Genomic DNA, 53,858 nt, shown 5'->3' on the forward strand with positions numbered 1-53,858 from the left:
CGGCGGACGCTGTGCCGTGCTGCGCTACCCTGGCAACACCAACAATCTCGAGCCTGCAGCCCTTTACCTTTATCGTGAATGGCTTCCGGCCAGCGGCGAGGAAGTGCGCGACTTTCCGGTCTATTGCCAGCGACACCTGTCCCTCGTCGCGGACGGGCCGCTACACGAAGTGGTCGTCGAACTTTTTCTGCCCCTGAAATAGCCCCGGCACCAGGCGGGTCAGCGGCGCGAGTTCGATGTCGTAGGCTGAACCGAGGTCCAGCCAGACACCTTCCTGTCGGCAGTATCGGTGTGTCCGGTATTGTCATTATATTAGCTAAAGCGCATATTCATCCGGCAGTAGGCCCTTGGCCGCCAACGCGTCCAAGGGCGCCTGCAATTGTTCCGAAAAATAAATCACTCCGTGCCGCTCGAATTATGGAGCGGCACGAGACAATGACATTTGGAGGAGATACCCATGAAAGTGACTATCTTGGCAAACTATGCGCCTCATGCCGCCAAAGGATTGATGCAAGGCTCGGACAGGCAGGCTGCGGTCAAGGCGCTTTTTGAAAGCGTTGGCGGCAAGGTGACCAGCGTGATGTTCACGCGCGGCATCTATGACGTCGTTGTCAATGGCGAGGTGCCGGACCAGTCGGCGGGGATTGGCATGTCCCTTGCGGTGCGGGCGAGCGGCTCGCTGACCGAGATGGTTGTGCTGGAAGAACTCGACATGAAGGCGGTGCTCGCGGCCGCCAACAAGGCTGCCGGCGCTTACAAACCCGCCGGCTGATGGACTTGCCTTCCTGATCAAGGCAGCACGGTTCGATGCCGTGCTGCCGAATGCCGGACAGGGCATCTTCTTCCGACTTTCGCGGCGACTGGAATTCACGCTAATGTCGTGCGGTGGTCGTTTGGTGCAGCTTGCGGAAACGGAACCGCGATTCTCACTTCGGAGACAAGCCATGTTCGCGACCAAGGCCATCGATACGTCAGACAAGGCCGCGTTCTACCGTGACCTCGCCGCCCAGCTGAAAGCGCTGCTCGACGGCGAAAGCGACTCGATCGCCAATGCCGCCAACACGGCGGCGCTGATCTTCCAGATGGTGCCCGACCTCAACTGGGCCGGCTTCTATTTCCTGGCCTCGGACGAGGAACTGGTGCTCGGACCCTTCCAGGGCAAGCCGGCCTGTGTGCGCATCGCCGTCGGCAAGGGCGTGTGTGGAACGGCGGTTCAACTCGGCACCTCGATGCTGATCAAGGATGTGCATGATTTTCCCGGCCACATCGCCTGCGATGCCGATTCGCGCTCGGAACTGGTCGTGCTGCTCGAAGACGATGAAGGCGTGTTCGGCGTGCTCGATCTCGACAGCCCGCTGCCCGGCCGGTTCGACCAGGCCGACCAGGCGGGTATCGAGACGCTGGCGGCGATCTATGCGGCTGCGAGCTCGTTCGAGGATTGAGTGGTCGTCACTGGATAAGCGCCGAGTTCTATGGCGCGCCCCTCTGTCCTGCCGGACATCTCCCCCTCAAGGGGGGAGATTGGCAGCTTTGGCGCCGGCTCTCCTCCTGCAACGTCGAAGATTGGCGAAGGCAGTAGTGACATCCGATCTCCCCCTTGTGGGGGAGATGTCCCGCAGGACAGAGGGGGCGCCGTAGAGCGCCGCCTTGTCGGCCTACCGTCCCGCCTTCAACCCTTTGCCGAACGCCGCAGCCGCCATATCAATCAGCTGCGCATGAATCTCCCTGCGTGAGCGACCCGCACCATCGTCGCACAGGGGATCACCGATCTCTTCGGATACGATGATGGCGGCCGCGCCGGGCTTGCACTCGCCGAACATGCTGTAGTGGCTAGCATCCTCGATCGTCGCATAGCTCGCATTTGCAATCGCCTTTGCGATGCCGGAAGCATCGGTTGTCGCGGGGATCTTTCCCGGCCTGCCGAGATTGACGATGGCGAGCGGGATCCGGATGCCGGCGAAGCTTCTGGCGTCAAGGACATCGACCGGGGCGGGATCGATCGCCATGGCGAAGCGGATGCGTTTGTCTGTGTTGTCGCTGCCGGCGGGCTGCAGATCCATGGCGTGGAGATCGACGCCGCTTTGCCTGACCCACTGGCAAAGCGATGCGTTGAGCGCGTCCGTATCGCAATAGGCCGCCAGCCGTTCGGGGTCGACGCGGGCGCCGGCGATCGCCAGTGCCGTGTTGCCGCCCATGGAAAGACCGAGAACGCCGATTTTGCCTTGCTCGAAATGATCGCCGAAGAACGTGTCCTTGCCGATCGCGTCCAGTGTCGCCGTGAGATCGGCGGGGCGCAGCCAGAGTTTCATCGTCTCGGCGGCGGATCGGTTTTTCCCGCCATTTCCCGGGTGCGTCGGGGCGGCAACGACGAAGCCTTGCCTGGCCAAAGGCGTTGCAATCCAGCTCAGCGCTTGCGGCGTCCCCGCCAGGCCGGCGCCGTGCGACAGCAGGATCAGCGGGAATTTTCCGCCTGATATCGGCGCATCGCGCATGGCCGATGTGCCGACGAACAGCTCGCTGTCGCCAAGGTTGACCGCCTCGCCACCTGGTTCCGCCGGATACCAGACAGTCACGTCGAGATCCGTGCCGCGTTCCCTGGACGGGGCGGCGAAGTGGCGAACGCCGACGGTGTCGCCGGCAATGCTCGCGTTCAACATCAGCATCGTCGAAACGAGAATTGTGCAAAGCGTGGTCCAGAATTTCATTGAGATCTCCGTTGCCGAACGCGTGCGCCAAGGCTGGTGGCTGGAGGTCTGGCTTTCCTCCAATTGGCGGTTCGGTTGCTGCGTTCATGCCGCGATATCGGCGGATACGAACGCAGGGAGAGACCTCGATCATGATCGAGGACGTGCTTGATCGCGATTGAGGACCGGCGCCGACGGCGTTGCCGTGGAGCGCTGCTTGCGAGCCTTAGGCGAACTTCACCAGCATCAAGCTAAAGCAGCCGATGAACAGGAAGGCGGAGAAGGCGAGCGCCAGCGGGCGCAGGCCGCGTGAGCGCAGCTGCGAAATGTCGGCCTGCAAGCCCATGGCGGCGAGCCCCATGGTCAGCATGATGGTGGTGGCGAGCGCCATGGCCGCCTTCACTTCGGCGGGCACGGAGACCAGGCTGTTCAGCGCCACGACGGCGATGAAGGCGGCGACGAACCACGGCATGGGCGGCCGCGCGGTCTGCTGGTCGCCGCTCATCTTGCGACGCGCCATCAGGCCGAGCGCGATGACCATCGGCGCCAGCATGGCGACGCGGGTCAGCTTGGCCACGGTGGCGATCTCGCCGGATTGGGTGCCGTTCTGGAAGCCGGCGCCGATGACTTGCGCCACCTCATGGATCGAGGCGCCGGCCCACAGGCCGAAAGCGTGCTGGTCGAGGCCGAGCACCGGCGCCAGCAGCGGGAAGCCGAGCATGGCGACGGTGCCGAACAGGGTGATCGAGGCGACGGCATAGGTCACGTCCTCGTCGCGCGCATCGGTGACGATGTTGGTGGCGACGATGGCCGAGGCGCCGCAGATCGAGGTGCCGGCGGCAATCAGTTGCGCCAGCTTGCGGTCGACCCCGATCAGCCGGCCAAGCGTGATGGTGAAGAGGAAGGTGGCGCCAAGCGTCGCCGCGACAATGCCGACGCCGCCGGCGCCGATCGAGACGACCTGGCCGAGCGTCAGCTGGAAGCCGAGCAGCACGATGGCAAAGCGCAGCAGGCGCTTTTGCGAGAAGGCGATGCCGGCCTTGGCATGAGCGGGGGTGCCGAGCACGTTGGAATAGACCATGCCGGCGACGACGGCGAGGATCATCGGGCTGAACAAGGCAAAGCCGGAGACATTGTGCGCCGAGAAGGCGACGGCGGTGATCATCGCCACCAGCACGATGCCAGGAATGACGCCGTTCCACACCGAATCGAGCCGCTTGCGGCCAGCGGCCAGATCGGCGGAAATTGTGCTTTTCGGAATATCGTTCGTGATGCGGGCGGCGGAAGACAATGCAATTCTCCAGGCGGGTATGCCGGAGGAATGCCATTTCATAATCGATCTTTCCAACGAATTGTTGTGGTTGGAATGATCGATTTTTACGAACGATTGGGATCGTTGACCAACGTTGGCGCTGCCCTCATCCGCCTGCCGGCTGCCTACTCTCCGTAGAACGGGGAGAAGGCAGCTGGCGTCAAAGCTGGGCTTCGATCGCCGCCTTGTCGATGACCGACCAGACATTCCTGATCCGGTCGTTCAGAAATTCATAAAACACATTCTCGCTGAACGAGACTTTGCGGCCATTGATGGGCAGGCCGAAGAAGGTTCCTTTCGGCGTGCAGTTGAACTGCAGGCGGCTGGCGATGAAGGGCGGATCGGAGATCAGCAACTGGACGTCGAAATAGAGGTCCGGAATTTCGCGAAAATCCCGCTCCAGCATGGCGCGGTAGCCTGATAGCCCGACGCGCTCACTGTTGTAGTGCACCTCGTCATGAACGAAGCGATGCAGCCGCTCCCAATCCTGGTTGTTGAGGCAGTCAATGTAGCCTCGGTAGAGGTCGGTTTCGGTCACGGCGATGGCTCCGCAAAGATCAGGCTTGATCGCGAAGATAGAACGACCGCGGATACAGTCCAGACCGCCTAACCTCGATAGCGCAGCGCATCGACCAGCAGCGAGAAGGCGGGCGTCGCCTGGCGGCGGCTGGGGTAGTAGAGGTGGTAGCCGGGGAAGGGCGCGCACCAGTCGGCCAGCACCCGCACCAGCCGGCCGTCGGCCAGATGCGCCTTCACCTGATCCTGCGGCAGATAGGCCAGGCCAAGGCCGGCCAGCACCGCATTCATGCGCAGCGCCGCCGTATTGAAGATCAACTGGCCCTCGACGCGCACCTTCAGCTCGCGGCCGGCTTTTTCGAATTCCCAGGCATAGAGCCCGCCATAGGTCGGCAGACGCAGATTGATGCAATTGTGCGCGGTTAGGTCCTGCGGCGTGCGCGGCTTCGGCTGCCTGGCGAAATAGGCCGGCGCGCCGACCACCGCCATGCGCATGTCGGGGCCTATGCGCACCGTGATCATGTCGTGCGCCACCTGTTCGCCAAGCCGCACGCCGGCATCGTAGCGCTCGGCGACGATGTCGGTCAGGCCGTAATCGACGATGATCTCGACCCGGATGTCAGGATAGTCCGGCAAAAGCCGCGCGATCGCCGGCCACAGCACCGCGTCGGCGGCGTGCTCGCCGGCGGTGATGCGGATGGTGCCGGCGGGCTTTTCGCGCAAGGCGCTGAGCGCGGCAAGTTCGGCCTCGATCTCGTCGAGTCTCGGCCCGACGGAGCGCACCAGGCGCTCGCCGGCCTCTGTGGGCGACACGCTGCGCGTCGTGCGGGTGAGCAGGCGCACGCCGAGCCGCTCCTCCAGCGCGCGCACCGTGTGGCTGAGCGCCGATTGCGAGACGCCAAGCTGCGCCGCCGCCCTGGTGAAACTCTTCTCGCGCGCAACGGCGAGGAAAGCGGTCAGCTCGTTCAGATTGTCTCGCGGCATTGATGAGCAGTCCTCATAAGTACATGCCGGATATAGCATCTAATCAAGGCCAATAGCAGGGGCTAGATAAGGCCCATCACAATCGCCAGCCTGAGATTGTGGCTGGAACATTGTCGGCCATCGCCTGCTTGTATCGAGAAGGAACAAGACCATGGATATCAAGCGCAGCGGTTCACAGCCTTCGGCAAAAGGTCCCGCCGATTACTTCACCGGTACGGTGCGCATCGATGCGCCGTTCAAGGGCACAGAGCCTGCCCGTGTCGGTGGCGCTACGGTGACCTTCGAGCCCGGTGCGCGTACCGCCTGGCACACCCATCCGCTCGGCCAGACGCTGATCGTGCTCTCGGGCGCTGGCCTCGTGCAGCGCGAAGGTGGACCGGTCGAGGCGATCCGCCCTGGCGACATCGTCTGGTTCGCGCCCGGCGAAAAGCACTGGCATGGCGCGGCACCGACCACGGCCATGAGCCACATCGCCATTGCCGAAGCCCTCGACGGCAAGGTCGTCGACTGGATGGAGAAGGTCAACGACGAACAATACGGGGTTTGACGCGGCGGTTCCCGGCTGCATCTCCTGATACATCCCTCAACGAAGGAAGCTCTCATGGCAGACGCCCCCAAAAGCCCATTCTCCGATATCGCGCCCGCGCTCGGCAAATACACTGACGAGGTGTTGTTCGGCGATGTCTGGAAGCGGCCCGGCCTCTCTCCGCGCGACCGCAGCCTCGTCACCGTCAGCGGCCTGATCTCGAACTACCGGATCAATGAAATGCCTTTCCACATGAAGCGGGCGCTCGACAATGGCGTCACCCGCGACGAACTCATCGAAACCATCACGCATCTCGCCTTTTACGCCGGATGGCCCGTTGCAAGCACCGCGATCGGCATTGCCCGAAAGGTCTTCGAACAGGCCGACGCCGAGAAAAAGGAATAGGAAAATGCCCTGGTCGAAGGACGAACTCGAAAGGATCGCGGCAACCGACGATCTGCATATTTCGCCTTTGCGCGATGACGGTGTGACCTTGGGCACGCCGACCTGGATCTGGTCGGTCGTTGCCGATGGCGCGCTTTATGTGCGCGGCTACAACGGCCAGCAGTCGCGCTGGTATCAGGCCGCGATCACGCAGAAGGCCGGACGCATCACTGCCGCCGGCATGACCAGGGACGTTACCTTCGAAGCAGTCGAGGGAAGCGTCAACGCCCGCATCGATGACGCCTACCGGGCGAAATACAAAGCCAGCCCCTATCTCGCGCCGATGATCGCGGCGCGGGCCCCCCCCGCCACGGTGCGGATCACACCGAAGGAGAATTGAAATGCAAAAGCGCACGCTTGGAAACAGCGGCCTCGAAGTCTCGGCCATCGGGCTCGGCTGCATGGGCATGAGCCAGTCCTACGGGCAGCCGATGGAGACGGCGGATGCCGTTCGCCTGATCCGCTCGGCGTTCGAGCGCGGCATCACCTTCTTCGACACGGCGGAGGTCTATGGACCGTTCACGAACGAGGAAGTCGTTGGCGAGGCGCTGCAGCCAATCCGCGACCAGGTGGTGATCGCCACCAAATTCGGCATCGACATTGCCGGCACGGCCGGACATGAGGGCATGGACAGCCGGCCGCGGCATATTCGCGACGTCGTCGAGGCCTCGCTCAAGCGGCTGAGGACCGACCGCATCGATCTCCTCTACCAGCACCGCGTCGATCCCGTCGTACCGATCGAAGAGGTGGCGGGCGCGGTCAAGGACTTGATCGGCCAAGGCAAGGTCAAGCATTTCGGCCTCTCCGAGGCGGGCGTGCGCACCATCCGCCGCGCCCATGCGGTGCAGCCAGTCGCGGCCCTGCAAAGCGAATACTCGCTGTGGTGGCGCGAACCCGAGGAGGCGATCCTACCGGTGCTTGAGGAACTGGGCATCGGCTTCGTGCCGTTCAGCCCGCTGGGCAAGGGTTTTCTGACCGGCGCCATCAACGCCAGCACAACCTTCGACAGCAGCGACTTCCGCAACACCGTGCCGCGTTTCGCGGAGGAGGCGCGCAAGGCCAACCAGGCGCTGGTCGACGCGATCGTCGCGATCGCTGCGCAGAAGCAGGTGACCCCGGCGCAGGTCGCGCTCGCCTGGCTGCTGGCGCAAAAGCCCTGGATCGTTCCGATCCCCGGCACGACCAAGCTCAATCGGCTCGAGGAGAACATCGGATCGGCCACGGTCGCGCTGACGGTGGACGACCTCGCCGACATCGAAAACGCGGTCTCGGCGATTGCCGTGCAGGGCGAGCGCTATTCGCCGCAGCAGGCGGCACGGATCGATCGCTGAGGCGCAACCGGAAAGGAAAATCCCATGGCGGATAACATCAAGGGCAAAATCGTCGTCATTACCGGCGCCAGCAGCGGGCTCGGCGAAGCCGCGGCGCGGCTGCTGACCAAGGAGGGCGCGAAGCTGGTGCTGGGCGCGCGCCGCCTTGACCGGCTCAAGGCGCTGGCCGGCGAGCTGTCACTCGGCAAGGACGCCATCCTTTCGACCGACGTCACCGATGTCGGCCAGGTCCGGCAGCTTGTCGACCATGCGGTGAAGACGCATGGCCGCGTCGACGTCATCATCAACAATGCCGGGCTGATGCCGCACTCGCCGCTGGAGCGCGGCAAGGTCGAGGACTGGGACAGGATGATCGACGTCAACATCAAGGGTGTGCTCTACGGCATCGCCGCCGCACTCCCGCACATGAAAACGCAGAAGAGCGGCCATATCATCAATGTGTCGTCGGTGGCCGGCCACAAGGTCGGGCCGGGCGGTGCGGTCTATGCCGCCACCAAGCATGCGGTGCGTGTCATCTCGGAAGGGCTGCGCCAGGAAGTAAAACCCTACAACACCCGCACCACCATTATCTCGCCGGGCGCCGTGGCGACGGAACTGCCCGACAGCGTCACCGAGGCGGATGTCGCCGAGGGCGTGCGCGCGCTCTACGACAGGGTGGCCATCCCGGCCGATTCCTTCGCCAGAACGGTGGTGTTCGCCATGAGCCAGCCGGATGAGGTTGATATCAACGAGATCCTGTTTAGGCCGACGGCGCAGGAGTATTAGGCGCGCGACCGGGGCGTTTGAGGGCGCGCTTGCTTAGATGTGCCGTATGCCTTTGACGATTGGCGGAAGCGCCCAACACTTCGTCATCCACGGGCGGAGCAAGGAGCGAAGCGACGCGGCGCAGACCCGGGGATCCATGCCGGGACTCCCGAGCGTCGCCACGGTGCAGAATTCTGCTCCGCTGCGCCTGTCAGCAAGGTCGCGGCATGGATCCTCGGGTCTGCGCGACGCCGCTGCCGCTCCTCGCTCCGCCCGTGGATGACGAAGTCGCGGGCTTGGGCCAATCCCCAAACCTTGACAGCCGTACGCTTGATGCTCCAGCCTACCCGCCATGTTCGCCCTCGCGCCCACCAACACCCAGCGACGCCGCCGCACAGTGCGGAGCGGCAAGCTGATTGCGCGACGACAAAACCCGGCACAATAAATCCGGTTCGTTCGTTTCCAGCCCCGCCCGCGACAACGCCGGCGGGGTTTTTCATGCCTGGAGCACTGTCATGACGATCAATTCTTCCATCCGGTTTCGGCCGGCCGCACCCGCTGACGCCGCCGCGATCCGGGATATCGTGCGCGCGGCCTATGCCAAATGGGTGCCGGTGATCGGCCGCGAGCCGCTGCCGATGCGCGCCGATTACGACAAGGCCGTTGCCGAGCATCCGTTCGAGCTCGCCGTCGCCGACGGCCGTATCGTCGGGATGATCGAAACCACGCTGGCCGACGACCATCTGTGGATCGAGAATGTCTGCGTCGCGCCGGAGGCGCAGGGCCGGGGGATCGGCCGGCTGCTGCTGGAGCGGGCCGAGCGGAAGGCGCTCGAAGCGGGCCGCCCGGAGCTGCGCCTGCTGACCAACGGCGCCTTCGAGGCCAATGTGTTGCTGTACAAAAAGCATGGCTATACGATCGACCGGGAGGAGCCGTTCATGGGTGGCATGACGGTCTATATGAGCAAGAGATTGACGCGATAGCAGGCAAATCGAGGGCATGGATACGACGATGGCGGCCAGGGTCAAATTGAAGCAGCTTCCCGGGTCGTACGCGATTTCGCGGCTCGAGGCGGGCGACAGCATTCCCGGCTGGGCGGACGGGCCGGGCTTCGTCAGCATCACCAGGACCGACGACGAGCTTTCGATCACGTGCCTGCAGGATCGCGTTCCAGGCACGGTCAAGCACGATGGCGACTGGGTCGCCTTCAAATTGCAGGGGCCCTTTGCTTTCGACGAAACCGGCATCGTGTTGTCGGTCATTCAGCCGCTGTCGGAAAACGGGCTGGGCATCTTCTTGGTGTCCACCTTCGACGGCGATCATCTGCTGGTGAAAGCGGTGGATCAGGAAGCGGCGAGACGGCATCTGGGTGAGGCGGGACACACGCTGCTGTCATGATCCTACGCCATCGAAACGGCCGGGTTCGCTGGCCCAACGCGTCTGGCTCAATCACTGGCGCGCTGGCTCAACCATTTCGGGGGTTGCGTTTGACAGCGGCGTTTGTGCATCGTTATTTCTGACTGGATATGACGGCCGGAACGGCCATGCGGCGCCCCCCAAGGAGAAAACCATGTCACACAATCTGCAGTTCTATATTGACGGCGCGTGGGTCGATCCTGTCGTCCCCAGCACGCTCGACGTCATCGATCCGTCGACCGAGGACGCCTTCGCGCAGATATCGCTCGGCTCCAAGGCCGATGTCGACAAGGCGGTGGCCGCTGCCAAGCGCGCCTTCAATTCGTTCGGGTTCACCTCGGTGGAAGAGCGCCTCGATATCCTCAACCGCATCATCGCGGTCTACAAGAAGCGCTCCAAGGACCTGGCGCTCGCCGTGTCGCGCGAGATGGGCGCGCCGCGCCAGATGGCGCTCGACAGCCAGGTTGGCGTCGGCCAGGCGCATCTGGAGAAGATGGCGGAGACGCTGAAGACGTTCCAGTTCCGCCATGTCAAAGGGTCCTCGCTGATCGTCAAGGAGCCGATCGGCGTCGTCGGCCTGATCACGCCGTGGAACTGGCCGCTGAACCAGATCACCTGCAAGGTCGGCCCGGCACTCGCCGCCGGCTGCACCATGGTGCTGAAGCCGTCGGAGATCGCGCCGCTCGATGCCATCATCTTCGCCGAGATCATCGACGAGGCCGGCGTGCCGAAAGGCGTGTTCAACCTCGTCAATGGTGACGGCCCCGGCGTCGGCCAGGCGCTGTCCAGCCATCCCGACGTCGACATGATGTCGTTCACCGGTTCGACCCGCGCCGGCATACTGGTGGCCAAGGCCGCCGCCGACACGGTCAAGCGCGTGCATCAGGAACTGGGCGGCAAGTCGGCCAACATCCTGTTCCCGGATGTCGACCTCGCCCGCGCCGTCACCAAGGGTGTCGCCGGCTGCTTCGGCAACAGCGGCCAGTCCTGCAATGCGCCGACCCGCATGTTCGTGCCGCGCGACCGCCATGACGAAGCGGCGGGTTATGCCAAGGCGGCAGCGGAAAAGTTCGTGGTCGGCCCGGCCGACGGCGCCAACACCAAGCTTGGCCCTGTCGTCAGCCAGATCCAGTTCGACAAGATCCAGGACCTGATCCAGGCCGGCATCGACGAAGGTGCGACGCTGGTCGCCGGCGGCCCCGGCCGCCCGGCCGAACTCAACCGCGGCTACTATGTCAGGCCGACGGTGTTCGCCGACGTTACGCACGACATGCGCATCGCGCGCGAAGAGATCTTCGGGCCGGTGCTGGCGATCCTGCCCTACGACACGGTCGAACAGGCTGTCGAGCAGGCCAACGACACCGTCTACGGGCTTGCCTCCTACATCCAGGCCAAGGACATCCAGAAGGCGCGCGACGTCGCGGCGCGCATGCGCTCCGGCAATGTCTATATCAACTATCCGACCTGGGACGCCGGCCTGCCCTTCGGCGGCTACAAGCAGTCGGGCAATGGCCGCGAATACGCCGAGTATGGCCTCGAGGATTTCCTCGAGATCAAGGGCATTGCGGGGTATGAGGCGGCGGAGTAAGCGCGACGGTTTTCCTTCTCCCCTTGTGGGAGAAGGTGGATTGCCGCGCAGCGGCAAGACGGATGAGGGGTGCTCCAGCTTGGCGAAACCTCAAGCCTTGCGCCAACACGAAGTCGCCAACGCCTCACTTCGCTGGAACAGCCTCATCCGTCTCGGCGCTACGCGCCGATCCACCTTCCCCCACAAGGGGGAACGTGGATCGCCTCTCTCGCCTCATCCTTGCCAATTGGCAAATACATGCTATATCTTTGCCAATAGCAGAGGTGAGCAAACATGCAGCTTCAGTCCATCGTCACCACGCCGGCCACGGTCGGGTCAGCCATTTCGGAAGAAGAGGCCGGGGCGCTGGCGCGCACCACGGTCAATCTGTTCAAGGCGTGGAACCTGACAGACCTGGAGGCCTGCATCCTGCTCGGCGGCATGTCGGCGCGCACCTGGGCGCGCTGGAAAGAAGGCGGCATTGGCCGGATCGACCGCGACCTGCGCACCCGGATGGCGCATCTGATGGGCATCCATAAGGGCCTGCGCTATCTCTTCACCGAACCGGCGCGCGGCTATGCCTGGATCCGCAAGCCCAATGCCACGTTCGGCGGCCAGTCGGCGCTCGACCTGATGCTGCGCGGCGAAATCTCCGACCTTGCCGCCATGCGCGAATGGCTCGATGCGGAGCGTGGTGCATGGTGAGTGGGCTTGCGGTCTGGCGCCGCGTCCACTGGCACCAGACTTTCCGCATCATCCGCTCCATCCATCCGCCGATCGACCTGTTCGAGGACATTGCCGATCCGCGCGACTGGGAGGCGCTGGCCTCGGTGGAGGAGAAGACCAACCCGCGCATAAGGCTCGAGATCGGCGACCTCGGCAAGGTGGCGGCGGCAAGGCGGGTGTCCGGCCCCGGCGCCAGCTTCGTCATGGCGCCCTTCGTGCATTGTTCGACGCTGCGGCCCGGCCGTTTTTCCGATGGCAGCTACGGCCTCTATTATGCCGGCGACAGCGAGGACGTGGCGCTCGCCGAAACCATCCACCACCACCAGAACTTCATGCGCGCCACCAGCGAGGATCCGGGCTGGACGGCTGACTTCCGCGTGCTGATCGGCAGCGTCGACCGCGACCTCGATGACGTCAACGCCGTGCCCGGCGTGCTCGACCCCGACGACTACACCGCCTCGCAGGCGGAGGGGCGGGCGCTGCGGGCGGCTGGCAGCGACGGGTTGTTGTGGAACAGCGTGCGCATGCCGGGGGGCCAATGCATCGGCATCTTCTGGCCCGACGTCATCACCGTTCCGGTGCAGGGCCGGCACTACTCATACCACTGGGACGGCAAGCGTGTGGATTTCGTGCGCCAGCACGATACAGGCAAGGTGCTTTCGGTCACCTGACGAGATAGCGGCAGCATTCGCTGGGCTCGCGCCCGGCGAGATTCCGGTTTCTTACGGTGTTCAGAGAGCGCCATGCTCCGATCACCCCCAAGAATGGCATGGATTTCCTGCCATATCGTCTTCACCCGATCTATATATCGGTGGAGATCGATGCGAGGTGAAGATGGACCACGACATCATATTGAAGGCACTGGCGCATCCGTTTCGACGCGATGTCCTGGCGTGGCTGAAGGAGCCTGAACGGCACTTCGCCGCGCAGGCGCATCCGCTCGAAATGGGCGTCTGCGCCAGCCAGTTCGACAATCGCGGCCTAGCGCAGTCCAGTGTCTCCGCGCATCTGGCGACACTGGCTTCGGCCGACCTGGTGACGACGCGGCGGGTCGGCCAATGGGTGTTCTACAAGCGCAACGAAGAAACCATCGCCGCCTTCCAGGCCGCCTTGTCCGATCTCTGACGATCCTCCCCCGTTCCCCAAAATGCATGAAAGGCATTTCTCATGACTACCCTCTTTGATCCCTTACGGGCCGGCGATCTCACGCTGGCGAACCGCATCGTCATGGCGCCGCTGACGCGCAATCGCTCGCCCAATGCGGTGCCCGGCGACCTCTCCGTGACCTATTACAGCCAGCGCGCGACGGCCGGTCTAATCGTGACCGAGGCCACCGCCATCAGCCATCAGGGCCAGGGCTACGCCAACGTGCCCGGCCTCTATGGCGCGGATCAGCTTGCCGGCTGGAAGCGCGTCACCGACGCCGTTCACAAGGGCGGCGGCAAGATCGTGGTCCAGCTCTGGCATGTCGGACGCATCTCGCACACCACGCTGCAGCCCGGCGGCGGCAAGCCGGTGGCGCCGTCGGCGATCAGGGCAAACTCCAAGACGTTCCTGGTCAAGCCGGATGGCAGCGGCGAGTTCGCCGAGACCTCCGAGCCGCGCGCGCTCGAGGCTGCCGAACTTCCCGGCATCGTCGAGGATTTCCGCCGCGCGGCCAAGGCGGCGATCGAGGTGGCGGGTTTCGACGGCGTCGAGATCCATGGCGCCAATGGCTATCTCATCGACCAGTTCCTGCGCTCGGGCACCAATCATCGCACCGATGAGTATGGCGGCTCGATCGAGAACCGGACGCGCTTCCTGTTCGAGGTGGTCGACGCGGTCACGGGCGCCGTCGGCGCCGGCAGGACCGGGATCAGGCTGTCGCCGGTGACGCCCGCCAACGACACGTCGGATGCCGATCCGCAGCCGCTGTTCAACCAGGTGGTGGCGGGCCTGGGCAGCCGCGGCCTGGCATACGTCCATATCGTCGAAGGCGCGACCGGCGGCGCGCGCGACTTCAGCCAGGGCGACAGGCCGTTCGACTACGCAGAACTGAAGGCCACTTATCGCAAGGCCGGTGGGAACGGTGCTTGGCTGGTCAACAATGGCTATGACAAGGAACTGGCCGAAAAGGCGGTCGGGGACGGCTATGCCGACCTTGTCGCGTTCGGCAAGCTGTTCATCGCCAATCCCGACCTCGTCAGCCGGCTGAAGCGCAATGCCGGACTGAACGATCCGGACAAGGCGACGTTCTATGGCGGCGACGCCAAGGGTTATACGGATTATCCGACGGCAGCCTGAGCCCGCTCATCGGCGACAGCTTGCTCTGTCGCCTGCCCACAAGCGTAAGCAGCCGGCTCCCCATGTAGGGGAGCTGGTCTGGTGTGCTGATCCACGACCGGATTTCTTTTATGCGGTGACTTGCGGCGATCAAGAATTTGCCTGATCAAGTCGGCATAAGGCTGACAATCCGCAAGTGTGATCCAGATTCTGCTGACATGATGCTTCATAGATTTCCGCGATTGGCTGCGGGGGCGCGGCGGACTCTGGCTGGCGCTGCCATCCTGTTCGCACTCGGCGCTCCCGCCATGACCGCCGACAGCCGCATGGATGATTGCGCCAACGACAAACTTGACGGCGCCAACCGGATCGTTGCCTGCACCAATGTGCTGGAGGACAAGGCGACGTTGCCGACTGACCAGGCCATTGTCTATTTCGATCGCGGCAACGCGTTCGACGCGACCGGCGAATACGACCGCGCCATATCGGATTACGACAAGGCGATCGAGCTCGATCCCAAGGGCGCCGATGCCTTCAACAATCGTGGCCTGAGCTGGAGCCACAAGAAGGATTATAACCGGGCGCTCGCCGACTACGGCACGGCGATAGAGCTCAATCCGCAATTTTCCCTTGCCTATGCCAACCGGGGCCTGGTCTGGCACAGCCAGAAGCGCGACGAAGACCGCGCGATCGCCGATTTCAGCAAGGCGATCAGTCTCGAACCGCAAACCAGCGATGTCTACAACCTTCTTGGCAACGCGTATCTGCGCAAGGGCGATTATGACAGCGCCATCACCAGCTACAGCCAGGCGGTGTTTCTCGATCCCGAGAATCCCGATCAGTATTTCAACCTCGGGCTGGCCTGGACCTCCAAGGGCAATCCGGAACGCGCCATAGCGGACTACAGCCAGGCGATCAGCCTCGACGCGAAGCATGTCGATGCCTATCGCTGGCGAGCTGACGCCTGGGTCAAGCAGGGCGACACGGATCAGGCCCTGTCGGACTATACCGAGGCGATCAGGCTCGATCCCGGCGACGCCGAGACGTTCCGCAACCGTGCCATCGTCTGGGAGCGTAAACGGGACTACGACCATGCCATCGCGGATTACGATCAGGCGATCGCCGTCGCTCCGAACGATGCGGTGGCTTACAACAACCGCGGCTGGGTGTGGGCGCTGAAACATGAGCCCGACCGCGCCATCGTTGACTATGTCAAGGCAACCGCCCTCGATCCTAACTATGCGCTGGCTTACGACAATCTAGGCCAGGCGTGGTGGGATAAGGGCGACCTTGACCGTGCCATATCGGCCTTCGACCAGGCCGTGATCATCGATCCGAAATATGCGCAGGCCTATAATGGCAGGGGGCTCGTGCGGATGGACAAGAACCAGTACGATCTTGCCATCGCCGACTACAATATGGCGATCCTGACCGACGCCGCATTCGCCAGCGCCTACCGGAACCGGGGCAATGCCTGGAACCGGAAGGGTCAGTTCGACTACGCCATGGCCGACTTCGACCAGGCCATCAGTCGCGACCCAGAGGATGCCGGCGCCTATGTCGGCCGGGGCCGCAGCTGGATCTACAAGGCGGACTATGCCAAGGCCATCGCAGATCTCGATCAGGCGATCCGCATCCGACCCAAAAGCGCCCGCGCCTACGACACGCGCGGCCTGGCGATGGTCTACAAGGCCGACTATGCTAGCGCCCTGGCCGATTATGGTGAAGCGATCCGCCTCAGCCCGAAAAATGCGAACGCCTACCGGGATCGGGGCATTGTCAGCTTCTATTTCGGCCCGCCCGCCAAGGCGCGGGCCGACTTCGAGCAGGCGGCCGGGATAAAGCCTGGGGATTCCTACAACGCGATCTGGCTCGATCTTGCGAGGCGCCGCGACGGGCAGCCCAGCATCCTTGCGGACGCCAAGCTCGACATGACCCAATGGCCGGCGGCGGTGGTCCGTCTGCTGCTCGGCCAGCAGACGCCGGGGGCCACGCTCCTCGACGCCGACAATCCGGACGCGACGAAGAAAAGCGAACAGGTCTGCGAGGCGAATTTCTACATCGCCGAATTCCAGCGGCTGCAGCATCGCGACGACGAGGCCTTGCGGCTCTACCGGCTCGCGCTCGGCGGCTGTCCTCGGGATTTCATCGAGTACACCGCCGCCACCAACGCGCTGCGCGCCATGGGCAAGGCGCCGTGAGAGCGGTTCATTGTTTGATGGACACGCACCGCTCCGCGGCATTTTACCGAAGACGTGCGGTCGATCCCGTCGGCCGGGCAGGGAAGGGAGACAGCTTCGTCGGCGATTGGAAAGTCCGCCGCACGATGATCGACTTCCTGACCGGCGCGACCCACCGCTTCGCCGGCGACGCCGTGGTCACGGAAGATGCCTTCACCGAGCATGGGCTCATGCGGATCGGCGCCCACAAAATGCCGGCAAGCCGGCGCTACCGGCTCGAGCCGGGCGAGGGTTCGATGCGCATCCTGCATGCCGACGGCCGCGACTTCATCGAAATCGGGCCGGAGGCGGCGCAGACCGTGCGCCATCTCTGCGGCGCCGATCTCTATGTCGGGCGCTTCTTCTTTCGCGGGGCCGACGAATGGGCCGAGGCGTGGCGCGTCAAAGGCCCGCGCAAGAATTATGCGAGCCTTGGGTGGTTTCAGCGCTTCAATGCCTGAGAATCTTGCTCAGGAAAGCGCGGCTGCGGTCGGTCTTCGGATGTGAAAAGAATTCGTCGGGCGTGCCGCTTTCGACGATGGCGCCGGCGTCCATGAACACGACGCGCTGGGCGACCTTGCGGGCAAAGCCCATCTCATGCGTCACCACCATCATGGTCATGCCTTCCTCGGCCACCGCCACCATGACGTCGAGCACTTCGGAAATCATCTCGGGGTCGAGGGCGGAGGTTGGCTCGTCGAACAGCATGATTTTCGGCCGCATGCCGAGGCAGCGCGCGATCGCCACGCGCTGCTGCTGGCCGCCGGAGAGTTGCGCCGGATAGGCGTTGACCTTGTCGGCGAGGCCGACCTTGGCCAGCAGGTCGCGGCCGGCCTTTTCGGCCTCGGCGCGCGGGATCTTGCGGACATGGATGGGAGCGAGCGTGACGTTTTCGAGCGCGGTCTTGTGCGGGTAGAGGTTGAACGACTGGAAGACGAAGCCGATCTCGGTGCGCAGCTGCGTCATGTTGGTGGCGGGGTCGCCGAGGCGCTGGCCGTCGACGACGAGGTCGCCGTCCTTGATCGTCTCCAAGCCGTTGATGCAGCGGATCAGCGTGCTCTTGCCCGAGCCGCTCGGACCGCAAACGACGACCACTTGGCGCGGCTCGACGCTGAGCGTGATGTCCTTCAGCACGTTCAACGCGCCGAACCATTTGTTGACGCCGCGAAAGTCGATCATGCCGGTTTTGGCTGGGCCGGTTTTGGTCATGCTTTCTGGCCCTCTAGGGTTCGCTGTCACAGCTGCACCTCGCCATGCGCCGCGCCCATGCGGCGTTCGAGCCGGCGGGCCAGCATGATCAAGGGATAGCAGACGATGAAATAGCCGACGCCGACCAGGAAGAAGACCAGCAGCCCGTTCGGCACACGCTGCACCACCAGCCAGCCGACGCGGGTGAGGTCGGTCAGCCCGATCGCCGAGACGACGGAGGAATCCTTGATCAGCAGCACATATTGCCCGACCAGTGGCGGCAGTACGATACGCATCGCCTGCGGCAGCACTACCTGGCGCATGCGCTGCCAGCTCGACAGGCCGGACGCCAGCGCCGCCTCGACCTGGCCGGTCGGCACCGAGCGGATGCCGGCGGCGACGATCTCGCAGATGAAGCAGGCGGCGAGATTGGTCAGCGCGATAATGCCGGCGGTGAAGGCGTCGAGCTCGATGCCGAATTCCGGCAGGATGAAGAAGATCAGGAAGATCTGCACCAGGAACGGCGTGCCGCGGATCAGGTCGACCCAGGCGCCGATGACGCTCGAGATCAGCCGGTTGCCGCCGGTGCGCAAGATGCCGAGGCCGAAGCCGAGCAGCGTGCCCAGCACCAGGCTGATCAGCGACAACACCACGGTCATGCCGAGGCCGCGCAAGGCGAGGGGATAGGAGCCGGCGAGGCTGAGGAATTGTTGCCAGATCATGTCCGCGCCCCCGCTGTGCCGAGCCAGCGGCTGGAGAGGCCCGCCAGTCCCTTCAGGCAATAGTAGAGGAGCAGGTAGAAAGCGGCGATGGTAAGAAAGCCTTCCGCCGGCATGAAGCGGTCGGAGGCGAGCAGTTGCCCGGCGCGGGTCAGTTCGGCGACAGAGATCAGCGACAGCAGGGCGGAATCCTTGACCAGCACGATCGCCTGGCCGAGCAGCGGCGGGATCGTCACCTTGAAGGCTTGCGGCAACACGACCAGGCGCATGCGCTGGACATAGGTCATGCCCGAGGCGACGCTGGCTTCGACCTGGCCGCGCGGGATCGACAGGATGCCGGCGCGAATGATTTCAGCGACATAGGCGCCGCTGTTCAGCGACAGAGCGAGGATGCCGACGACAAGCTCGGGCAGAATGAAGCCGAGCCGGGGCAGGCCGAAATAGAGGAAATAGAGCTGTGCCAACAAGGGCGTGGCGCGCACGGCGTCGATATAGGCCTTGGCCGGCGCGCGAAACAGCCAGCCGCGCTGCAAATTCATGGCGCACAGCACGATGCCGACGACAAGCGCGCCGACAAAGGAGATCGCCGACAGCCAGACTGTCGTGACCAGGCCCTGCCCGAACAGCGGCAGATATTCGACGATGGTGCGGAAGCTGAAATTTTCGAGCATCGCTGGGCGTGTCCTCGAGACGGACGAAGCGAATTCCGAACGGTCTCGCGCCGCCGGAGCGCGCGCGAAACCGTCGAGATCTATCGCTGCTTAGTGATCCTTCTTCCAGGCGTCGGAATTGACCCAGTAGTCGAGGTTCTTCTGCAGGCGGCCGTCGATCGAGACCTGGTTGAGGAACAGGTTCATCCACACCAAAAGGTCCGGTTCGTCATAGCGGGTGGCGAAGGCCAGCGGCTCCTTCGACAGCAAGTCCGGCATGATGGTGAAGGTGCCGGCCGGATAGGCCGTCTGCTGGCCCTTGACCGCCGAGACGTCGTTGACGCCGCAATCGGCCTGGCCGTTGTTGACGGCGTCGAGCAGCAGCGGGCCGCCGCCCTTGTAGCTCTTGATGTCGGCATCGGGGAAGGCGGCCTTGGCTTCCTTCTCGCCGGTGGCGCCCAGCAGAACAGCGATCTTGGTGCCCTTGGCCTTGCAGTCCTCGGTGGTCTTGAACTTGCTGTCGGCCTTGGTGAAGACGGTGCTGCCCGTGTACATGTAGGGCGTGGTGAAGGCGACCTTCATGCCGCGCGCCAGCGTCGGCGTCATGTCGGCGACCAGAAGGTCGGCCTTGCCGGACAAGAGCGCCGGGATCAGGCCGTCCCAGTCGAAGTCGAGGAATTTGATTTTGACGCCCATTTCCTTGGCCATCAGCTCGGCCAGTTCAACCGAACTGCCGGTGCGTTCGCCATTGGCGCCGACCAGCGAGAAGGGCGGTCCTTGTGTCTGCACGGCAACACGCAGTTCGCCGCGCTTGGTGATTTCGTCGAGTGTTCCGGCGCTGGCCGCGGTGGCGAGTCCAGCAAGCGCAAGTCCGGCGATGAAAAGTCTGGCAATCTTCATTCTGGTATTCCTCCCTGTTGTTGTTTGCCCGCGGCTTCCCTTGGGCGCTTTTTTGAGCGGCGGCGCCTTTTGCCGGCGGGCCGTTCGAAAATCCTCAGTCCCAGGCCACGGTCTCGGCAACCATGATGCCGCGCCTGGCCAGTTCGTCGAAGAAGGCTTCGTCGGGCACGTCGAGCAGCGGGTTGAGCAGGCCGGCCTTGCTGATGTCGCGCCGCGCCAGCATCTGCGCCACGATGCTGGCGGGGTAGCCGACACCGAGGCTCATGCCGAACAGGCCCGACGCCAGGTCGCGCTCGATGACCAGATCGGATGTCACGGTCTTGGTCCGGCCGCCTTCGAGGCCGGAAAAGACATTGCGCATCACGCAAAGGTCCTTTTCGCCGGGGCCATATTGCAGTTGCGGCCCGAGCAGCCGGCCGAGGAATTCGCGCGGGCTGCTGGAGGTGCCGGGCACCTTGTCTTCCGAGAGGAAGCCAAGCTCCTTCAGCGGCGCCCAGAAGGCCGACCATCCCGGCCAGCGCAGCGTGTAGCGGCCGGAGCGGCGCAGCCCTTCTGCCGCGGGAAGCATCTCGACATAATGCAGCGCATCGCCATTGGGGAAGGCTTCCAGCCGGCCGAGGCCGGCAACCTCGATCTCGTGGATGAAAGAACTGTCATGCTGGCGGGCGGCGGGCACTTCGACGCGCTTGCCGTCCTCGATCATCACGCTGTCGCGGTTCTGGCTGACCAGGACCATGTCGAAGTTCCAGCTCACCTTGTAGCAAAGCGGCTTGGCCATCGCTTTCGGTTCGGGGATGCCGCCGCAATAAGAATCGATCGCGGTGATGGTGTCGAACTGCCTTGCGGCGCGGGCGTAGAGCACGAGGTCGATGCCGGGGTCGAGCCCGCACTCGGTCATAACAGACACGCCGGCCCGTTCGGCTTCCGGCGCCAGATCGGCGATGGCCTTGCCGTAATTGGTGGTGACCAGCGGCGTGCGGGTGGCGATGGCGGCTTGCACTGCCTCGCGCATCAGCGGCTGCGGCAACAAATCGATGACGGCGTCGGCATCGGCCAGCACATCGGCAAGCGCCGGGCCGATTGAGCCCTCGGGCACCACGAAGCGCACGCGGGAAAGGTCGGTCAGATCAGCCAGCCGGGCCGCGCCGTCCGGCGCGGTATCGACGCAGATCACCTCCTCGACACCACTGGCGACGAGATCGGCGATGGCCGCCCGGCCTTGCAGGCCGAGGCCACCGAGAACAGCGATCTTCATACCGGCTCCTTGCGATCATCAGACCAGCAGCCTTCGGGCAGGCTGACCCATTTGTTGCAGGACGCCATGACGACGAAGGTCTCGCTGCGCACGACCTCGCCCGGCTCGCCGGCGCCGGGGATCAGCTCGCTGGTGACGCGGTAGAGGTCGGCGACGTCACCGGCCACCGTCACGTCGACGATGATGTCGAAGCGCCCGGTGACCACCGAAGCCGAGTTGACGAAGGGCAGTTCGGAAATGCGCTGCGCCAGTTCGCGGGCCCGGCCGCGTCCCTGGGCATTGATGCCGACAATGGCCGAGATCAGCTCGGGCCGCTCGGTGAGGTTCAGCAGCCCGACGATCTTGAGCAGATTGCGGTCGAGCAGGTTGCGCAGGCGCGAGCGCACCGTCGGCACCGAAATCGCCAAGATCTCGGCGAGCCGGTTGATGCCCGGCTGCGCGTCCTGCGACAGCTGTTTGACCAGCCGCCGATCGGTCAGATCGAGATGTTCCCGCAAAAGCCCTGTCTTTCATAAATGAGATAAATGAGCAGATTTTTCTTTCTTATGTGAAAAATACCTTATGGGCAATTTTTAATATCAGCAAGGCCTGTGTCGCCTCAGAGTCACGACCATCTCCTCATCCATGCAGGTAGGCGGGACAAAGCGCTTGGTGGTGGACCTATCGAAGCCGCCGCACGGGCCGGCCTCGGGGCGCGGTGCAAAGGCTAGGAGGGCGGGGTCTTCCCGCTTTACTTTTGCATCTTCGAATTCAAGAGGGTCAGGCGAGCTCGGTGGGCTCGGGCGTGGCGCGCAGGCGACCGATATCGCGCAGGGGCGGCGCACCGAACAGGCGGGCATATTCACGGCTGAACTGGGACGCGCTTTCGTAGCCGACGGAGAAGGCGGCGCCGGCCGCATCGCCTGACGTGGCGAGCAGGCGCCGGCGCGCTTCATTGAGGCGGATGCGCTTCTGGTACTGGATCGGCGTCATCGCCGTGACCGCCTTGAAGTGGCGGTGGAACACCGAAGCGCTCATGCCGGCTGTCCGGGCGAGATCCTCGACGCGGAACGGTTCGGCATAGTGGTCGCGGATCCAGCCCAGCGCGCGGCGAATCTGCGACAGGCGGCTGTCGGCGCCGGCAATCTGGCGCAGCATGGCGCCTTGCGGTCCCTGCAGCAGCCGAAACAGGATTTCGCGTTCGAGCAACGGCGCCAGCACAGGGATTTCGGCCGGATGATCGATGAGCTCGATCATGCGCAGCCACGCATCGACCAGCGCCTTGTCGGCCCGGCTAACGGCAAAGCCATGGCCGATCGGCGCCTCGGCAACGGGCGGCATGTCGAGCAGTAGCGAGGCGATGAGCGTGGTGTCGAAGGCCAGGCTGACCGAGAGGTAGGGATGTTGCGGGCTGGCCTGCACAACCTTGCCGACGGCCGGCACCTCGACCGCGGCGATGAAGTAGCGGCCGGCATCGTAATGCAGCAGCTGATCGCCGATCATGACGGATTTGGCGCCCTGCAGGACCAGGCAAAGCCTTGGGTCGTAGAGCCCGAGCAACGGCCCGGTCGTCGCCTCGCCCTTCATGATGGCGACGCGGGGAATGCCGGTTTCGGTCAGCTTGCCGCGCGCATGGCGCATCACCAGCGCTTTGAGGTCGTCGAGCGATTTCATCACAGCCTGTAGATCGCATCGGCGCGGCCGGCAATCAAGCTCCAGGCAGGAATAGGCAAGAACTCACCAGTTTTCGGCACGCGGCGGCCAGTGGTCCGCCCCATCTCTGCCGCAGACGGATCAAACTGGAGATGGAAATGACCGACAAGACAGCATTGGTGACCGGCGCCAACAAGAGCATCGGCTACGAAACCGCGCGCCGGCTGGGCGAAGCCGGCTACAGGGTTTGGCTGGGCAGCCGCGACAGGGAGCGCGGCGAAGCGGCGGCAGCCGAGCTCAGGCAGAAGGGCCATGACGTGCGCGTGCTGGATATCGATGTCGCCAGCGACGCCAGCGTCGAGGCGGCCGCCACGCGCGTTTTGCAGGAGGACGGACGTCTCGATGTGCTGGTCAACAATGCCGGCGTCCTCGGCTCGATGCTCGCTCCCAGCGAAGAGCCCATAACCATCATCAAGGATGTCTACGAGGTCAATGTGTTTGGCCCGATCCGCACCACTCAGGCCTTCCTGCCGCTGCTCAAGGCAGCTCCGCGCGCCAATGTGGTGATGGTTTCCAGCGGACTGGGGTCACTCGGGGGCTTGACCGATCCGGCCAGTGAATTTTATTCGATCAATATCCTTGGCTACAACAGCTCCAAGACGGCGCTCAACGCCGCCACCGTTGCCTTCTCGAAGGAGCTTGCCGCGGCGGGCATCAAGGTCAATTCGGCCGATCCCGGCTATACCGCGACGGACTTCAACGGACACAGTGGCTACCGCACGGTGGGGCAGGCGGCCGAGATCATTGTTCGCCTGGCGACCCTGGATGAGAACGGTCCGACCGGCGGCTATTTCTACGATGAGGGTCCGTTGCCCTGGTGAGACCCGGCAAGCGGCCCGTTTCGGCTCAACCTAGCGACGCGGCCAGCAATTTCGCTTGCGGCGTCAGCTCGTCGAAGCTGCGGGCGCACAAATTGAGCTGGCGGGTCGCCCAGTCGTCGGTCAGCCGCAGGCTGCGTAGCGTGCGGGCCGAGCGGCGCGCCGCACTTTCCGGGACGATGGCGATGCCGGCGCCTTGCGCGACCAGCCGGCAGACATTGTCGAGGCCGGGCACGCGGATGCGGATGTGCAGATGGCCGCCAAGCCGGGCGGCCTGGCGGGTGATATGCTCCTGCAGCGCATGGCCGAGGCTGAGACCGACAAAGGATTCGCTCAGGATGTCGGCGAGGCTGACGGCATGCAGGCCGGAGAGGCCCGGCCAGTTCCGCGCGGTGATCACCACCAGCCGGTCGATGAAGAACGGTCTTTGCTCGAGATGCGCAAGACCGGCCCAGGTCGCGGCGATGCCGAGATCGGCGGCGCCGCTCGCCACCGCCTCGGCGATCTCGTGGCTGGGGCGTTCGTCGAGATCGATGTCGATGCCGGGATGCGCCACCAGGAAGGCGGGCAGGATGTCGCGCAGCAGCTCGGCCGTGGCGGCGGTGTTGGCCATCAGCCGCACGCGGGCGCGCAGGCCGCCGGCATAGGCGCCGAGATCGCCGGCCATCGCTTCGATCTGGTTCTGCACGGCGCGCGCATGGTGCAGCAGCGCCTGGCCGGCGGCCGTCGGCACCACGCCGCGGCGGCGGCGCTCCAAAAGCGGCGCGCCGAGCCGCTCCTCCATGCCCTTGATGCGGGCGCTGGCGGAAGCCAGCGCCAGCCCGGCGAGTTCGGCGCCATGGGTGATGCTGCCGCGCTCGGCCACCAGCAGGAACAGCCGGAGATCGGTGAGATCGAAGCGCATCTTTTAGTTCCCTGCAAAACAATCCGGCAGTTCGGAAAGCCGGCTGACTCCCTACAACAGCCTTCGTCCTGGCCGAAGGCTGACAGCGCAACTTCCACATTGTGCGCGAGCCGCATGTCCGTCAAATCGTTTACGACGGAGATATGCGATGAGCGACAAAGCACCAGGCCGGTTTGGCATCCTTGAAAGCGCGGCGATCGTGCTGGCCGTTGCCGTGGCCACGCTTGCCATGGCGCAGCCGCAGCCCGGGTTGCGGGGATGTACGACAAGGGCGGCTTCAACCAGCCCCGATGCCGCGCCGGCGAAACCCAGACCCGATGCCGACGCGACGGACATGCTGCTGCATGACTGATCGCGTAGTGAAGGTGCGGTCATGCTGAGTGCCGGGATCGCGGCCTGGATCGGTGCCGTCTTTCTCGCCGCGGGCTTCGTCAAGGGCGTGGTCGGGATGGGGCTGCCGACCGTGGCGATGGGATTGCTGGCGGTGACGATGCCGCCGGCCGAGGCCGCCGCCTTGCTGTTGATCCCGTCCTTGGTCACCAACCTCTGGCAGTTGTTTACCGGCCCCTCTTTCGGCGGCCTCGTCAAGCGGCTGTGGACGATGATGACCGGCATCATGCTGGGCACCGTCGCCGGGGCAGGGGTGCTCGCCGGCGCACATGCGGGCGCGGCGTCGGCAGGGCTTGGCGGAGCGCTGGTGCTTTATGCCATTCTCGGCCTGCTCAAGCTTGGTTTCGCTACGCCGGCGCGCCACGAGGCCCTGATGTCGCCGCTGGTCGGCGTGGCGACCGGGCTGGTCACCGGCGCCACTGGCGTCTTCGTCATCCCGGCAGTGCCCTATCTGCAATCGCTGCGGCTGGAGAAGGAAGATCTCATCCAGGCGCTCGGCCTGTCCTTCACCGTCTCGACGTCGGCCCTTGCCATCGGCCTGTTTCGGGCGGGTGCTTTGGTGTCGCCGACGGCGCAACTGATGGGGTCGATCCTGGCACTGCTGCCGGCGCTGGCCGGCATGTTCATCGGCCAGGCGCTGCGCCAGGCGATGAGCGTCGAGACGTTTCGGACGGTGTTCTTTGTCGGGTTGTTGGCGCTGGGGGTGTATCTCGCGCTGGAGGCGCTGCGTTAGGAGCCTGGACGGCCGTGACGGTTTTGCTGCGCGGCAATTCTCAGCCGAAACTTGCCCTGACATCAGCGAGCGTGACCATGAGTGTCAGTGGATCGAGCGGCGAAGGTTCGAACCCGACAGCTACATAGAAGGTCCGGGCATCCTCGGATATCGCATGGACCAGAATGCCTCGGATCCCCAGGATTTCAGCGGCCTGGAGTATTCGTAGACCGGCATCCCTCACCAGCGCACGGCCGATGCCCCGACCGTGATGCACCTGATCGACCGCCAGCCTGCCCAGCACCGCAACCGGGATTGGGTCGGGCATGTTGCGCCGGAATCGACCGGGAGCTTCGACCATCTTCACGCCACCGCTGGCAATGGCGTAGTAGCCGATGGCACGATTGCCTTCGCAGGTCACATAGGTTCGCGACGCACCGCCCGCCTGATTGGTCCGGGCACGTTTCTTCAGCCAATCGTCGAGCGAGGGTATGCCCGATGAGAATTCGCCGAGTTCGTGATGATCGGCGAGCGGTACCGGAGCCGACAGGCTCACGCGGCGTCCCAGGGAGCCTTTGTTGTCATCGTGCGGCGCAATCGATCGTTTGGTTGCGGCGGCGCGTCGAGGCGTGCCAGAAACGCGGCGTAGACGTCCGGCTCGACGGTAAACACCAGACGGTTGAGCAATGCTTCCTCAGCGGCGCGTTGCGACGCTTCGAGCATGAAGTCGGTGCGATTCTTGCCGAGTAGTTCTGCTGCCCGATCGATCAGGTTGCGAACTTCCGGCTTGACGCGGATATTGAGCGGAACGCTCTTCGGCAACGGATGATGCGACGTCGGCATGGATAGCTCCTTCTTCGCGCAAGCATAGCAGATCGTAATGACAATGTCATTACGATCTATCGGAGAGCCAGAGGCTCCATCGAGACGCCGACCTGCGGGCACCCTCATTCGGCAATCGACCTGATAACCCTGGCCGGGTTGCCGCCGACAAGCGTGTTCGCGGGAACGTCCCTGGTCACCACCGAGCCAGCCGCGACGACGGCGTTTTCGCCCACCGTCACGCCGCCGATGACCGTCGCGCCGGCGGCGATCCAGACGTTGCGTTCGATGACGATCGGCTTTGCGGTGGTGAAGGCGCGCCGCCGCGCCGGCTCGAGCGGATGGCCTGAGGTGATGAGGCTGACATTCGGTCCGATCAGCACATCGTCGTCAATGTCGAGCCCGCCAAGATCATAAAACGTGCAGTTCTGATTGATGAAGACATTGCGGCCAATGCGGGTATCGGCGCCGCCGGTCGCGTAGAAAGGCGGGATCAGCAGAAAACCGTCATCCACTTGTCTGCCGATGAGGTCGCTGAACAGGGCGCGGACTTCGGCTGCGTCGTTGAACGTCAGACGGTTGAGACGGGTGGTGATCGCCATCGCCCGCTTGACCTCTGCCAGCATGGCCGCCGATTCCGCCGTTCTTCCGGGGATTATCCTGGTGTGACGGTCATCGACCATTCGTTGCTTTCCTCCGGGCACGGCCGAACGAATTTTGGCGCGTCCGCGCCGGGAGCGCCCTGGTTGTCTATTCGAGCATGATTCCGAAAGCCGGTTCCAACTAGGAGAACGTCTTACCGAACCACCAGCACCGGGATTGCGGTGTAGGACAGCACTTCCGCCGTCTGGCTGCCGAGAAGCAGCTTGCCCAGTCCGCGGCGGCCATGCGAGGCCATCACGATCAGGTCGCAGCCTCGCGCCTGCGACAGTTCGAGGATCGCTTCGGCAGGCCGTTTGTCCTCGACATGGACCACTTCGGCGGACACGCCGGCGGCATCGGCCGATGCCTTGCACTTGGCCAGAACCTCCTTGCCGTATTTGCGCGCCTCTTCCTGGTAGACGGCCAGTTCATCGCCGGCGGCAAAGCCGGCCATGGCGCCGCCCCAGGCGAAGATCGGGAATTGTTCCGAGACGGTGACGAAGGTGACGGTGGCACCGATGCCTTTTGCCAGGGTGAGGCCATGGGCAACGCCCTTGTCGGCCAGTTCCGATCCGTCGGTGGCGATGAGCAGATGTTTGTACATGATGATCTGACCTGTTGTGCAAGGGCGGTGCCCTCGGGGTGGCGGGAGCCTTGGTGCGGCTCGTCCTGATATAGTTGTGCCAGCGGGCTCCTCACAGGGCCAGTGTCATGTGGATCAAGGATGGGTGGAGGTGGCCCAATGGTCGGCCTTGGCGCTGCCCCTCATTGCCCTGCCGGGCATTCGTCACTCGAAAGCCAAGCAATTGGCTTATCGTCCGCTTTGCGGCGCTCCTCAGCTTGGCGCATGCATTGTCTTGTGCTGCGCTGGTCGACCCCCACTCCGTCTCGGCTTCGCCGAGCCACCTGCCGGGGCGAGCCACGGGTCTCGCCCGTCCTTCGGACCCCCCGATCGACGGGGTAGAGGAAGGGCGCCAAGCTTTTTGCCGTCAACGCTTTTTCAACGGGGCTCCCTTCCTTTCCCTCCGGAGGGGGAAAGGTGGCGCTGCGAAGCAGCGACGGATTGGGGGAACCACGTGGCAATCGGGCCTCGGGCTGACCAGTCAATCACAGAAGATGTGTGCATGGCGTAGCCGTTTACGGGGAGAAGATGGCGGCAGCCAGATGAAGGGCGGCGCCAACGCTCGAATTTATCAATTCAGACCAAGCGATTGCCAATCAGCCGATGCAGCCTTCCAGGATCGCACACTTTCAGCATCACCCCGAATTCCCCTTTCGGCAACCGTCCTCTAAGGTGCCGGCGGCATCGAAAGGCATCCCATGAGCGCATTACCCCAAATCCATCTGGTCCGGCATGGCGAGACGGCATGGAGCCTTTCGGGGCAGCATACCGGGCGCACCGACATGCCGTTGACGCCGGCCGGCGAGGCCGCCGCCCGGGGCGTGGCGGAGCGGCTGAAGGGCCTGTCGTTCTCGGCGGTTTGGTCGAGCCCCTCGCAGCGCGCCTACAACACCAGCGTGCTGGCCGGCTTTGGCGCGACAAGCGTCAGAAACGACGATCTGCAGGAGTGGGACTACGGCGCCTATGAGGGGCGCACCACCAAAGAGATCCTGGCCGAGCGGCCGGGCTGGAACGTGTTTCGCGACGGCTGTCCGCAAGGCGAGATGGCGGCCGATGTCGGCGCCCGCGCCGACAGGGTTATCGCCGCATTGCGCAAGGCCAATGCCGACATACTGATTTTCTCCAGTGCGCATTTCCTGCGCGTGCTCACCGCCCGCTGGCTCGGCCTGCCGCCGGAGGGCGGGGCGCTGTTCGTGCTCGATACGGCCAGCATCAGCGTGCTCGGCTACGAGCATGATCCGAGCGAGCCGGTCGTGCGCAAGTGGAATATGAAGTAGGGTAGCGACAACGCTGGCGCGAACGCCCCCTCGCGTTCGTCATCCTAGGGTCTGCGCCGCGTCGCTTCGCTCCTTGCTGCGCCCTAGGATGACGAACGCGTTGGGTGAGCTCGCTAATTTCCGATGCAGGTGCTGACCAACTCGAAACCCCGCGCCACCGCCTCCTACTTGTCGAACTTGCGGATCGCCTCTGCCGTCACCGGCGTGAAGAAATTCACCAGATTGCCGTCGGGGTCGCGAAACAGCAGCGAGCGGTTGCCCCAGGGCATGGTGGTCGGCTTCTGCACGGTCGTGTCCCTGATGAAATCCGACAGCCTGGCGAATTCGGCATCGACGTCGCCGACGCGGAATTCGAGGATGGCGGTGCGGTTGTCGGCGGGGCGGGCGATGTCGCCGCCGAACAGCATCAAGGTGCGCGTGCTGCCGATCGCCAGCGTGCAGGAAGGTGTTGCGAGTTCCGCGAAGTCCTCGGTGTAGACCGTGACCGGCATGCCGGTGATCTCGCCGTAGAAGCGCACGAGGCGCTGAACGTCCGAGGTGATGATGCGGACAGAGACGAAATTCATCGCAGGGCTCCTTGATCGCTGAAGCCGCGTGCGGGCTCCCGACCGATCCATAGCCCAGACCTCCTGCCAGCTTTCTGTCAGGAGAGAGATGCGATGATTACACTTCCTGCTCGGACCAGCTCTCCTGCACCATTGGCGGCAGGCCGAAGGCGGCGAACAGGCCGGGACCGAGCGGGGCGACATAGACCGTCAGCGAGGCGATGGCGCCATCGGACGGCTCGATGACATGCAGCGATTGCGCGCGCCATTCCGGCTCCTGATGGCGGCGGGCGTAGAGGGCGACGGCAGGCTGGCCGTTGGCCCGCGTCGCCACGGCGCGATAGCCGGCGTAATTGCTCCACACGGTCTTGAAGAAACCATGGATTGCGTGGCGTCCCCGGTACCAGTCGCGCCAAGGCGGCATGTGGTAGCTGGCGTCCTCACGCAGCAATGCGACGAAGCCGTCGAGATTGGCGGCCTGCCAAGCCCTGACATAGCGTTCGAGCAGCAGGCTTTCCTGCGGGTTGGGCTGCGATCGCTGCAAGGGGCGTCCTGCGGGATAGTGCTGCGCCAGGGTCACGCGCGCCCGCTGCAGGGCGCTGTTGACCGAGGCGGCCGAGCCGCCCAGCAATTGCGCGGTCTCCAGCGCCGACCAGCCCAGCACGTCGCACAGCAGAAGGGCTGCGCGTTGCCGGGGCGGCAGCAATTGGATGGCGGCGACGAAGGCCAGCCGTACGGCTTCGCTGGTCTCGTAGCGCGCATCCGGGCCGGGCTCGCCGTCGACAAGGTCCGGCAGCTCGGCGTCGGGGTAAGGCTCCAGCCAGGAAAGCTCGGCGGCTGGCCCGGCGGCGGCACGCCCTTCTGTCGGCGGCCGTGCGGGTTCTCCGAGAATGCGATGCGCTGTGCCCCGCGCCTTGATGGCGTTGAGGCAGGCGTTGGTGGCGATGGTGTAGAGCCAGCCGCGCGGCGAGCCGCGCCCGTCGAATTGCGCGCGGCCGCGCCAAGCCTTCAGCAACGTCTCCTGGACGAGATCGTCGGCCTCGTGCAGCGAGCCCATCATCCGGTAGCAATGCAGTTTCAGTTCGCGGCGGTGGGTCGCCGTCAGGCGCTCGAAGGCAGGCCGATCGAGGATCGGCCCGCCTGTCGGGCTCAGCGGCTCAAGCGGGCCGGGAGCGTCTGTCATGTCGAGCCTGCCATGCGCAATTCGCCTTGCATCCTGCGCGCCTCATGCCGCCGCCGCAAGGCCGCTGCCGCTCACCGTGAAGGCGGTGCCCTGCACCTTGCCGCCGGCCAGCGCCACCACGGCGCGTCCGACGTCGGCGGGCGTCTGCACATCGCTCATGCTGGCCAGGAAATCCGCCGGGCTGATGCCGAGATAGGCGGAAATGCCTAGAATGCCGCGCTGGCCGACGCCGGTGCCGGTCATGATGCGCATCGGCGCCAGCGCCATGAAGCGCAGGCCAAGGCCCAGCCTGTCGGCCTCCTTCTGGCTGTGGGCGGCCAGGAACATCTGCATTTGCTTGGCGCCGGAATAGCCGCCGGAGTTCGGCGGTCCGCCGCTGAATGCCGCGCCGCTGGAGATCAGCACCACGCGGCTGCCCGGCTTCAACCGGCCCTGCAGCGCTGCCCTGCAGAACAGGAACGATACCTTGACGTCCGTCTCCCAATTCGCCGAGAAATCGTCCCAGCTCTGGTCCTGGATGGAGGCCGACGGAGCGTAGGCGCCGGCGCAGATCACCAGCACGTCGGGCTGCATGGCGGCAAACACCGCGTCGGGCGCGGTGTCCTGCGTGGCGTCGGCGGCAAGCGTCTTCACGCCTGACGCCTCCCAGGAGAGCTCCTTCAAAGCTTCCGTGCCGCGGGCGACGGCAAGCACGGTTGCGCCTTCGCCGAGCGCAGCTTCCACGATCGAGCGCCCGACACCCCGGCTGCCTCCGACCACGACGACATTTTGTCCTTTCAACGATTGCATGGATCACCTCGCTTTTCCGGCCCGGAGGATTCCGGCGCCTGTAGGTGAAGACAGCGCGGATGAGCGGAAATCATCGGTGGGGGGTGAAAATAATCTGTCGCGGGCGGCCTGCTGGGCGTTCCCATTTGGGTAGCGTCTCAGTTTGAAATTCAGAAATCGTCGGTCGCGTTTGAAGCTGTAGGCGATACCGCCTATGCTTAGCGGAAGCATGGAGCCGTCTCGGCAATGGATTTCGTCCTAAAGTTTCTTTATCGCCCGCCTGGCGCGTCGGCTAGCAAGTACACTCATAGAGTGCCCATATCTGCGCCCGATAGGTCGGTGGCAATTGCCAAGGCTTGCGAGATAGTGGAACAGGACACGTCACAGTCAGACGGAGCGATGTTGTTTGTCGTGGGCGGTGATGTCGTTTGGATTTCAGAGGGCGGACCTAAGGGCTAGAAGCGCGCCGCAGACGTGATCGGCAATGCCGTCCGTGTCATCCGCATTACTACCGGCGGACAACCCCAACGACGTCACCGTGACGCATGATTTCGCCAATGTCGCCGAGGCGCAGGCCTTCATCAAAAACCCAAAATTGAAAGAGGCGATGGCGAGCGCCGGCGTGGTCGGTGCGCCAAGCATGTGGATCACCAACAAGGCCTGATCGACGTCTCCAACTCTGACTGACAGTGCTGCATGGCCAGGCCCGCTTTCTGCCTGGCGGGCGGGACGCTTGCTCAGCCCGCCAGCAGCGCCAGCTCCTCCGCCGTCAAATGCCGCGCCGTGCCCTTGGCGAGGTCGCCTAGAGGCAGCCGGCCGATGGCGATGCGGATGAGGCGCTTGACCTCGATGCCGTGTGCGGCGAGCAGGCGGCGGATGTGGCGGTTGCGGCCCTCGTCGAGCACGATCTCCAGCCAGGCAGTGCGGCCGCCGCTGCGCAAGAGCGCGATCGAATTGGCGGTCAGGGTCTCACCATCGACGGTGACGCCCGCGCGGAGTCTGTCCAGCATCTCGGTATCGGGCACCGTGCCGACCTGCACATGATAGGTCTTGGGCAAATGCGAGGCCGGGTCCATCAGCCGGTTGGCGAAATGCGTGTCGTTGGTCATCAGCAGCAGGCCTTCGCTCGCCTTGTCGAGGCGGCCGACCGGCGAGACGAAGGGCAGATCGAGCCCTCCCAGGCAGGCATAGACGGTGTCGCGCTGCTGCGGGTCGTCGCGGGTGGTGACCAGCCCGCGCGGCTTGTTGAGCATGACATAGACCTTGCGCTCGGCAACCAGCTTTTCGCCATCGACGGCGATGCGGTCGCGGTTCAGGTCGACGCGCCGCGCGGCATCGCGCACCACCTTGCCGCCGACGCGCACGCGCCCCTCGGCGATCAGCACCTCGGCCTGCGTGCGCGAGCACAGGCCGAGCTTTGACAGCGCGCGGTTGAGGCTGACGCCTGCGCTTGCCGGCCTGCCGGTGGGTGGTGGTCGTGATGCCATTCTGTCTGGGTCGCTGCGTTGTATCGGACAAATGGCATGGGAGGCGCGGGAATCGCAAGGCTGCGCAATCGCTCGGCACAACGAGCGGCTGGGCCATTAGCCGGCCGCCTACACCGCGGTCCCGACCAGCGCGCCGATGCCGGCGGTGAGCGCCATGGCAAAGGCGCCCCAGAAGGTCACCCGCAACGTTGCGCGAAGGATGTTGGCGCCGCCCGCCTTGGCGCCGATGGCGCCCAGCAGGGCAAGGAAGAGCAGGGACGCAAGTGAGACCGCCAGCACCAGCATGGGGGCCGGCGACACCAGCACCATGAGGAGCGGCATCGCCGCGCCCACGCTGAAGGTCGCCGCCGAGGTCAGCGCCGCCTGGATCGGCCGCGCCGTGGTCATTTCCGAAATGCCGAGTTCGTCATGGGCATGCGCGGCCAGCGCATCCCTGGCCATCAGCTGGTCGGCGACCTGGCGGGCCAGGTCCGTCTCCAGCCCGCGCTTGACGTAGATCTGCGCCAGCTCCTCGCGTTCGAATTCGGGCTGGGTCTTGAGTTCCTGGCGTTCGCGGGCGAGGTCGGCATTCTCGGTGTCCGACTGCGAGCTGACCGAGACATATTCGCCGGCAGCCATCGACATGGCGCCGGCCACCAGGCCGGCAATGCCGGCGACCAGAACCTGAGAGGCCGGCGCGGCGGCCGACGCCACGCCGACGATCAGGCTCGCGGTCGAGACGATCCCGTCATTGGCTCCCAGCACGGCGGCGCGCAGCCAGCCGATGCGCGACACCTGGTGGTTTTCGACATGCAGGCGACTCATGCTTTTCTCCTGATCTTGCCTTCGAGTTTCGTGGCCGCGGCGACCGTATTGGAAATCGTGCCGTACTTGCGGACATTCTTGTGCAGCAGCTCCAGTCGCTGGTCGGTTTCATCGGTGTCGACGACAAGCTCGTAGTCGATGGAGGCAATCCCCGGCGGGCTGTCACGCCGAACGGCATGCAATGCGACCCTGACGCCGCGCAGCTTGAAACCGAGCATCGGCGTGACGCGCTCGATGCCCTTGATCATGCACGCGGCGATAGCCGCCAGAAGCAGCTCGGCCGGATTGAAGGCGTCGGCCCGGCCCTCGAGACTGGTGTCGAGAACGAGTGCGGTGTTCTTGGTCGTGGCCACGCTGCCTCGCGCATCGGTCCGCTCTGCTTCAACGCTGTATTCGAACATGGTGCCATCTGCCTTGCCGTCCGCGCGGCGGGCGCCGTTCGGGTGTTTCTAGGCTCTTTTCAGCAACGCGGTTTGATCCAGGTCAGAATCCGGTCGCTCTGTTCCCGTTCACGTGCGCAGCACCCGGTAGATCGCGGGGATGACCAGCACCGTCAGCAGCGTCGAGGAGGCCAGGCCGAACAGCAGCGAGATCGCCAGCCCCTGGAAGATCGGATCGGTCAGGATCACCGCCGCGCCGATCATGGCGGCAAGTGCGGTGAGCAGGATCGGCTTGAACCGGATCGCGCCGGCCTCGATCAGGACCTCGCGCAACGGCCTTTCGGGTGACGCCGCGTGGCGGATGAAATCGACCAGCAGGATCGAATTGCGCACGATGATGCCGGCCAGTGCGATGAAGCCGATCATCGAGGTGGCGGTGAACGGCGCGCCGAACAGCCAGTGTCCGCCGAGGATGCCGATGAAGGTCAGCGGGATAGGCGTCAGGATCACCAGCGGCACCTTGAACGAGCCGAACTGGGCGACGACCAGGATGTAGATGCCGAGCAGGGCGACGCCGAAGGCAGCGCCCATGTCGCGGAAGGTCACCCAGGTGACTTCCCATTCGCCGTCCCACAAAAGCGTCGGCCGGCTTTCATCCTCCGGCTGGCCATGCAGCGAGATCGCGGGCTTTTGCAGTCCGGTCCAGTCCTGCGCGTCGATGGCCTTGCTGACGGCCAGCATGCCGTAAAGCGGCGCCTCGAAGCTGCCGGCAAGCTCGGCCGTCACCATTTCGGCGGCGCGGCCATTGTGCCTGAACACCGGGAACGAAGCGCGCTCCGGCGTCACCCGCACGACATCGCCGAGTTCGACCACGCCGCGGTCGCCGGGCAAGACATTGGCCGGAATGGGCGTGGTCAGGAAGCGCTCGTCGAGCGTCCTTTCACCCTTCGGCCGTTCGATGCGGATCGGGATCGGCTGGCGGCCACCGCCGCGATGCGAATAGCCGACGGTCTTGCCGCCATTGAGGATGGCGAGCGTGTCGAAGACGTCGCTTTCCTCGACATGGAAGAACTCCGCATCGTCGGTGGAAATCGTGGCGCGCAGCCGGCGTGCCGGCTGTCCCCAGGAGTTGTCGACGTCGACGATGAAGGGCACGGAGCGGAACGCCGTTTCGATCTTTTCGGCAACCTTGCGGCGCGTCTCGCCGTCGGGTCCGTAGACCTCCGCCAGCAGTGTGGCCATCACCGGCGGGCCGGGCGGCGGCTCGACCACCTTCAGGCTGGTGCCTTCCGGCACCGGGATCGTGGCGATGCGCTGGCGCACGTCGAGCGCGATCTCGTGGCTGGACCGGGTACGGTTCGCTTTCGGCAGCAGGTTGAGCGCCACGTCTCCCTGCTGCGGCTCGGTGCGCAGGACGGCATGGCGGACCAGGCCGTTGAAATTGAAGGGCGCCGCCGTTGCGGCGTGTGTCTGGACCGATCGAACCTCCTTCAGCTCGAGAACCCTGGCGGCGACGGCCTGCGCCACCGCATCGGTCGCCTCGACGGACGACCCTTCCGGCAGGTCGATGGTCACCGACAATTCGGACTTGTTGTCGAAGGGCAGGAGCTTGACCGTGACATGCTGCGTGTAGAACAGCGTGAGCGAGCCGAGCGTCAGCACGCCGACGGCAAGCAGGAAGGCCCAGCTCGCCTTCTTCGAGGCCAGGATGGGCCGGGCGACGGCGGTGTAGGCGCGGCCGAGCGGACCGCCATTGCCATGGTCCCCGTGGGCATGCACCGGCGCCCGTCCGGCGAGTTTGAGCATCAGCCACGGCGTCACCATCACCGCGACGAAGAAGGAGAAGATCATCGCCGCCGAGGCATTGGCCGGGATCGGGCTCATATAAGGCCCCATCATTCCCGAGACGAACAGCATCGGCAGCAGTGCGGCGACCACGGTCAAGGTGGCGACGATGGTCGGGTTGCCGACTTCGGCCACCGCCTCGATCGCCGCCTGCCGGCGGTCGCGCCCGCCGCCCATGGCCCAGTGGCGCGAGATGTTCTCGATCACCACGATGGCGTCGTCGACGAGGATGCCGATGGAAAAGATCAGCGCGAACAGCGAGACGCGGTTCAGCGTGTAGCCCATGACGCGCGAGGCAAACAGCGTGAGCAGGATGGTCACCGGAATGACGACGGCCACGACCATGGCTTCGCGGCGGCCGATGGCGACCCAGACCAGCACGATGATCGAGATCGTCGCCAGGCCGAGATGATAGAGAAGCTCGTTGGCCTTGTCGTTGGCGGTCTCGCCGTAGTTGCGCGTCACGTCGATCGCGATATCGCCCGGGATCAATCCGCCCTGGAGCAGGGCGACCCGGTGCAGGATGGCGTCGGCGACGGCGACCGCGTTCGAGCCGGCGCGCTTGGCGATGGCGAGCGTGACCGACGGCACACGCTCGACGCCAGCGCCAGCCCTGGTGACCGTCGACACCAGCGCATCACCGGTGTCGGTGGCGAAGGCGACGTCGGCGACGTCGCGGACATAGACGGGGCGGTTGTCGCGCGAGGTCAGGAGCAGGTTGCCGATCTGGTCGGGCGAGGCCAGCGTTTCGCCGGCGACGATGTCGATCTGCTCGCCCTTGTCGCGCACGCGTCCGGCGGGAAAGGCCTTGTTGGCGCCCGACACCTTGGCGGCGAGCTGCTGCAGCGTGACGCCGTAAAGGGCGAGCTTTTCCGGGTTCGGGTTGACGCGGATGATCTCTCCGGTGTCGCCGACCAGATAGGTCAGGCCGACATTGTCGATCTTGGCGATCTCGGTGCGCAGTTCGCGCGCGATGCGGGTGAGGTCGTTGGCCGTCATGCGCGCGGCTGTCTCCGGCTTCGGCGACAGCGTCAGCGTGACGATGGCGACGTCGTCGATGCCGCGGCCGACGATCAGCGGCTCGGGCACGCCGACGGGGATGCGGTCCATGTTGGCGCGCACCTTGTCGTGGACGCGCAGCACGGCAGCGTCCGACGAGGTGCCGACGATGAAGCGGGCGGTGACCATCACCTGGTCGTCGCGGGTCTGCGAATAGACATGCTCGACGCCGTCGATGCCCTTGACGATCGTCTCCAACGGTTCGGTGATCAGCTTGACGGCGTCGTCGGCCTTCAGCCCGTCCGCGCGTACGAAGATGTCGACCATCGGCACCGAAATCTGCGGCTCTTCCTCGCGCGGCAGCGTGAGCAGCGCCACCAGCCCGAAGGCGAAGGCGGCGACCAGGAACAGCGGCGTCAGCGGCGAGGCGATGAAGGCCCGCGTCAGCGCGCCGGCGATACCGAACGAGGCAGGACCTTTCATGGCGTGATCACGACATCGCCGGCCGCGAGGCCTGTCAGGATCTCTAGATAGTCGCCGTCGGCGCGCCTGGTCCGCTCGCCGGTGACCACCGCGCGTTCGGCCTGTGTGCCGCCGGCGGCGACGCGCACGAAATCGATCCCTGAACGGGTCGCGATCGCCGACGCCGGCACCAGCAGCGCGGAGCGCTCGGCGACCGGCAGTTCGACCAGGACACGGGCATCGATGAAATTGGTATCGAGATTGCCGACCTCGACGTCGGCGATGACGCGGCCATTGTCGATCTGCGGATAGATCTTGGCGAGGCGGCCGGGGGCCTCCTTGCCGCCGGCATTGATGCGGATGGCGGCGCCCTCTTTCAGGGAGGCCGCGTACCGTTCCGGAACGGCCAGCCGCAGGAACACGCCGCCGCCTCCGATGGTGGCCACCACTTCACCGGCCATGATGACGGCGCCGCGCGTCACCGGCACGGTCAGCACGCGGCCATCGCCTGGAGCAAAGACATCGCCTTCGGCGCCCTGCTGCACGATCACCGAACGCTGCGCCTCGGTCGCGGCAAGCTGGCTGCGCGCGACGTCGACCTCGGTGCGCAGCTGGTCAAGACGCTGCGCGGTCATGACACCCTTGTCGACCAGCGTCTGGCCGCGCGCGAGTTCGGATTGCGCGGTGTCCAGCTGCGCCTGCAGCGCGCGCAACTGGGCGTCCAGCGCGGCGACCTGAAAGGCGATCTTGTCGTCCTGGACGGTGGCGATCTTTTGCCCCGCCTTGACCGCTTCACCCTCGGTGACCGCCAGGTCGACGATCAGGCCGCCGATGCGGGCGCGCGCCGGGACGGTGTCGCGCGCCTCGACACGGCCATAGACCGCTTTCCATTCGGTCACCGTCGTTGGCGCCAGTGTCAGCGTGCCGGCAAGCGCCGGAGAGGCCGCCAGCGACGCGGCGAACAAGAGAGACATGCGCATGCGGGTCCTCCTTAGAACGCGCATCCCGGCTTGACGCCGAGTTTGCGGAAGACCATCGCCGCCGGGCAAAAGCCGGTGAACGCCGACTGCAGCATGTTGAGCCCGACGAAGACCGTCAGCCAGACAAACAGCGGCGAGACAAGGGCGGTGAGTACGACGGACAGCAACACCATGATGCCGGCGAAAGCGAGAACGGAACGGTCGAGGGACATCGTCATCTCCATTTGTATATGATCATATCTAAATATATGTACATTATCGTTGGCCGCAAGAGGCGGTGCCAGATTTGCCGCCGGCGATTGCGGATCTTGGTTCCCGCCAACCGCCGTCCGCGAAAAGCCCGGCCACGGCGGCTTGCTCCGGTCAGGCTCCCGGGACATCCGCTGGCGCCTCGACCTTGATCTGCTTGAGCTTATCGATGCCCAGAGCCTGCAGCGCGAGGCGCTCGTAGAAGGGCTCCGACTTGCCGGCCCTTATCTTGTGCAGGAAATACTTCTCGAAACCGACCTTGGCGGTGTGTACCCATTTGCCGGAGGACGACCAGTTGACGTTGCGCGGCGGGATCTGCGGCTGCGCCACGAAGGCGACGCCGGAATCGCCGAAATCGGCGAGGCAGACCGCATTCCACGTGCCCTGGGCGTCAGGCTGCTTGCCCTCCACCAGCCGGCCGATGTTGCGTGCCGTCGCCGTCACCATGGATTCGATCATGAAGCCGGTCTTGGGCACGCCAACGGGGACCGGTGTCTTGCCGATCGGCGGGATGGCCACGCAGACGCCGACCGCGAATATTTCGGGGAACGCCGGGTTGCGCTGGTGCTTGTCGACAAGGATGAAGCCGCGCGGATTGGTGAGCCCCTCGATACCGCGCACCGCCGCCACGCCACGGAAGGCCGGCAGCATCATGGCGTAGGCATGCGGCAATTCATGCGCCTGCCTGACCGACCCGTCCTCGGCGATTTCCTGGACGAACATCTTGCCGGGCTCGACCTTGTCGACCTTGGCGTTGCAGATCCACTTGATGTGATGCTGGCGCATCTCGCTCTCGAGCAGACCCTTGGTGTCTCCGACGCCGTCGATGCCGAGATGGCCGATATAGGGTTCGGAGGTGACGAAGGTCATGGGCACGCGGTCGCGCACCCTGGCGTCGCGCAACGCCTTGTCGAGGATGAAGGTGAATTCGTAAGCCGGCCCGAAGCAGGACGCGCCCTGGACCGCGCCGATGACGACCGGGCCTGGCTTGGCGACGAGCGCGTCGAAGGCGGTCCTAGCCTTGAGCGCGTGATCGATGTGGCAGACGGACTGAGTGTTGTGCTCCGGTCCGAGGCCCTCGATCTCGTCGAAAGCGAGTTCGGGACCGGTGGCGATGACCAGATAGTCGTAGGAGACAGATGAGCCGTCGTTGAGTTCCACCGTGCGCTCGACCGGGTGGACACGCCTGGCTCCCTGCGGATGAAAACCGATCTTGCGCCGGGCCAGCACCGGAGCAAGGTCGATTTCGACCGCTCGCCTGTCGCGCCAGCCAACGGCGACCCAAGGGTTGGACGGCACGAATGAATAGTGGCTGCCATTGTTGACGACGGAAACCTGGTGGTCCCCGGCCAGTCCGTCGCGAAGCTCGTAGGCCATGATGGTGCCTCCCAGCCCGGCACCCAGGACGACTATATGCGCCATGCTCTTCCTCCATTGCGGCGTCGCTTTGGCGCAACGCCGACGCTGCTGATCCCGCGGGATTGGCTGATTTTGCGCCATTGTGGCGGGCTGCGACTTGATGCTGATCAAATGACGTTGACGGAGCGAAGCACCGGTATCGATCCATCGACTTGACAGGCAGCCGTGCCAGACTAATATTATTTATAACTCTTAATATGATAATGTGTTCATATGCGCAATATAAAAATAGCCGAACTGGACAAGCAGGCGCGCGAAGCGTCCGAACTGCTCGCCGCGATGGCAAATGAAAAACGGCTGATGATCCTGTGCCATCTGCTGGACGGCGAGACGAGCGTGAACGAACTGGCCGAACTGGTTGCGATGAACCAGTCGGCGCTGTCGCAGCAGCTTTCAAAATTGCGCGCGCTCAAGCTCGTGGACACGAGGCGCGACGCCCAGCAGGTCTACTACCGGTTGGCATCTGTGGAGGTCGAGCGAATCCTGCACACGCTTTACGGCATCTATTGCGATCCGCAGACGCGGATCGCCAGGGGCGGCAGCCGGTAGTCTGTCGACCGACGGCAGGAATGCCTTACGCCGCTTGCTCGGCTTCACTGCCGATGCCGTCCAGAACGGCGAGCGCGTCGGCCGGCAGCTCCAGTTCGGCCGCCGCCAGGTTTTCGCGGAGATGACCGACCGAGGAGGTGCCGGGGATCAGCAGGATGTTGGGCGCGCGGCGCAGCAGCCACGCGAGCGCCACCTGCATCGGGGTCGCGCCGAGTTTGCGGGCGACATTGGCCAGCGTGTCCGACTGCAACGGCGTGAAGCCGCCGAGCGGGAAGAACGGCACATAGGCAATGCCGGCCGCGGCAAGCTCGTCGATCAGCGCGTCGTCGTCGCGATGCGCGATATTGTACTGGTTCTGCACGCAGACGATATCGGCGATGCCGCGTCCTTGGGCGATCTGGGCCGATGTGACGTTGCTCATGCCGATATGGCGGATGAGGCCCTGGCGCTGCAATTCGGCGAGCGTGTTCAACTGCGGCTCGAGCGATCCTTCGGCGGGGCCGTGGATGCCATGCATGGAGCGCAGGTTGACGACCTCGATCACATCCAGCCCGAGATTGCGCAGATTGTCGTGCACGGCCTCGGTCAGCTCCTTGGGCGACATTGCGGGAAGCCAGGATGCATCGGCGCCGCGCCGGGCGCTGACCTTGGTGACGATGGTGAGATTGGCGGGATAGGGGTGCAGCGCCTCGCGGATGATCTGGTTGGTGACGTGCGGGCCATAGAAATCCGATGTGTCGATGTGGTCGACGCCGCTGGCGATCGCCTCGCGCAGCACGGCGAGTGCGGCGTCGCGGTCCTTTGGCGGGCCGAAGACGCCGGGTCCTGCGAGTTGCATGGCGCCGTAGCCGAGGCGCTTGACGGTGCGGTCGCCGAGCTTGAACGTTCCGGCCTTGCTGATGTCGGTCATGGTCTCATCTCCTTTGGATCGGCCCAATGTAGACAAAGCGCGCCTGCGCGATAATATGGCGCAATCGGCACAGCCTGTGCGGAAAGGCGAACAATGGCGACGGATCTCGGCGACCTGCAGGCGTTCATCGCGGTGGCGCGCGCCGGCGGCTTTCGCGAGGCGGCACGGGTGGGCAATGTCAGCGCCTCCAGCCTTTCGGAGACGGTGCGGCGGCTGGAGACAGGGCTCGGCGTGCGGCTGCTCAACCGCACGACGCGCAGCGTCGCCCCGACCGAGGCCGGCGCGCGACTGCTCGAGCGGCTTGGCCCGGCGCTCGGCGAGGTCGAGGCTGCGCTCGACGTGGTCAACGGTTTTCGCGGCCGCCCGGCCGGCACGCTGCGGCTCAACGTGCCTGTCGTCGCGGCGAAACTGGTGCTGCCGCGGCTGTTGCCGCCTTTCCTCGCCGCCTATCCCGACATCCGCATGGAAGTGACCGCCGAGGACAGTTTCGTCGACATATTGGCGAGCGGCTGCGACGCCGGCATCCGCTATGACGAGCGGCTGGAGCAGGACATGATCGCGGTACCGATCGGCCCGCGCCGGCAGCGCTTTGCCACGGCCGCCGCACCGGCCTATCTCGACCGGCATGGCCGGCCCGAGCATCCGCGCGACCTGCTCGATCACGCCTGCCTGCGCGGCCGCTTCGCCAGCGGCCTGACGCCGCCCTGGGAGTTCGAACGCGACGGCGAGGTGGTGAGCGTCGAGCCGACCGGCCCACTTCTGGTCAGCACCGGCACGGCCATGGCGCTCGCGCTCGAGGTGGCGGTCGCCGGCGGCGGCATCGTCTCGCTGTTCGAGGACTGGCTGCGGCCCTATTTCGACGATGGCCGGCTGGAGCCGGTGCTGGAACCCTGGTGGCAGGAATTTTCCGGCCCGTTCCTCTACTATCCCGGCCGTCGCCTGACGCCGGCGCCGCTGCGCGCGTTTATCGATTTTGTCGGCACGATGCGCTGGGGGTGAGGGCCGCCCTGGCTACGCAGCCCGTCCGCACATCCGAACAATCCAAACCCGGTCCGTAACACTTTGTTTTCTTGCCCGGCGTATCCACGAGGGCAGCGTCGCCAATGGCCGATGCACCCTCGACGCATGAAGAAGGGGGACGAAGCATGGGTTCGCCCTGGTCCGAATTGCTGGCCAATCTCGCGGTCGTTGCGATGTTCGTTTCGGTCTGGATCCACACGCATGTGTGGCTGGACCGCAGGCCGGCCGCGGTTAAGGCGGTAGCCTTCGGCCTGCTGATGGGCGCCGGCGCCGTCATCCTGATGCTGACGCCGATGCAACTGCAGCCGGGCGTCCTGGTCGATCTCAGGGCGACGATGATTGCGATTGCCGGCTTCTTCGGCGGTCCTATAGCCGGCATCGTGGCCGGCGTCATGGCCGGTGCCTACCGGACTTTCGAGGGCGGCATCGGCGCCTTCGCCGGCGCGGTCGGGATCGCGGCCACCATGCTGGTCGGCATTGCCGGCAATCTTGCCCTTAGGGGCCGCGCCCCCGGCATGCGCGATATCATGATCCTCGGTGCGGCGGCAGCGTGCGGATCGCTGCTTGGCCTCAGCGTCCTGCCGCGGTCGGTCATCGAGTCGGTTTTGCCGAAGGTGGTGTTCCCCTCCTCCTTGCTGATCTTTGTCTCCGTGGCGATGTCGGGGCTGGCGATCTATCAGGAACGGCGCCGCCTCGAAGCGCTGCAGTCGAGGCGCATCTTCAAGGCCGTGGTCGAGACCTTGCCCGATTGCCTTAACGTCAAGGACCTTGAGGGGCGGTTCATCGCCGCCAATCCGGCAACGGCCGAACTGATGCAGGCAGCTAACGCCAAGGCGCTGATCGGCAAGACGGATTTCGATTTTTACCCGCGTGAGACAGCGCAGGAATTCCGCGAAGACGAGCTTGCCGTGCTGGCATCGGGCGTCGCCTCCACCATCGAGCAACACGTACACCATGAGGACGGCACCGATGCCTGGCTGGCGACGCTGAAGGCGCCGTTTCGCGACAGGGCCGGGGCCGTAATCGGCCTGATCACGCACAATCGCGACATCACCCAGCGCAAGCAGCTGGAAACCGAACTGGCCGAAAGCCAGGCCAGGCTCGGCGACGCGCTGACGCATATGGCCGACGGCCTGGTGATGTTCGATTCCAACGACAGGCTGGTGCTGTGCAACGCCCAGTACCGCGCCCTGTTTCCGAAGACGGCGGACTTGAGGGTACCCGGTGCTCACCACCGCGACATCCTTCGCGCCTCGGTGGCGCGCGGCGAAAGTGTCACGCCGCCCGACGCGGTCGAGGCGTGGATCGCCGACATCATGGCCCTGCAGACATTATCCAGCCACCGCCAGGTCCAGCTTGCCGATGGGCGCTGGCTCGATGTGCGGACCCGGCCGACCGGCGATGGCGGCAGCCTGAGTGTGTTTTCCGACATCACCGAGGCCAAGCAGGTCGAGGCAGAATTGCTGGCGGCCAATGAGAAACTGAACCTTCTGGCGCATCGCGACGGGCTGACCGAGCTGTTGACGCGGCGGGCCTTCGACGACGCGCTGGCGCTCGAATTCGCCCGCGGCCGGCGCAACACGACGCCGCTCAGCCTGCTGATCATCGATGTCGACTGGTTCAAGCGCTTCAACGACCAGTACGGCCATCCGGCGGGCGATGAATGCCTGCGCGCCGTCAGCCGCTGCATCGAGGCAACGGCGCGGCGGCCGGCCGACGCGGCGGCTCGGTATGGCGGCGAGGAGTTCGCGATCGTCCTGCCGGAAACCGATGCGCGGGGCGCCTTCGTCATCGCCGAAACGCTCAGGAGCAAGGTGCGCGACCTCCGGCTTGCGCATGCCGGCAGCGAAAAGGGCATCGTCACCGTCAGCATCGGGGTCGGCACTTTCGACGGCAGTGCCGACATCGAGATCGCCGATCTCTTGCGGCGCGCCGACGAGGCGCTCTACGGCGCCAAGGCCGCGGGGCGGGACCGGGTGCATGGCTGGCGCCCGCATCTCAGCGAGCCGCGCTCGACAGGTTCCCGGCGCAAAGCGTGAGCCCTGGCTGTCACGGCATTGTCATGGTCGGCTGCCATTAATCCATAAATCCGGATAGATGGATTGATGGACAAGACAACAGCATTGCTGGCGCTCGCAGCGCTCGGCCAGGAAACCAGGCTGGAGGTGTTCCGGCTGCTGGTTCGGGCCGGGGGCGAAGGTGTGCCGGCAGGCGAGATCGCCACGCGGCTGGGCACAGTGCAGAACACCATGTCGGCGCATCTGAAGATCCTCGGCCAGGCCGGACTGGTGCATGCCGAACGCGACGGGCGCAGCATCCGCTACACGGCCGACATGACCGGCTTTCGCGAACTCTTGGCCTATCTGATGGAGGATTGCTGCAATGGCGCGCCGGAGCTTTGCCAGCCGATCCTCCAGGCCGTGACCTGCAAATGTTGAGGTTGACATGACCGACCTTCGCCGCCGCCTCGCCGCCGAAGCGCTGGGCACCGCCATGCTGGTCGCCACGGTGATCGGCTCGGCATCATGGCCAGCCGGCTGACCGGCGATGTCGCACTTTCGCTGCTCGGCAACACCCTTCCCACCGGCGCCATTCTGGTGGTGCTGATCACCACGCTCGGGCCTATCTCCGGCGCGCATTTCAACCCGGCAGTCACACTGGTTTTCGGGCTGCGGCGCGACATCGGCTGGCCGGCGGCGCTGGGCTACATCGCGATGCAGATTGTTGGCGGTCTTGCCGGCACGCTGGTGGCGCATGCCATGTTCGAGCTCCCTTTGCTGCAGGTGTCGGCGACGATGCGCAGCGGGCAGGGGCAGTGGCTGGCCGAACTGGTCGCGAGTTTCGGCCTGGTCTTCACCATCCTTGCCGGCCTGCGCTTTCGCAGCGACGCCATCCCCTGGCTGGTCGGGCTCTACATCACATCAGCCTACTGGTTCACGGCCTCGACCTCCTTCGCCAATCCGGCGGTGGCCATTGCCCGTGCCTTCTCCAACACGTTTGCCGGCATCCGGCCATCCGATGTGCCCGCCTTCATAGCGGCGGAACTGGTGGGTGCGCTGCTGGCGCTGGCGCTGGCCGGGTGGCTGCTGGCTGAACCCCAGACCCTCCCTGACAAGACCCTCACGCAAATGAAAGCCGCGCCATGACCATCACCATCTATCACAACCCGGCCTGCGGCACCTCGCGCAACACGCTGGCGATCATCCGCCAGTCGGGCGAGGAGCCGCAGGTGATCGAATATCTGAAGACGCCGCCGTCGCGCGAAAAGCTCGTCGAACTGATCGAGGCGATGGCGATGACGCCGCGCCAATTGCTGCGCGAGAAGGGCACGCCCTATACGGAACTCGGCCTTGGCGATCCCAAATGGAGCGACGACGAGATCCTCGATTTCATGCTGGCGCATCCGATCCTGATCAACCGGCCGATCGTGGTGAGCCCGCTCGGCGTCGTGCTGGCCCGGCCGTCCGAGGCGGTGCTCGATATCCTGCCCAATCCGAATATCGGCCCGTTCACCAAGGAGGACGGCGAGGTCGTTGTCGACGCGAGTGGCAAGCGGGTTCCCTGAGTTATTTCGAAAATATCGAAATAGGGCTTGACGGTTTCCGTCGCCGACCTCATGCTATTTCCATGAAACTCGAACAAGCAGCGAAGCAGCTGGAAGCGCTCGGCAATCCGACGCGGCTGAACCTCTATCGTATCCTGGTCAGGGCCGGCGCGGCTGGCCGGCCGGTCGGCTTCCTGCAGGAGAGCCTCGGCATCGCCGCCTCGACGCTGTCGCATCATCTGCACCGCCTGATCCTGACCGGGCTGGTCAGCCAGGAGCGGCAGGCGACGACGCTGATCTGCCGCGCCAACTATCCCATGATGAACGATCTCATAGGCTTCCTGGCCGACGAATGCTGCGCCGATGCGGCCTGCAATCCGGCAGCGGATGACGCGGCCGCCTGATTTTTTGCCTGTTATTTCGATAATACCGGAAGGATAGAATCTATGGCCACGCAAAACGATCTGCCCATTGCCATCATCGGCGCCGGTCCGGTTGGCCTGGCAGCCGCCGTTCATCTCATGGCCCGGGGCCTGCCGGTAAAACTCTATGAGGCCGGCAGCGGTGTCGCGGCCAATTTGCGCGATTGGGGCCATGTGCGGGTGTTCACGCCGTGGCGCTATTGCGTTGACCAGGCGGCCAGGAAGCTGCTCGAAAGCCATGGCTGGCGGATGCCGGACGCGGAAGCCTTCCCGACCGCCGATGACCTCGCGGCGCGCTATCTCGAGCCGCTCGCCAGCCTGCCGGAACTTACGCCGGCAATCGAAACCAAGGCGCGTGTCGTTGCCATATCGCGCTGGGGCGCCGACAAGGTGCGCGGCAGCGAGCGCGCGGCACGGCCCTTCATGCTCGTGGTCGAAACCGCCGATGGCACAAGGCGCGACAGCGCCCGCGCGGTCATCGACGCCTCCGGAACATGGCGCACGCCCAACCCGCTCGGCGCCGGCGGCATCGCCGCGGAGGGCGAGGCGGACTTCGCCGACCGCATCGCCTATGGCATACCCGATGTCCTCGGCCGAGACCGCGCGCTTTATGGCGGCCGCACGACGCTGGTGGCCGGTTCGGGCCACTCGGCGGCCAACGCCTTGCTCGACCTTGCCAGACTGGCGGATGAAGCGCCCGGCACGGCCTTCATCTGGGCGGTGCGCGGAACCGATCTCGTGCGCATCTATGGCGGCGGCGACGCGGACCAATTGCCGGCGCGCGGCGAACTTGGCGCCGATGTCCGCGAGCTCGCCGAAAGCGGCCGCGTCCAGCTGGTGACCGGCTTTGCGACGCTTGCGATCCGCGAGCGTGACGGAAGGCTGATCGTCGAGGGGCAGGGCCAAGACGGTTTGCTGGAGTTGGGGCCGGTCGACCGCATCATCGCCGCGACGGGGCAGCGCCCGGACCTGTCGCTGACAAGGGAACTCAGGCTCGACCTCGATCCGTGGCTGGAAGGCGTCAAGGCGCTCGGTCCGCTCATCGATCCCAACGAGCATTCCTGCGGCGACGTGCCGCCGCACGGCCACCGCGAGCTCAGCCATCCGGAGCCCGGTTTCTACACGGTCGGCATCAAGAGCTATGGCCGTGCGCCGACCTTCCTGCTGTTGACCGGCTACGAACAGGTACGCTCGGTCGCGGCGGCGCTTGCCGGCGACATGGCGGCGGCCGACGCCGTGCAACTGGTGCTGCCCGAAACCGGCGTCTGCACGGTGCCGGCAGGCCGCGCGTCGCAGGGCTGTTGCGGCGGGCCGGCGCCGGCGGCGATCGATGCCTGCTGCGTGGCGGATGCCGACGCCAAGGCGGCCGGCAAAAGCGGTTGCGGCTGCGCCGGCAAGATGGAAGCCGCCGAGTGACCGACAGCAAGATCCCAGCCTCGGCCATCTGGGCGCTGGGCGCCACGCAGATCGTCGGCTATGGCACGCTGTATTACAGCTACAGCATCCTGGCGCCGGCGGTGGCCGCGGAACTCACCTGGTCGCAGCAATGGGTGTTCGCCGTGCTGTCGGTGTCGCTGCTGGCGAGCGCCATCCTGGCGCCGTTCGCGGGCAGCCTGGCGGACCGGGTCGGGGCAGGGCGCCTGATGGTGCCGGGTTCGCTGGCGGCGGCAGGCGCGTTGCTGTTGTGCGCGCTGGCGCCGGGGCGCGCTGGCTTTGCGCTCGGCGTGCTGGCCATGGAACTCGCTTCGTGCTTCGTCCTCTACAGCACGGCCTTCGTCGCCATCGTGCAACTCGGCGGCGCAGGGCGCGGCATCACCCATCTCACCTTGATCGCCGGCTTCGCCTCGACCTTGTTCTGGCCCTTGACGACGCTGCTGCACCAGCATCTCGGCTGGCGCGAGGTGCTCGTTCTCTTTGCCGCGCTCAACGCTTTTGTCTGCCTGCCGATCCATTGGTGGCTGGCCCGGCTTTCGGGCCGCATCGGCAAGGCGCGGGAGAGGATCGTCCCGGCCACATCAGGCCTATCGGGCGTGGCGCCCGGCCGGCGATGGTCGCCACTGTTCATCTTGGTGCTGGCCGGATTTGCCATAGAGGGATTCGTGCTTTCGGCTGTTCTCGTGCAGATGGTGCCGCTGCTCACACTGGTCGGCCTCGGCGGCGCCTCGGTGCTGGTCGCCAGCCTGTTTGGCCCTTCGCAAGTGGCGAGCCGGCTGGTCAACATGCTGTTCGGCCGGGGTCTGTCGCAGACATTGCTGGCGCTCGGCGCGACCGCGGCACTCGCCGGCGGCCTTGCGGTGTTGCTCGTGGTGGCGCCCTCCGTCCCCGGCGCCATGCTGTTCGCCGTGCTTTTCGGCTTCGGCTCGGGCCTGATGAGCATAGTCGGCGGCACGCTGCCGCTCGAATTGTTCGGCCAGGAGCGCTACGGCTCCTATGTCGGCTGGATCACGGCGGCGCGCCAGTTTAGTTCCGCCTTCGCCCCGTTTGGCCTGACCTTGATGATATCAGGCCTCGGTGTTTTCCCGGCCCTGTGGTTCAATGTCGTGGTCGGCCTGTTCGGCGTCGCGGCCTTCGCCGCCATCGCCTTGATCAGACGGCAATCACGCAAGGCTGAGGAGAGCGGCACGGCCGCGGTCGCGCCGCACGCCGCTGGATGACCGTCTCCGGCGCCCCCGGATTTCGCTGACGGCCACCAGTTCGATCCGCCATCGGCAACGGAGGCGTTGCCTTTGGCGGCCTGCCGGTCAAAGCTGCCCCGCAACGAAATGTTTGAGCGTCCGCCCATGACTGGAATGTTTCCCGCCACCTCCATGCCTGACCGCGATTGGTGGGAGGCGCTTTGGCCAGATCCGTCGGGCCTCTTGCTGTCGTTGGGCGTCGAGCCGGGCATGACGGCTCTGGACCTGTGCTGCGGCGACGGCTATTTCACCGCTCCGCTTGCGAAAATCGTCAGTGGCCGCGTCTATGCGCTCGACCTCGACCCGGACATGATCGTGGCGGCCAAGGCCGAGGTGAAGCAGCTCGGCGTTTCGGTCCTGAAGTGGATTGTCGCGGATGCCAGCGAAGTCGCGGAACTGATCCCCGAAAAGATTGATTTTGTTCTGATCGCCAACACCTTCCACGGTGTGCCCGATCAGCCGGCCCTCGTCAAAGCCGTGGCCCGTACGCTTAAGCCGCGCGGTCTGTTTGCGCTCGTCAATTGGCATCAGCTGCCGCGAGAGCAGACGACCGTGCTTGGTCAGCCGCGCGGCCCCAGGACGGAGATGCGCATGTCACCCGAAGCGGTGTCGGCGGTTCTGGAGGCTGCTGGTTTCCGGCTTCTGCGAATGGTTGATCTGCCGCCGTATCACTACGGGGCGGTGTTCGAACACAAGGGATGATGCGGAAGTCCGGATCGGCCGCTATCCCAGGGTGAACGCGCCGATGCTGCGGTAGAGAACATAGCCCGCAACGACAAAGATCAGTGCGGCAAAGATGCGGTTGAGCACGTTCTTGTAGGATGCCAGGCGGGTCGCCGCCAACATGCCGATCAAGCCCCCGCCAACACCACCAACGATGAATTCGCCGGCCAACTGCCAGTCAACCATTCCCGATTGCGCGTAGTTGAAGGCCGTGGCGAGACCGAAGGCCGCGACGGCAAGCAGGGAGGTGCCGATCGCGTTGATTGTCGGCATTCCGGTGGCCAGGATCAGCCCGGGAACGATGAGGAAGCCGCCACCAATGCCGAAGAAGCCGGAGGCCGCGCCGGCGACGATGGCGACCTCTGCGGTCATCGCGCACATCTTGGCGTCGACAGGCCGGACCGTGGCCGAAGTGCCGCGCCTGGGTCGGACCATCAGGCCGCCGACCACCAGCATCAGCAGCCCGAAGAAGAAAAGCAGATGCGCCCCGTCGATCGACTTTCCAAGCGTCGATCCCGCGAAAGCCCCCACGGAGCCCAGTGCGGCGAAGACGAGCGCGCAGCGCCACCAGACGTGACCCTTCAAGGCATGGCTGCCGAAGTTCGCAATTGCGTTGGCGGCCACCGCAAGCGCGCCTGTGCCGATGGCAATGTGGGGTTGGGCGACGCCGACGACATAGAGCAGGAGGGGCGTGGCAAGGATCGATCCGCCGCCGCCGACCAGACCAAGGGTGAAGCCGACCAGACCGCCTGAGCCGACGGCGGCAAACAAGGTTGCTGTCATGACCGTCTCCCGAGAAGGAAGCGGTCATGGGCAACCATCCCGGCCAGCATAAAGGCCACGAAGGCCAGCGTTGGCGTCAGCCCAAGCGACAGCGAAGCCATCGCCGGGCCGGGGCAAAACCCGCCCAGGCCCCAGCCAAGGCCGAAGATCGCCGAGCCGACGACCAGAGGGGCGTCGATCCGCGTATTCACCGGCCAATGGAAGCGATCCGCCAGCAGCGGGCGCGACATCCGCCGGATAGAGGCCATGCCTGCCATCGCAACGGCAACGGCACCACCCAGCACGAAGGCCAGGCTCGGGTCCCACGCGCCGAAGACGTCGAGAAAACCCTGGACGCGGACAGGATCGAGCATGCCCGACAGTGCCAGGCCAAATCCGAAAAGCGTGCCCGCGGCCAAGGCGGCGACAGGCCGTAGTCTGGTGTGTCTCACAGGAAGGCTCCGCGAAGAAGCGCGACGGCCGCGATGCCGCTCGCAAGGAATGTCAGGACCGCGGCGATCGAACGTGGCGATAGCCGGGCCAGCCCCATCACGCCATGACCGCTGGTGCAACCCGAGCCCATCCGGGACCCAAAGCCGACCAGCAATCCCGCAAGCATGATCAAGGGCAGCGATGCCGTCACGGTCACGGTTGGCCAATGATGAAAGGCCGCGAAGTACACCACCGGGCCAAGCAGCAATCCGGCGACGAAGGCGGCGTTTGTCCAGACATCGATGCCCTGGACCACCTTGCCGACAATCCCGCTGACGCCGGCGATCCTGCCGTTCAGCATCAACAGGATGACGCAGGAAAGACCGATAAGGGCTCCACCAAGAAGGGATACGAAGAGGTCATGGCCGGCCGTCCGAACAGAAGATCGTGTAAAGTGCCGCAACCAATTGAGCGGCCTTCTCGGCGGTCAGCCGGTAGAAGATCTGTTTGCCGTCTCGCCGCGTTTCCACAATGTTGGCGTCGCGCAACACCGTCAGTTGCTGGGAGAGGCTCGGCTGGTGGATGTCGAGCATTTCCTCCAGCCGGCTGACCGAATACTCGCTTTCGACAAGGGTGCAGACGAGCATCAGCCGCATTGGATGCGCCAGTGTCTTCAACAAGGCCGTCACTTCGCCGGCGCGCGATTCCATGTCGGCGGGCGACATCTTCACTGCATCAGGCTGGATCTCGCTCACCACACGGCTCCTTGCAACGCATCGAGAGGAAATTTCAGATAGCGCATACCGTTTGCTTCCGGCTCCGGCAGGCGCCCCGCCTGGATGTTGACCTGCAAGGCATGCAAGATGAGTTTCGGCATCGGCAGCGTTCGGTCACGCGCCGCTCGCAATCCGGCAAAGGCTTCTTCGTTCACGCCGGCCAGGTGTGGATTGGTGCGCTTCTGTTCGCCGACCGTGCTTTCCCACTTCGGCGCGCGCCCACCCGGCTGGTAATCATGGCCTGTGAACAGGCGGGTTTCGTCCGGAAGCTCCAGGATCTTCTGGATCGATTTCCACAGGATGCGTGCGTCACCACCGGGAAAATCGGCACGAGCCGTGCCGCTGTCAGGCATGAAGATGGTGTCGTGAACAAAGGCCGCGTTGCCGATCACGTAGGTGATCGAGGCCAGGGTGTGACCGGGCGAAAACATCACGCGCGCCGCTATGGAACCGACCTTGAACGTGTCGCCATCCGAGAACAGCCTGTCCCACTGCGAACCGTCGACACGAAGTTCGGGCCAGTTGTAGATGCCCCGCCATAAGCGCTGGACATCGACCACCGGCGCTCCGATCGCGGTCGGGGCGCCCGTCTTTTGCTTCAGATACTGCGCGGCCGACAAATGGTCGGCATGAGGATGGGTGTCGAGAATCCATTCGACGCTCAACCCGTTCTCGGCAACATAGGACAGCATGGCGTCGGCGTTGCGCGTCGTGGTCGCTCCGGACTTCTCGTCGAAATCAAGAACCGGATCGATAAGGGCGCATTTCCGGGTGTCGGGGTCCGAAACCACATATTGCACGCTCCCTGTCCGGGGATCGAAGAATCCCTTCAGGTCCGGTCGCAATTGCCTGTGCGCTTCGAACCATCGCGACGCCGCCGACAGGTCGATGCCGAGTTTCAAGCCGAGAGCCGCGATATCCTGGGATGACATACGGCCGTCGAGCGCCTCGCCCAATGCATACAGGGTCAGGGCCCGCGTGCCGGTCTTGCAATGCGCAAAGACCGGGCCGCCGGCATCGGCCATAGCCGCCTGGAAGGCCCGCACGTCCGCCTCGGTGATGGTCGGCATGTTGACGGGTATGAAGGTGTAGGAAACATCGGCGTGACCGGTCGCCTCCCGCTCGGCGGCGTTTCCGGGCTGGGAGGCCTCTTCGCCGTCAGGACGGGCGTTGATCATTCCTGCAAACCCATGGCCAGCAAGTGACCGGATTTCGGAGATCGAGGGCTGGGGACCGACGCTCAGCACGTCATTTACACGGATCATGGTCATATCGAGCACCAGGGCTGTTATCAATATACAATTGCATATAATGTATAATGATGGCCCGCACAAGGGGTCTGCCTGGAAATGTGCAGCGGGTTGCCCGCCCGACGACCTTCTGCCATATTCGTCATATGCAAAAAACTTTTTTGCAAATGTTAGACCTGGATCATGATCGGAGACTTCGAATGACCCAAGCCCAGGCCAATCCGGCGACCTCCGAACTGGTCGAGCGCGGCCGCGGCCGTGTCGCCTGGATCCGTTCGCGCATGGCGATGCTGGCCACGCTGCGTGAGGAGTTCCGCGCCAGCAGCCCTTTCGCCGGCCGCCGCATCGGCAT

The 53,858-nt window shown here is 64.9% G+C and carries 63 protein-coding genes and 2 pseudogenes (2 of these 65 running past the window's edge); 33 read left to right on the top strand and 32 right to left on the bottom strand.

Features of this window, described 5'->3' with window-relative positions:
- From AC04SF_RS06550 to AC04SF_RS06560, 3 genes are all read left to right on the top strand, one after another.
- Positions 1–202, top strand: partial view of an AraC family transcriptional regulator gene (locus AC04SF_RS06550; protein ID WP_488477041.1) — the 3' portion only. 677 nt of this gene lie to the left of the window's left edge; only the last 202 of its 879 coding nucleotides appear in the window; its start codon lies off the left edge, out of view; the stop codon is at positions 200–202.
- Positions 203–457: 255 nt separating this feature from the next.
- Entirely contained in the window at positions 458–772 is a 315-nt protein-coding gene (locus tag AC04SF_RS06555; protein ID WP_095200474.1) for a GYD domain-containing protein, read from the top strand.
- A gap of 172 nt (positions 773–944) precedes the next feature.
- Positions 945–1,442: a GAF domain-containing protein gene (locus AC04SF_RS06560; RefSeq protein ID WP_488477042.1), complete on the top strand. Its 498-nt coding sequence runs from the start codon at positions 945–947 to the stop codon at positions 1,440–1,442.
- A 213-nt stretch (positions 1,443–1,655) separates the two neighbouring features.
- Here AC04SF_RS06560 and AC04SF_RS06565 read toward each other — a convergent pair whose 3' ends face one another.
- The 4 genes from AC04SF_RS06565 to AC04SF_RS06580 form a co-directional block, all read right to left on the bottom strand.
- Complete coding sequence (locus AC04SF_RS06565; RefSeq protein ID WP_488477043.1) at positions 1,656–2,705, bottom strand: alpha/beta hydrolase family protein; 1,050 nt, start codon at positions 2,703–2,705, stop codon at positions 1,656–1,658.
- A 205-nt stretch (positions 2,706–2,910) separates the two neighbouring features.
- On the bottom strand, positions 2,911–3,975 hold the full coding sequence (locus AC04SF_RS06570) for a YeiH family protein (RefSeq protein WP_488477044.1): 1,065 nt from the start codon (positions 3,973–3,975) through the stop codon (positions 2,911–2,913).
- A gap of 181 nt (positions 3,976–4,156) precedes the next feature.
- Positions 4,157–4,534, bottom strand: coding sequence for an ester cyclase (locus AC04SF_RS06575; RefSeq protein ID WP_202353202.1), 378 nt, complete (start codon positions 4,532–4,534; stop codon positions 4,157–4,159).
- Between the two features lie 68 nt (positions 4,535–4,602).
- A complete protein-coding gene (locus tag AC04SF_RS06580) occupies positions 4,603–5,496 on the bottom strand; it encodes a LysR family transcriptional regulator (protein ID WP_488477045.1) in 894 nt (297 codons plus the stop codon).
- A gap of 151 nt (positions 5,497–5,647) precedes the next feature.
- Here AC04SF_RS06580 and AC04SF_RS06585 point away from each other — a divergent pair, with 151 nt between their 5' ends.
- The 14 genes from AC04SF_RS06585 (at position 5,648) to AC04SF_RS06650 (ending at position 17,192) form a co-directional block, all read left to right on the top strand.
- Positions 5,648–6,043 (top strand): (R)-mandelonitrile lyase, encoded by a 396-nt coding sequence (locus AC04SF_RS06585; RefSeq protein WP_488477046.1) that lies wholly within the window; start codon positions 5,648–5,650, stop codon positions 6,041–6,043.
- A 54-nt stretch (positions 6,044–6,097) separates the two neighbouring features.
- Positions 6,098–6,427: a carboxymuconolactone decarboxylase family protein gene (locus AC04SF_RS06590; RefSeq protein ID WP_488477047.1), complete on the top strand. Its 330-nt coding sequence runs from the start codon at positions 6,098–6,100 to the stop codon at positions 6,425–6,427.
- 4 nt (positions 6,428–6,431) lie between these two features.
- The gene (locus tag AC04SF_RS06595; RefSeq protein WP_488477048.1) at positions 6,432–6,806 is read left to right on the top strand and encodes a DUF2255 family protein; all 375 of its coding nucleotides are present in this window, start codon (positions 6,432–6,434) and stop codon (positions 6,804–6,806) included.
- Position 6,807: 1 nt separating this feature from the next.
- Positions 6,808–7,797: an aldo/keto reductase gene (locus tag AC04SF_RS06600; protein WP_488477049.1), complete on the top strand. Its 990-nt coding sequence runs from the start codon at positions 6,808–6,810 to the stop codon at positions 7,795–7,797.
- A 24-nt stretch (positions 7,798–7,821) separates the two neighbouring features.
- A complete protein-coding gene (locus AC04SF_RS06605) occupies positions 7,822–8,562 on the top strand; it encodes an SDR family oxidoreductase (RefSeq protein WP_488477050.1) in 741 nt (246 codons plus the stop codon).
- A gap of 494 nt (positions 8,563–9,056) precedes the next feature.
- The gene (locus AC04SF_RS06610) at positions 9,057–9,524 is read left to right on the top strand and encodes a GNAT family N-acetyltransferase (RefSeq protein ID WP_488477051.1); all 468 of its coding nucleotides are present in this window, start codon (positions 9,057–9,059) and stop codon (positions 9,522–9,524) included.
- A gap of 28 nt (positions 9,525–9,552) precedes the next feature.
- The gene (locus AC04SF_RS06615; protein ID WP_488477340.1) at positions 9,553–9,939 is read left to right on the top strand and encodes an ACT domain-containing protein; all 387 of its coding nucleotides are present in this window, start codon (positions 9,553–9,555) and stop codon (positions 9,937–9,939) included.
- 172 nt (positions 9,940–10,111) lie between these two features.
- The gene (locus tag AC04SF_RS06620; RefSeq protein ID WP_488477052.1) at positions 10,112–11,545 is read left to right on the top strand and encodes an aldehyde dehydrogenase family protein; all 1,434 of its coding nucleotides are present in this window, start codon (positions 10,112–10,114) and stop codon (positions 11,543–11,545) included.
- Positions 11,546–11,818: 273 nt separating this feature from the next.
- Complete coding sequence (locus AC04SF_RS06625; protein WP_027030275.1) at positions 11,819–12,229, top strand: MbcA/ParS/Xre antitoxin family protein; 411 nt, start codon at positions 11,819–11,821, stop codon at positions 12,227–12,229.
- The gene (locus tag AC04SF_RS06630) at positions 12,223–12,921 is read left to right on the top strand and encodes an RES family NAD+ phosphorylase (RefSeq protein WP_488477053.1); all 699 of its coding nucleotides are present in this window, start codon (positions 12,223–12,225) and stop codon (positions 12,919–12,921) included. The genes AC04SF_RS06625 and AC04SF_RS06630 overlap by 7 nt, the downstream gene beginning before the upstream one ends.
- Before the next feature lie 163 nt (positions 12,922–13,084).
- Complete coding sequence (locus AC04SF_RS06635; protein ID WP_488477054.1) at positions 13,085–13,375, top strand: ArsR/SmtB family transcription factor; 291 nt, start codon at positions 13,085–13,087, stop codon at positions 13,373–13,375.
- A 42-nt stretch (positions 13,376–13,417) separates the two neighbouring features.
- Positions 13,418–14,533, top strand: coding sequence for an alkene reductase (locus tag AC04SF_RS06640; RefSeq protein ID WP_488477055.1), 1,116 nt, complete (start codon positions 13,418–13,420; stop codon positions 14,531–14,533).
- Between the two features lie 287 nt (positions 14,534–14,820).
- Positions 14,821–16,713: a tetratricopeptide repeat protein gene (locus tag AC04SF_RS06645; protein ID WP_488477056.1), complete on the top strand. Its 1,893-nt coding sequence runs from the start codon at positions 14,821–14,823 to the stop codon at positions 16,711–16,713.
- Positions 16,714–16,730: 17 nt separating this feature from the next.
- Positions 16,731–17,192, top strand: a complete 462-nt coding sequence (locus tag AC04SF_RS06650) for a DUF6314 family protein (RefSeq protein ID WP_488477057.1) — start codon at positions 16,731–16,733, stop codon at positions 17,190–17,192.
- Here AC04SF_RS06650 and AC04SF_RS06655 read toward each other — a convergent pair.
- The 7 genes from AC04SF_RS06655 to AC04SF_RS06685 all read right to left on the bottom strand — a co-directional run bounded on the left by AC04SF_RS06655 (position 17,182) and on the right by AC04SF_RS06685 (position 23,099).
- Positions 17,182–17,940: an amino acid ABC transporter ATP-binding protein gene (locus AC04SF_RS06655; RefSeq protein ID WP_488477058.1), complete on the bottom strand. Its 759-nt coding sequence runs from the start codon at positions 17,938–17,940 to the stop codon at positions 17,182–17,184. The two genes, AC04SF_RS06650 and AC04SF_RS06655, sit on opposite strands and share 11 nt — an antisense overlap.
- A 26-nt stretch (positions 17,941–17,966) precedes the next feature.
- Positions 17,967–18,641: an amino acid ABC transporter permease gene (locus AC04SF_RS06660; RefSeq protein ID WP_488477059.1), complete on the bottom strand. Its 675-nt coding sequence runs from the start codon at positions 18,639–18,641 to the stop codon at positions 17,967–17,969.
- The gene (locus AC04SF_RS06665) at positions 18,638–19,309 is read right to left on the bottom strand and encodes an amino acid ABC transporter permease (RefSeq protein ID WP_488477060.1); all 672 of its coding nucleotides are present in this window, start codon (positions 19,307–19,309) and stop codon (positions 18,638–18,640) included. Before AC04SF_RS06665 ends, AC04SF_RS06660 begins: the two co-directional genes overlap by 4 nt.
- Positions 19,310–19,399: 90 nt before the next feature.
- A complete protein-coding gene (locus AC04SF_RS06670) occupies positions 19,400–20,188 on the bottom strand; it encodes an ABC transporter substrate-binding protein (RefSeq protein WP_488477061.1) in 789 nt (262 codons plus the stop codon).
- Positions 20,189–20,282: 94 nt separating this feature from the next.
- Positions 20,283–21,443: a saccharopine dehydrogenase family protein gene (locus AC04SF_RS06675; protein ID WP_488477062.1), complete on the bottom strand. Its 1,161-nt coding sequence runs from the start codon at positions 21,441–21,443 to the stop codon at positions 20,283–20,285.
- Positions 21,440–21,940 (bottom strand): Lrp/AsnC family transcriptional regulator, encoded by a 501-nt coding sequence (locus AC04SF_RS06680; protein ID WP_488477063.1) that lies wholly within the window; start codon positions 21,938–21,940, stop codon positions 21,440–21,442. Before AC04SF_RS06680 ends, AC04SF_RS06675 begins: the two co-directional genes overlap by 4 nt.
- Before the next feature lie 262 nt (positions 21,941–22,202).
- Complete coding sequence (locus AC04SF_RS06685; RefSeq protein ID WP_488477064.1) at positions 22,203–23,099, bottom strand: AraC family transcriptional regulator; 897 nt, start codon at positions 23,097–23,099, stop codon at positions 22,203–22,205.
- Between the two features lie 128 nt (positions 23,100–23,227).
- Here AC04SF_RS06685 and AC04SF_RS06690 point away from each other — a divergent pair, with 128 nt between their 5' ends.
- Positions 23,228–23,956, top strand: a complete 729-nt coding sequence (locus AC04SF_RS06690; protein WP_488477065.1) for an SDR family oxidoreductase — start codon at positions 23,228–23,230, stop codon at positions 23,954–23,956.
- A 25-nt stretch (positions 23,957–23,981) separates the two neighbouring features.
- Here AC04SF_RS06690 and AC04SF_RS06695 read toward each other — a convergent pair whose 3' ends face one another.
- Positions 23,982–24,857 carry a LysR substrate-binding domain-containing protein gene (locus AC04SF_RS06695; RefSeq protein ID WP_488477066.1) on the bottom strand — a complete coding sequence of 292 codons (876 nt, stop codon included), beginning with the start codon at positions 24,855–24,857 and terminating at the stop codon, positions 23,982–23,984.
- A gap of 148 nt (positions 24,858–25,005) precedes the next feature.
- Here AC04SF_RS06695 and AC04SF_RS06700 point away from each other — a divergent pair, with 148 nt between their 5' ends.
- Together AC04SF_RS06700 and AC04SF_RS06705 are read left to right on the top strand one after the other, a co-directional pair.
- Positions 25,006–25,209, top strand: a complete 204-nt coding sequence (locus tag AC04SF_RS06700) for a hypothetical protein (protein WP_488477067.1) — start codon at positions 25,006–25,008, stop codon at positions 25,207–25,209.
- 21 nt (positions 25,210–25,230) lie between these two features.
- A complete protein-coding gene (locus tag AC04SF_RS06705; protein WP_488477068.1) occupies positions 25,231–25,980 on the top strand; it encodes a sulfite exporter TauE/SafE family protein in 750 nt (249 codons plus the stop codon).
- A gap of 40 nt (positions 25,981–26,020) precedes the next feature.
- Here AC04SF_RS06705 and AC04SF_RS06710 read toward each other — a convergent pair whose 3' ends face one another.
- The 4 genes from AC04SF_RS06710 to AC04SF_RS06725 all read right to left on the bottom strand — a co-directional run bounded on the left by AC04SF_RS06710 (position 26,021) and on the right by AC04SF_RS06725 (position 28,027).
- Entirely contained in the window at positions 26,021–26,515 is a 495-nt protein-coding gene (locus tag AC04SF_RS06710; protein WP_488477069.1) for a GNAT family N-acetyltransferase, read from the bottom strand.
- Positions 26,512–26,802, bottom strand: coding sequence for a type II toxin-antitoxin system TacA family antitoxin (locus AC04SF_RS06715; protein ID WP_488477070.1), 291 nt, complete (start codon positions 26,800–26,802; stop codon positions 26,512–26,514). Before AC04SF_RS06715 ends, AC04SF_RS06710 begins: the two co-directional genes overlap by 4 nt.
- Positions 26,803–26,906: 104 nt before the next feature.
- Positions 26,907–27,464: a sugar O-acetyltransferase gene (locus AC04SF_RS06720; RefSeq protein ID WP_488477071.1), complete on the bottom strand. Its 558-nt coding sequence runs from the start codon at positions 27,462–27,464 to the stop codon at positions 26,907–26,909.
- Between the two features lie 113 nt (positions 27,465–27,577).
- A complete protein-coding gene (locus tag AC04SF_RS06725) occupies positions 27,578–28,027 on the bottom strand; it encodes a universal stress protein (RefSeq protein WP_488477072.1) in 450 nt (149 codons plus the stop codon).
- A 716-nt stretch (positions 28,028–28,743) separates the two neighbouring features.
- On the opposite strand from AC04SF_RS06725, the gene AC04SF_RS06730 reads away from it, so the two are divergent.
- Positions 28,744–29,322 carry a histidine phosphatase family protein gene (locus AC04SF_RS06730; protein ID WP_488477073.1) on the top strand — a complete coding sequence of 193 codons (579 nt, stop codon included), beginning with the start codon at positions 28,744–28,746 and terminating at the stop codon, positions 29,320–29,322.
- 164 nt (positions 29,323–29,486) lie between these two features.
- Here AC04SF_RS06730 and AC04SF_RS06735 read toward each other — a convergent pair whose 3' ends face one another.
- The 3 genes from AC04SF_RS06735 to AC04SF_RS06745 form a co-directional block, all read right to left on the bottom strand.
- Entirely contained in the window at positions 29,487–29,888 is a 402-nt protein-coding gene (locus tag AC04SF_RS06735; protein ID WP_488477074.1) for a VOC family protein, read from the bottom strand.
- A gap of 97 nt (positions 29,889–29,985) precedes the next feature.
- Positions 29,986–31,050: a sigma-70 family RNA polymerase sigma factor gene (locus AC04SF_RS06740; RefSeq protein WP_488477075.1), complete on the bottom strand. Its 1,065-nt coding sequence runs from the start codon at positions 31,048–31,050 to the stop codon at positions 29,986–29,988.
- A 42-nt stretch (positions 31,051–31,092) separates the two neighbouring features.
- A complete protein-coding gene (locus AC04SF_RS06745; RefSeq protein ID WP_488477076.1) occupies positions 31,093–31,839 on the bottom strand; it encodes an SDR family oxidoreductase in 747 nt (248 codons plus the stop codon).
- A gap of 496 nt (positions 31,840–32,335) precedes the next feature.
- On the opposite strand from AC04SF_RS06745, the pseudogene AC04SF_RS06750 reads away from it, so the two are divergent.
- Positions 32,336–32,482 (top strand): annotated as a pseudogene (locus tag AC04SF_RS06750) (cyclase); the annotation flags it as partial.
- Between the two features lie 73 nt (positions 32,483–32,555).
- Here AC04SF_RS06750 and AC04SF_RS06755 read toward each other — a convergent pair.
- From AC04SF_RS06755 to AC04SF_RS06785, 7 genes are all read right to left on the bottom strand, one after another.
- Entirely contained in the window at positions 32,556–33,305 is a 750-nt protein-coding gene (locus tag AC04SF_RS06755) for a pseudouridine synthase (protein ID WP_488477077.1), read from the bottom strand.
- Between the two features lie 108 nt (positions 33,306–33,413).
- Complete coding sequence (locus AC04SF_RS06760) at positions 33,414–34,109, bottom strand: VIT1/CCC1 transporter family protein (protein WP_488477078.1); 696 nt, start codon at positions 34,107–34,109, stop codon at positions 33,414–33,416.
- A complete protein-coding gene (locus AC04SF_RS06765; protein ID WP_488477079.1) occupies positions 34,106–34,510 on the bottom strand; it encodes an OsmC family protein in 405 nt (134 codons plus the stop codon). The genes AC04SF_RS06760 and AC04SF_RS06765 overlap by 4 nt, the downstream gene beginning before the upstream one ends.
- Before the next feature lie 108 nt (positions 34,511–34,618).
- Positions 34,619–37,816 carry an efflux RND transporter permease subunit gene (locus AC04SF_RS06770; RefSeq protein ID WP_488477080.1) on the bottom strand — a complete coding sequence of 1,066 codons (3,198 nt, stop codon included), beginning with the start codon at positions 37,814–37,816 and terminating at the stop codon, positions 34,619–34,621.
- Complete coding sequence (locus AC04SF_RS06775; RefSeq protein ID WP_488477081.1) at positions 37,813–38,775, bottom strand: efflux RND transporter periplasmic adaptor subunit; 963 nt, start codon at positions 38,773–38,775, stop codon at positions 37,813–37,815. The genes AC04SF_RS06770 and AC04SF_RS06775 overlap by 4 nt, the downstream gene beginning before the upstream one ends.
- 11 nt (positions 38,776–38,786) lie before the next feature.
- Positions 38,787–38,987 carry a YgaP family membrane protein gene (locus tag AC04SF_RS06780; protein WP_202358595.1) on the bottom strand — a complete coding sequence of 67 codons (201 nt, stop codon included), beginning with the start codon at positions 38,985–38,987 and terminating at the stop codon, positions 38,787–38,789.
- 151 nt (positions 38,988–39,138) lie between these two features.
- Positions 39,139–40,446, bottom strand: coding sequence for an NAD(P)/FAD-dependent oxidoreductase (locus tag AC04SF_RS06785; protein WP_488477082.1), 1,308 nt, complete (start codon positions 40,444–40,446; stop codon positions 39,139–39,141).
- A 210-nt stretch (positions 40,447–40,656) separates the two neighbouring features.
- Here AC04SF_RS06785 and AC04SF_RS06790 point away from each other — a divergent pair, with 210 nt between their 5' ends.
- Positions 40,657–40,992 (top strand): ArsR/SmtB family transcription factor, encoded by a 336-nt coding sequence (locus tag AC04SF_RS06790; protein WP_202358596.1) that lies wholly within the window; start codon positions 40,657–40,659, stop codon positions 40,990–40,992.
- 25 nt (positions 40,993–41,017) lie between these two features.
- On the opposite strand, the gene AC04SF_RS06795 is transcribed toward AC04SF_RS06790, so the two are convergent.
- The gene (locus AC04SF_RS06795) at positions 41,018–41,902 is read right to left on the bottom strand and encodes an aldo/keto reductase family oxidoreductase (protein ID WP_488477083.1); all 885 of its coding nucleotides are present in this window, start codon (positions 41,900–41,902) and stop codon (positions 41,018–41,020) included.
- A gap of 93 nt (positions 41,903–41,995) precedes the next feature.
- Here AC04SF_RS06795 and AC04SF_RS06800 point away from each other — a divergent pair, with 93 nt between their 5' ends.
- The 9 genes and pseudogenes from AC04SF_RS06800 (at position 41,996) to AC04SF_RS06840 (ending at position 50,265) form a co-directional block, all read left to right on the top strand.
- Positions 41,996–42,901: a LysR family transcriptional regulator gene (locus AC04SF_RS06800; RefSeq protein ID WP_488477084.1), complete on the top strand. Its 906-nt coding sequence runs from the start codon at positions 41,996–41,998 to the stop codon at positions 42,899–42,901.
- A 146-nt stretch (positions 42,902–43,047) separates the two neighbouring features.
- Positions 43,048–44,961, top strand: coding sequence for a diguanylate cyclase (locus AC04SF_RS06805; RefSeq protein ID WP_488477085.1), 1,914 nt, complete (start codon positions 43,048–43,050; stop codon positions 44,959–44,961).
- 66 nt (positions 44,962–45,027) lie between these two features.
- Complete coding sequence (locus AC04SF_RS06810) at positions 45,028–45,360, top strand: ArsR/SmtB family transcription factor (protein ID WP_488477086.1); 333 nt, start codon at positions 45,028–45,030, stop codon at positions 45,358–45,360.
- Between the two features lie 7 nt (positions 45,361–45,367).
- Positions 45,368–46,068 (top strand): annotated as a pseudogene (locus AC04SF_RS06815) (aquaporin).
- Entirely contained in the window at positions 46,065–46,487 is a 423-nt protein-coding gene (gene arsC, locus AC04SF_RS06820; RefSeq protein ID WP_488477087.1) for an arsenate reductase (glutaredoxin), read from the top strand. Before AC04SF_RS06815 ends, arsC begins: the two are co-directional and overlap by 4 nt.
- A gap of 62 nt (positions 46,488–46,549) precedes the next feature.
- The gene (locus AC04SF_RS06825; protein ID WP_488477088.1) at positions 46,550–46,870 is read left to right on the top strand and encodes an ArsR/SmtB family transcription factor; all 321 of its coding nucleotides are present in this window, start codon (positions 46,550–46,552) and stop codon (positions 46,868–46,870) included.
- 42 nt (positions 46,871–46,912) lie between these two features.
- Positions 46,913–48,304 (top strand): NAD(P)-binding protein, encoded by a 1,392-nt coding sequence (locus AC04SF_RS06830; protein ID WP_488477089.1) that lies wholly within the window; start codon positions 46,913–46,915, stop codon positions 48,302–48,304.
- Positions 48,301–49,542, top strand: a complete 1,242-nt coding sequence (gene arsK, locus AC04SF_RS06835; RefSeq protein ID WP_488477090.1) for an arsenite efflux MFS transporter ArsK — start codon at positions 48,301–48,303, stop codon at positions 49,540–49,542. The genes AC04SF_RS06830 and arsK overlap by 4 nt, the downstream gene beginning before the upstream one ends.
- Positions 49,543–49,668: 126 nt before the next feature.
- Positions 49,669–50,265 carry a class I SAM-dependent methyltransferase gene (locus AC04SF_RS06840; protein WP_488477341.1) on the top strand — a complete coding sequence of 199 codons (597 nt, stop codon included), beginning with the start codon at positions 49,669–49,671 and terminating at the stop codon, positions 50,263–50,265.
- Between the two features lie 21 nt (positions 50,266–50,286).
- Here AC04SF_RS06840 and AC04SF_RS06845 read toward each other — a convergent pair whose 3' ends face one another.
- Genes AC04SF_RS06845 through blh form a run of 5 tightly spaced genes read right to left on the bottom strand, consistent with a single transcriptional unit; the run spans position 50,287 to position 53,527 of the window.
- Positions 50,287–51,069 carry a sulfite exporter TauE/SafE family protein gene (locus AC04SF_RS06845; protein ID WP_488477091.1) on the bottom strand — a complete coding sequence of 261 codons (783 nt, stop codon included), beginning with the start codon at positions 51,067–51,069 and terminating at the stop codon, positions 50,287–50,289.
- Positions 51,066–51,500, bottom strand: coding sequence for a DUF6691 family protein (locus AC04SF_RS06850; RefSeq protein ID WP_488477092.1), 435 nt, complete (start codon positions 51,498–51,500; stop codon positions 51,066–51,068). The genes AC04SF_RS06845 and AC04SF_RS06850 overlap by 4 nt, the downstream gene beginning before the upstream one ends.
- On the bottom strand, positions 51,497–51,841 hold the full coding sequence (locus AC04SF_RS06855) for a YeeE/YedE family protein (protein ID WP_488477093.1): 345 nt from the start codon (positions 51,839–51,841) through the stop codon (positions 51,497–51,499). The genes AC04SF_RS06850 and AC04SF_RS06855 overlap by 4 nt, the downstream gene beginning before the upstream one ends.
- A gap of 58 nt (positions 51,842–51,899) precedes the next feature.
- A complete protein-coding gene (bigR, locus tag AC04SF_RS06860; protein ID WP_488477342.1) occupies positions 51,900–52,205 on the bottom strand; it encodes a sulfite-sensing transcriptional repressor BigR in 306 nt (101 codons plus the stop codon).
- A 26-nt stretch (positions 52,206–52,231) separates the two neighbouring features.
- Entirely contained in the window at positions 52,232–53,527 is a 1,296-nt protein-coding gene (gene blh, locus AC04SF_RS06865) for a bifunctional sulfur transferase/dioxygenase Blh (RefSeq protein ID WP_488477343.1), read from the bottom strand.
- Positions 53,528–53,706: 179 nt separating this feature from the next.
- Between blh and AC04SF_RS06870 the strand changes: the two genes are divergently transcribed.
- Positions 53,707–53,858 carry the 5' portion of an adenosylhomocysteinase gene (locus tag AC04SF_RS06870; protein WP_488477094.1) on the top strand. The gene runs 1,048 nt beyond the window's last position, so 152 of the gene's 1,200 nt are visible here — the first part of the coding sequence; its start codon is at positions 53,707–53,709; its stop codon lies off the right edge, out of view.

This window comes from Mesorhizobium sp. CNPSo 4671 (assembly GCF_057784245.1).

Bases quoted from the DNA above. Each gene is read 5' to 3' on its own strand.
- AC04SF_RS06625 (WP_027030275.1), top strand. From the start codon at position 11,819: ATGCAGCTTCAGTCCATCGTCACCACGCCGGCCACGGTCGGGTCAGCC.
- AC04SF_RS06655 (WP_488477058.1), bottom strand. From the start codon at position 17,940: ATGACCAAAACCGGCCCAGCCAAAACCGGCATGATCGACTTTCGCGGC.
- AC04SF_RS06640 (WP_488477055.1), top strand. From the start codon at position 13,418: ATGACTACCCTCTTTGATCCCTTACGGGCCGGCGATCTCACGCTGGCG.
- AC04SF_RS06585 (WP_488477046.1), top strand. From the start codon at position 5,648: ATGGATATCAAGCGCAGCGGTTCACAGCCTTCGGCAAAAGGTCCCGCC.
- AC04SF_RS06555 (WP_095200474.1), top strand. From the start codon at position 458: ATGAAAGTGACTATCTTGGCAAACTATGCGCCTCATGCCGCCAAAGGA.
- AC04SF_RS06715 (WP_488477070.1), bottom strand. From the start codon at position 26,802: ATGCCGACGTCGCATCATCCGTTGCCGAAGAGCGTTCCGCTCAATATC.
- AC04SF_RS06725 (WP_488477072.1), bottom strand. From the start codon at position 28,027: ATGTACAAACATCTGCTCATCGCCACCGACGGATCGGAACTGGCCGAC.
- AC04SF_RS06810 (WP_488477086.1), top strand. From the start codon at position 45,028: ATGGACAAGACAACAGCATTGCTGGCGCTCGCAGCGCTCGGCCAGGAA.
- AC04SF_RS06580 (WP_488477045.1), bottom strand. From the start codon at position 5,496: ATGCCGCGAGACAATCTGAACGAGCTGACCGCTTTCCTCGCCGTTGCG.
- AC04SF_RS06790 (WP_202358596.1), top strand. From the start codon at position 40,657: ATGCGCAATATAAAAATAGCCGAACTGGACAAGCAGGCGCGCGAAGCG.
- AC04SF_RS06595 (WP_488477048.1), top strand. From the start codon at position 6,432: ATGCCCTGGTCGAAGGACGAACTCGAAAGGATCGCGGCAACCGACGAT.
- AC04SF_RS06560 (WP_488477042.1), top strand. From the start codon at position 945: ATGTTCGCGACCAAGGCCATCGATACGTCAGACAAGGCCGCGTTCTAC.
- AC04SF_RS06735 (WP_488477074.1), bottom strand. From the start codon at position 29,888: ATGAATTTCGTCTCTGTCCGCATCATCACCTCGGACGTTCAGCGCCTC.
- AC04SF_RS06610 (WP_488477051.1), top strand. From the start codon at position 9,057: ATGACGATCAATTCTTCCATCCGGTTTCGGCCGGCCGCACCCGCTGAC.
- AC04SF_RS06695 (WP_488477066.1), bottom strand. From the start codon at position 24,857: ATGCGCTTCGATCTCACCGATCTCCGGCTGTTCCTGCTGGTGGCCGAG.
- blh (WP_488477343.1), bottom strand. From the start codon at position 53,527: ATGACCATGATCCGTGTAAATGACGTGCTGAGCGTCGGTCCCCAGCCC.
- AC04SF_RS06795 (WP_488477083.1), bottom strand. From the start codon at position 41,902: ATGACCGACATCAGCAAGGCCGGAACGTTCAAGCTCGGCGACCGCACC.
- AC04SF_RS06785 (WP_488477082.1), bottom strand. From the start codon at position 40,446: ATGGCGCATATAGTCGTCCTGGGTGCCGGGCTGGGAGGCACCATCATG.
- AC04SF_RS06630 (WP_488477053.1), top strand. From the start codon at position 12,223: ATGGTGAGTGGGCTTGCGGTCTGGCGCCGCGTCCACTGGCACCAGACT.
- AC04SF_RS06800 (WP_488477084.1), top strand. From the start codon at position 41,996: ATGGCGACGGATCTCGGCGACCTGCAGGCGTTCATCGCGGTGGCGCGC.
- arsC (WP_488477087.1), top strand. From the start codon at position 46,065: ATGACCATCACCATCTATCACAACCCGGCCTGCGGCACCTCGCGCAAC.
- AC04SF_RS06665 (WP_488477060.1), bottom strand. From the start codon at position 19,309: ATGCTCGAAAATTTCAGCTTCCGCACCATCGTCGAATATCTGCCGCTG.
- AC04SF_RS06615 (WP_488477340.1), top strand. From the start codon at position 9,553: ATGGCGGCCAGGGTCAAATTGAAGCAGCTTCCCGGGTCGTACGCGATT.
- AC04SF_RS06740 (WP_488477075.1), bottom strand. From the start codon at position 31,050: ATGACAGACGCTCCCGGCCCGCTTGAGCCGCTGAGCCCGACAGGCGGG.
- AC04SF_RS06720 (WP_488477071.1), bottom strand. From the start codon at position 27,464: ATGGTCGATGACCGTCACACCAGGATAATCCCCGGAAGAACGGCGGAA.
- AC04SF_RS06770 (WP_488477080.1), bottom strand. From the start codon at position 37,816: ATGAAAGGTCCTGCCTCGTTCGGTATCGCCGGCGCGCTGACGCGGGCC.
- AC04SF_RS06660 (WP_488477059.1), bottom strand. From the start codon at position 18,641: ATGATCTGGCAACAATTCCTCAGCCTCGCCGGCTCCTATCCCCTCGCC.
- AC04SF_RS06780 (WP_202358595.1), bottom strand. From the start codon at position 38,987: ATGTCCCTCGACCGTTCCGTTCTCGCTTTCGCCGGCATCATGGTGTTG.
- AC04SF_RS06635 (WP_488477054.1), top strand. From the start codon at position 13,085: ATGGACCACGACATCATATTGAAGGCACTGGCGCATCCGTTTCGACGC.
- AC04SF_RS06765 (WP_488477079.1), bottom strand. From the start codon at position 34,510: ATGTTCGAATACAGCGTTGAAGCAGAGCGGACCGATGCGCGAGGCAGC.
- AC04SF_RS06775 (WP_488477081.1), bottom strand. From the start codon at position 38,775: ATGCGCATGTCTCTCTTGTTCGCCGCGTCGCTGGCGGCCTCTCCGGCG.
- AC04SF_RS06830 (WP_488477089.1), top strand. From the start codon at position 46,913: ATGGCCACGCAAAACGATCTGCCCATTGCCATCATCGGCGCCGGTCCG.
- AC04SF_RS06650 (WP_488477057.1), top strand. From the start codon at position 16,731: ATGGACACGCACCGCTCCGCGGCATTTTACCGAAGACGTGCGGTCGAT.
- AC04SF_RS06700 (WP_488477067.1), top strand. From the start codon at position 25,006: ATGAGCGACAAAGCACCAGGCCGGTTTGGCATCCTTGAAAGCGCGGCG.
- AC04SF_RS06675 (WP_488477062.1), bottom strand. From the start codon at position 21,443: ATGAAGATCGCTGTTCTCGGTGGCCTCGGCCTGCAAGGCCGGGCGGCC.
- AC04SF_RS06645 (WP_488477056.1), top strand. From the start codon at position 14,821: ATGACCGCCGACAGCCGCATGGATGATTGCGCCAACGACAAACTTGAC.
- AC04SF_RS06855 (WP_488477093.1), bottom strand. From the start codon at position 51,841: ATGCTGAACGGCAGGATCGCCGGCGTCAGCGGGATTGTCGGCAAGGTG.
- AC04SF_RS06825 (WP_488477088.1), top strand. From the start codon at position 46,550: ATGAAACTCGAACAAGCAGCGAAGCAGCTGGAAGCGCTCGGCAATCCG.
- AC04SF_RS06690 (WP_488477065.1), top strand. From the start codon at position 23,228: ATGGAAATGACCGACAAGACAGCATTGGTGACCGGCGCCAACAAGAGC.
- AC04SF_RS06620 (WP_488477052.1), top strand. From the start codon at position 10,112: ATGTCACACAATCTGCAGTTCTATATTGACGGCGCGTGGGTCGATCCT.
- AC04SF_RS06590 (WP_488477047.1), top strand. From the start codon at position 6,098: ATGGCAGACGCCCCCAAAAGCCCATTCTCCGATATCGCGCCCGCGCTC.
- AC04SF_RS06605 (WP_488477050.1), top strand. From the start codon at position 7,822: ATGGCGGATAACATCAAGGGCAAAATCGTCGTCATTACCGGCGCCAGC.
- AC04SF_RS06755 (WP_488477077.1), bottom strand. From the start codon at position 33,305: ATGGCATCACGACCACCACCCACCGGCAGGCCGGCAAGCGCAGGCGTC.
- AC04SF_RS06670 (WP_488477061.1), bottom strand. From the start codon at position 20,188: ATGAAGATTGCCAGACTTTTCATCGCCGGACTTGCGCTTGCTGGACTC.
- AC04SF_RS06600 (WP_488477049.1), top strand. From the start codon at position 6,808: ATGCAAAAGCGCACGCTTGGAAACAGCGGCCTCGAAGTCTCGGCCATC.
- AC04SF_RS06565 (WP_488477043.1), bottom strand. From the start codon at position 2,705: ATGAAATTCTGGACCACGCTTTGCACAATTCTCGTTTCGACGATGCTG.
- bigR (WP_488477342.1), bottom strand. From the start codon at position 52,205: ATGTCGCCCGCCGACATGGAATCGCGCGCCGGCGAAGTGACGGCCTTG.
- AC04SF_RS06840 (WP_488477341.1), top strand. From the start codon at position 49,669: ATGACTGGAATGTTTCCCGCCACCTCCATGCCTGACCGCGATTGGTGG.
- AC04SF_RS06845 (WP_488477091.1), bottom strand. From the start codon at position 51,069: ATGACAGCAACCTTGTTTGCCGCCGTCGGCTCAGGCGGTCTGGTCGGC.
- AC04SF_RS06805 (WP_488477085.1), top strand. From the start codon at position 43,048: ATGGGTTCGCCCTGGTCCGAATTGCTGGCCAATCTCGCGGTCGTTGCG.
- AC04SF_RS06745 (WP_488477076.1), bottom strand. From the start codon at position 31,839: ATGCAATCGTTGAAAGGACAAAATGTCGTCGTGGTCGGAGGCAGCCGG.
- AC04SF_RS06705 (WP_488477068.1), top strand. From the start codon at position 25,231: ATGCTGAGTGCCGGGATCGCGGCCTGGATCGGTGCCGTCTTTCTCGCC.
- AC04SF_RS06730 (WP_488477073.1), top strand. From the start codon at position 28,744: ATGAGCGCATTACCCCAAATCCATCTGGTCCGGCATGGCGAGACGGCA.
- AC04SF_RS06760 (WP_488477078.1), bottom strand. From the start codon at position 34,109: ATGAGTCGCCTGCATGTCGAAAACCACCAGGTGTCGCGCATCGGCTGG.